The sequence below is a fragment of the Pseudomonas sp. D2002 genome, from assembly GCF_013385735.1.
Taxonomy (GTDB): Bacteria; Pseudomonadota; Gammaproteobacteria; order Pseudomonadales; family Pseudomonadaceae; genus Aquipseudomonas.
This window is the reverse complement of sequence record NZ_JACAPL010000004.1, coordinates 229,851-287,170: the sequence shown is the minus strand read 5'-3', so window position 1 is coordinate 287,170 and position 57,320 is coordinate 229,851. Positions and strand designations below refer to the sequence as shown.

The window sequence follows — 57,320 nt, the reverse complement described above, 5'->3', positions numbered from 1 at the left end:
CTCCGGCTTTGTGTACTACGTGTCGGTGGCCGGTGTGACTGGTGCCGGTGCCGCCACGCTGGAGCACGTCGAAGAAGCCGTGACCCGCCTGCGTCGCCACACCGACCTGCCGATCAGCATCGGTTTTGGTATTCGCACACCGGAACAAGCCGCCGCCATCGCGCGCCTGGCAGACGGTGTGGTGGTGGGTTCGGCACTGATCGACCACATCGCCAGTGCCAAAAATGATCAGCAAGCCATTGAGGGTGTTTTGGGCCTGTGCGCGGCGCTGTCGGAAGGCGTTCGCAGCGCCCGTAAGTAAACGCCATGTAGCAGTAGGTAAAGTTCCTGATACAGAGGAATCAAACTGTCGAATCAGTACCTAAACTGACAAGACCAAGGGATTTCGAACCCGGTTCGAAATCCCTTTTTTGTTCGTGCAGTACTGAGGAATCACCCCCATGAAAATGCCTAAACGCTTGATCGCTGGTCTCGGCGTGCTGATGCTCGGCGCGAGTGCCTTGGTGCAGGCCGCGCCGCCTGACCAACGCGGTGATGGCGATGGCCCTGGCCGTGGCGGCCCGCAAGGCCAGCACGAGCAACGTGGCGACGACCATCGCGGCCCGCAGGACAACCGCCGCGGCCCGCCTCAGGACTTCGGCCCGGTGCGTCAGATCATCCACGACAACCACGGCCAGTTCTCCCGTGGCGCACCGCCACCGCCGAATGTACGCCTGGTACGCGGCCAGCCATTGCCACGAGGCTACTATGGCGAACGCCTGGATAACCGCGCCCTGTCGCGCTTGCCGGTTTACCAAGGTTACGAATGGCGCCGGTCCGGGCCAGATGTGGTGTTGATTGCAGTGGGCACGGGCATCGTCTACGAAATTCTGGACGGCGTGCTCAACTAACGCCAATGCGCTTGTGGTGAGGCACGCTTGTTGTGCGAGCGGGCCTGTTGTGGCGAGCGGGCTTGCCCCGCGTTGGGGTGCGAAGCGCCCCCAAAACCGAATAACGCGGTTTTTCTGAAACACCGCAGTGGCCTTGATGGGGCTGCTGCGCAGCCCAACGCGGGGCAAGCCCGCTCACCACAGGAGCCCGCTCACCACAGGTTATTCATTCAGTTCGATGCGTTCGACTTTGCCTACCAGCAACACGTAGGACAGCGCCCCCAGCAACGCCAGCACCGCAATGTAGGTAATCGCCGGCGCAAACGAATCGCCGCTGGCCAGAAAGCCAATCACAATCGGCGTGGTAATCGCCGACAAGTTACCGATGAAGTTAAACACCCCACCCGTCAGCCCCAGCAACCGCGCCGGCGCCAAGGTCGATACCAATGACCAGGTGATCGACGCCAGGCCATTGCCAAAGAACGCCACGGCCAGAAACGCAATCACCCACGCGGTCGAGTCCACATAGTTAGCGCCAATGATCGCCGTGGAAATCAGCAGCCCGCCGATAATCGGCAACTTGCGCGCAAAGCCCACCGACGTGCCCCGGCGAATCAGCCAGTCAGAAAAAATCCCCGAACACAGCACGCCGATAAACGCGGCCAGAAACGGCAGCGACGCCAGCAAGCCGGACTTGATGAAGTCCATGCCGCGATATTTCACCAGGTAGGTCGGAAACCACGTCAGGAAAAACCACAGCGTGGAGTTCAGGCAGAACTGCCCCAGGTAGATGCCCCACAGCTTGCGCTTGCTCAGCACGATGCCCAGGTCGACCCAACTGAACGGCGCCTTGACCGCTTTCGCCTGCATGTCCACCAGCCCGCCACCTTCGCGGATCAGCTCGATTTCAGCGGCGTTGGCGCCTTTGAAATCCTTCGGCTCGCGGTACACCGCGTACCAGATCAGCGCCCACAAAATGCCCACGCCACCGGTGGCGACAAACACCATGTGCCAGCCAAACGCATGCTGCAGCCAGGCCAGCACCGGCGTGAGAAACGCCAGCCCGACAAATTGCCCCGACGTATACACACCAATCGCCGTGGCGCGCTCGCGCTCGGGGAACCAGGTGGTGACTACGCGACTGTTGATCGGGTAGGCCGGTGCTTCCAATGCGCCAACCGCCATGCGCAGCACGAACAGCGCGATAAAACTCGCGGCGAAGCCGAGCATCACGGTGGCAATCGACCACAGCAGCAGGGCCACGGTGTAGAGAATGCGCGGCGGCACGCGGTCCACCAGCCAGCCGCCAGGGATCTGCATGGCGGCGTAGGTCCAGCCGAAGGCGGAGAAAATCAGCCCGACGTGCACCGGGTCGATACCCAGCTCGCTGGTCAACGCCGGGGCGGCAATCGACAGGTTGCTGCGGTCGAGGTAGTTGATCACCACGGTGATAAACAGCAGCACCATGATGAAGAAGCGCTTTCTGCTGGGCGTGACTAAAGAAGCCTGCCCGGTGAAGGATTCAGGGTGCATGGGGGTTGCCTCTTGTTATGTTTATTGAGGTCTGTATTGATCGTTCCCACGCTCAGCGTGGGAATGCAACTCGGGACGCTCCGCGTCCGCTTTTAAAAGCGTGACGCAGAGCGTCACAGGAGGCATTCCCACGCGGAGCGTGGGAATGATCAGTGTGGAGGTATTACCACTCGGCAAAGCTGCCGTCGGCATGCCGCCAGATCGGGTTGCGCCAGCGATGGCCGATGGCCGCGCGTTCGATCACGTATTCCTCGTTGATCTCGATGCCCAGGCCCGGCCCGTTGGGGATCTTCACAAAGCCTTTGTCATAGTCGAACACGCCCGGGTCGCGCACGTAGTCGAGCAAGTCGTTGCTCTCGTTGTAGTGAATGCCCAGGCTTTGCTCCTGGATAAACGCGTTGTAGCAAACCGCGTCCAATTGCAGGCAGGCCGCCAAGGCAATCGGGCCCAGCGGGCAGTGCAGGGCCAGGGCCACGTCGTAGGCTTCGGCCATGTTGGCGATCTTGCGGGTTTCGGTGATACCACCGGCGTGAGAGGCGTCAGGCTGGATGATGTCGACGTAGCCTTCGCTGAGTACGCGCTTGAAGTCCCAACGCGAGAACAGGCGCTCGCCCAGGGCAATCGGCGTGCTGGTCAGCGGCGCCAGCTCTTTGAGGGCTTCGTAGTTTTCGCTGAGCACCGGCTCTTCGATAAACATCAGTTTGTAGGGGTCGAGTTCTTTCATCAGCACCTTGGCCATGGGCTTGTGCACGCGGCCATGGAAGTCGACGCCGATGCCGACGTTCGGGCCCACCGCATCGCGCACGGCGGCTACGTTGGCCAGGGCCAGGTCGACTTTTTCAAAGCTGTCGACGAATTGCAGCTCTTCGGTGCCGTTCATTTTCACTGCGGTAAAACCACGCGCCACGGCTTCTTTTGCCGCACGCGCAGTGTCAGCCGGGCGGTCGCCGCCGATCCACGAATACACGCGGATCTTGTCGCGCACCTGGCCGCCGAGCAGGTCACTGACCGACACGCCCAGTGCCTTGCCCTTGATGTCCCACAGCGCCTGGTCGATACCGGCGAGGGCGCTCATGTGCACAGCGCCGCCCCGGTAGAAGCCGCCGCGATAGAGCACGGTCCAGATGTCTTCGATATTGCGTGGGTCTTTGCCGATCAGGTAGTCGGACAGTTCTTCGACGGCGGCCGCCACGGTGTGCGCGCGGCCTTCGACCACAGGTTCACCCCAGCCGGTCACGCCCTGGTCGGTTTCGACCTTGAGGAAGCACCAGCGCGGCGGGACGATGAAGGTGGTCAATTTGGTGATTTTCATCTTCTTATCTCTCTTGTCGATGCAGCGCCGAGGGCGCAAAACGTGTTTTCTTTTCAGGGCATCAATTCAACGCGTTCCACGCGGCGACATACGCCTGGGCGCTGCTCGCGACTTGGTCCACGGACATGCCCGGCTTGAACAACCCGGACCCCAGGCCGAAGCCCCTGGCCCCCGCGTCGAAATACACCTGCATGTTGTCCGGGGTCACGCCGCCCACCGGCAGCAACAAGGTGCCCGTCGGCAACACCGCCAGCCACGCCTTGATTACCGCCGGGCCCATTTGCTCGGCCGGGAACAGCTTCAACACGTCGGCGCCTTCGGCCAGGGCTGCAAAGGCTTCGGTGGGCGTGGCCACACCCGGCGACAGGTACAAGCCCGCCGCTTTCGCCGCGCGCAACACCTTGGCATCGCTGTGGGGCATGACGATCACTTGGCCACCCGCGGCTTTGACTTGCTCGACCTGCTCCGGCGTCAACACGGTGCCCGCGCCGATCAGGCAATCGGCGGGCAGGCTGTCGCGCAGGGTGCGGATGCTGGTGTAAGGGTCCGGCGAATTCAGCGGCACTTCGATCACCCGAAAGCCGGCCTGATAGAGCACCTGGCCAATCGCCTCGGCCTCGTCCGGTCGTACGCCGCGCAGGATTGCGATCAAACCGTTGTGTGCGAGTGCTTGCTTGAGCATGTCAGGCCTCCAGGACAGGTTGAGTGAGCCCAGCGGCCACGGCCAATTGCCACAGGCCGCGTTCGGTGGCCGCTTGCGCCAGGCTGACGTGGGCGAAGCCGCAAAGGGCGAGGGCGCGTTGGTAACGGGCGCAGAGCGGTGCTGTGCCGACCAGCACGATAGGCTGGTGTTTTGCGTGCGCCGGCAGGCCAGCCAGTTCATGGCCGATCAGCAGGCCGGAGAGGTAATCCGGCTGCTGGTCAGGTGCCAGCTCGGCGGTAAGGCCCAGGGTGCGGGCACTGAACAGTGTAGAAAGCACGCCGCGCTGGCCGTCTTCAGACAGCGCCACATGCACGCCGCGATCAAACGCCTCGGCCTGGAAGTGTTCGGCAGCCTTTTGCGTACGGCCGAGGATGCTGTGCTGGCTGAGCACCGCAAACAGCTCGCCGGTCATGAAGGTGTCGAAGTGGGTGATGCAGCCATCCACCACCTCGACCCACTTGGAATGGCTGCCGGGCAGGCCGATCAACACCTGCGTACCGAGGCCTTGCAGCACGCCCAGCACTTGGGTTTCTTCGCCGCGCATCACATTCGGCAAGCCCACTTGTTCGATCACGCCGGGCACGATGTGCACCTCGACGCCGCGCAGGCTGCGCACGGAGTGCAGCGCCTGGCCCAGGCTGGCGACATCGACGGGTGTGTTGCGATAGGCCGCTTCGCTCCAGCCCTGGGCGCTGCCGACCATGCCGCAGGCGATCACCGGCAGGCTCGGTTCGGCCTCCAGCCAATCACCGCAAGCCGCATCGAACGCCAACTCGAAGCCATCGCTGCAACGCACGCCGGCAATCTCCCGAGGTTCGCTGGGCAGGTGCATGATCCCGAACGCCAGCGTGCGTTGTTCAAGCACCTTGCCGGCCGGGCCGAGTTTATAAGCACGAAGGGAGCTGGTCCCCCAGTCGAGCGCGATCAATTGCGCCTGCATCGCTTCACCTGAAATGAGTGGGTGCTGAAAAAAGCAGATGGGCGAATATAAACCTATGACCGGCGATATCTCAATATATAAATAACAGTCCCATATATTGGGTTAATCCATAAAAAATCCCGTCGGCTTTTACGCGGCGACGGGATTTTGATCATGAGTGGTTAAAAAATAGACAGGTCCAGCTCACGCATGGCGCCCATCCAGATCGCGTAATCGGTGTGATCCTTCAAGTCATCGCCGGTATCAGGGTGCAGGAACACCACCAACCCTTCGCGATGCAACGCCAACCACGGCAGCACCACGCCGATGTACTCAGGCTCGAATGCCAGCTGGCAGCTCCAGTCCGGGTGCGGGCCCACCGGGCGTTCATGCACACGGCCCATGCGCAGTGGGAACAGCTTGGCCGCGTCCTCGCAAAGCTGCCGCGCCTGGTCGATGGTGTTGGCGTCGAAGTAGATATGGGCGTGATAACCCTTGATACGTTGCATGGCGAAATCCGGATCCAATATGCGCCGATCCTAGACCGCAATCGACGGCAGGGCCAGCCCGGTCAGCGATTGCGCGCTGCTGGCTTGCTCGGCCACCAGCCAGTCGACAAAGCGCTCTACCAATTGCCCCCGACGTTTGCGCTGCGGTTGCACCACGTAATAGCCGAAGCGTGAAATCACTGTGTCGCTGATCGGCCGGCACAGCCAGTTCTGTTCCAGCAGGTTATCCACCAAATGGCGCCAGCCGATGGCCACGCCCTGGCCGGCAATCGCCGCCTGAATCAATAAGGTGTAATTGTCGAAGCGCAGTTGGCCGGGCGTGGGCGCGGTGGTAATGCCCAGTTCGCGAAACACGCCGCTCCAGTCGAACCACTGGCTGTTGTTTTCCTGGCGCAGGTGCAGCAGCGGACAGTCCGGCAGCGTCTGCACGGTCAGCGGCGTGGCCTGGTCCTTGAGCCATTGCGGGCTGCACACCGGGAACACTTCCTCGTTGAACAGCCAGAGGCTGTCGCCCTGTTTGAAACGGCCATCGCCGAACAACACCGCCACGTCGATATCGCTGCGCAAGGTGGCGTGGTTGCGTTCGCTGGTCACCAGGCTGACGTCGACCTGCGGGTTGGCCTGGTGAAAGCGGTGCAGGCGCGGCATCAGCCAGTAGGCCGCGAAGGCGAAGTCGGTGGCCACTTGCAGCACTTCATGCTGGTCCTGCTGGGTGATCGCGCTCAGGCCTTGGTTGATGGTCTGCAAACCGCCTTGCACATGCTCGAACAACAGGGCGCCGGCATCGGTCAGTTCAATGCCACGGTAAATGCGATCAAACAAACGCAGCCCAAGCTGTTCTTCGAGGCGCTTGATCTGCTGGCTGATGGCCGGCTGGGTAGTGCCCAGCTCCATGGCCGCAGCGGTAAAGCTGCGGTGGCGCGCCGCCGCCTCAAACGCGCGCAGCAGGTCGAGGGATACATCGCCGAGGGCTTCATACATAAGCTGTGCTTATCCTAGACATTGCTTTTCATGGGCTTTACCCCATTTTCCATGGGCTGCATGCTCATTCGCATAAACACCGCCTATGGAATGCCGAAGACTCATGAAGCGCAAGAACATTCTTTTCATCATGGCTGATCAAATGGCCGCGCCGCTGCTTCCGTTCTACGGACCTTCCCCGATCAAACTGCCGAACCTGAGCCGCCTCGCCGAACAGGGCGTGGTGTTCGACGCCGCCTACTGCAACAGCCCGCTGTGCGCGCCGTCGCGCTTCACCCTGGTCAGCGGCCAGTTGCCGAGCAAGATCGGCGCCTACGACAACGCAGCGGATTTCCCCGCCGATGTGCCGACTTATGCCCACTACCTGCGCCGCCTCGGCTACCGCACTGCGCTGTCGGGCAAGATGCACTTCTGCGGGCCAGACCAGTTGCACGGTTACGAAGAACGCCTGACCAGCGACATCTACCCCGCCGACTATGGCTGGGCGGTGAACTGGGATGAGCCGGACGTGCGCCCCACCTGGTATCACAACATGTCCTCGGTGCTGCAAGCCGGCCCGTGCGTGCGCACCAACCAGCTGGATTTCGACGAAGAAGTGGTGTTCAAGGCCCAGCAGTACCTGTTCGACCATATCCGCGAAGACGGCGAGCAGCCGTTCTGCCTGACCGTGTCGATGACTCACCCACACGACCCGTACACCATTCCCAAGCCGTTCTGGGACCTGTACGACGACAGCGACATCCCGTTGCCTGCGACGCCCGCCCAGGCCGACCTCGACCCGCATTCCCAGCGCCTGCTCAAGGTCTATGACCTGTGGGACAAGCCGCTGCCGGTGGACAAGATTCGCGACGCGCGGCGTGCGTATTTCGGCGCGTGCAGCTACATCGACAGCAACGTCGGCAAACTCCTGCAAACCCTGGAAGACACCGGCCTGGCCGATGACACCATCATCATTTTCTCCGGCGACCACGGCGACATGCTCGGTGAGCGCGGCCTCTGGTACAAAATGCACTGGTTCGAAATGGCCGCCCGCGTGCCGCTGCTGGTCAGTGCGCCGGGGCAGTTTGCGGCGGGCCGCGTGAGCAAAGCCGTGTCCACCGCCGACCTGTTGCCAACCCTGGTGGAACTGGCCGGCGGCGAGCTGGACCCGCGCTTGCCGCTGGACGGCCGCTCGCTGCTCGCGCATTTGCGAGGGCAGGGCGGGCACGACGAAGTGTTTGGCGAGTACATGGCTGAAGGCACCATCAGCCCATTGATGATGATTCGCCGTGGCGCTTACAAATTCATCTACAGCGAAGACGACCCTTGTCTACTGTTCGATGTGCACAACGACCCGCACGAGCGGGAAAACCTCAGCCAGTCACCGGAACACCGGCCACTGTTCGAGGCGTTTTTGAGTGAGGCGCGGGCCAAATGGGACATCCCGGCGATCCACCAACAGGTGCTCGCCAGCCAACGCCGTCGCCGCCTGGTGTTTGAGGCGCTGACCCAAGGCAAGCTGAAGAGCTGGGATCACCAGCCACTGGTGGACGCCAGTCAGCAATACATGCGCAACCATATCGACCTCGACGACCTGGAGCGCAAGGCACGTTATCCACAACCCTGCCAAAACCAATAAATAGACAGAGGGAAGGCCATGCAAAAGTTGACTGTAGTGCTGGGCATGTTGGTGCTCAGTAGCGCCAATGTGTACGCGGACTCCAGCTGTGACACGGTGAAGATGGCCGACCCAGGCTGGAGCGATATCGCCGCCACCAATGCCATCACCGGTTTTTTGCTGAACGGCATGGGCTACAAGGCCAAGGTCGACACCCTGGCGGTGCCGATTACATTTGGCGGGCTCAAGGACGGCCAGGTCGATGTGTTCCTGGGCAACTGGATGCCGGCGCAGCAGGGCTTCTATGACAAGTTCGTCGCCAATGGCGACGTGGTGCAACTGGCGAAAAACCTCGACGGCACCGAGTTCACCCTGGCCGTGCCGGATTACGTGTGGGACGCCGGGGTGCATGATTTTGCTGACTTGAACAAGTTTGCCGACAAGTTCGATAAGAAGATCTACGGCATCGGCTCCGGCGCACCGGCGAATATTTCGCTGCAGGAGATCATCAAGAAGAACGACTTCGACCTGGGCCAGTGGAAGCTGATCGAGTCGAGTGAACAGGCAATGCTCGCCGAAGTGTCGCGGGCGGTGAAGAAACAGAAATTCGTCACCTTCCTCGGCTGGACGCCGCACCCGATGAACGTGCAGTTGAAAATGCATTACCTCAAAGGCGGCGAGAAGTACTTCGGTGACAAAGGCAGCGTGTTCACCCTGACCCGCAAGGGTTATGCACAGGCCTGCCCGAATGTCGGGAAGCTGCTGACCAACCTGACTTTCACCCAGGAAATGGAGAACAGCATCATGGCTGAGGTGGCGAATAAAAAGCTCAGCAATGCCGAGGCGGCGAAGGCGTGGATCAAGGCCAATCCGGCGGTGTTGGATAAGTGGCTCGATGGGGTAAAGACCGTGGATGGCCAGGATGCGTTGCCTGCGGTAAAAGCCAAGCTCTAACCCCCGAAATCGATCCTTTTTGGGAACTGGCTTTTGTGGGAGCTGGCTTGCCTGCGATGCAGACGACTCGGTCAATCAGTCAGACCGAGGTGATGCTATCGCAGGCAAGCCAGCTCCCACAGGTACCGGTATGTGCTGATACCCTGAGCTAACCTTTTCGTCCGAGTTTGCGATGCCCCGGCCCAACCGCCACACACTCTTTCCTTTCCTCGCCTGGCTACCGCGCCAAACCCGCGCCAGCGTCGGCCGGGATGCGATGGTCGGCCTCAGTGGCGCCGTGCTCGCACTGCCGCAGTCGATTGCCTACGCGCTGATCGCCGGTCTCCCACCGGAATACGGCCTGTACGCTGCCATCATCCCGGTGCTGATCGCCTGCCTTTGGGGTTCCTCCTGGCACTTGATCTGCGGCCCGACAGCCGCCATTTCCATCGTGCTCTACGCCAGCGTCAGCCCCTTGGCCGTGCCGGGGTCACAGGACTACATCACGCTGATCCTGCTGCTGACGTTTCTCGCCGGGGTGTTCCAGTGGCTGTTGGGCATGCTGCGCTTCGGCGCGCTGGTGAATTTCGTCTCGCACTCGGTGGTACTCGGGTTCACCCTGGGTGCTGCCGTGGTGATTGCCTTGGGGCAGTTGCCCAACTTACTCGGGCTGGATCTGCCCAGCCAGGCCACGGCGATTAAAAGCCTGCTGGCGCTCATCGATCACGGTGGCGAATGGGACCACGCTTCCCTCGCCCTGGGCCTGGGCACCTTGCTGGTGGGCGCATTGCTCAAATACTGGGTGCCACGCTGGCCAACGCTGTTGATCGCTTTGGCGCTGGGCAGCCTGGTGGCGTGGCTGTGGCCGGCGATGTTCGGGCACGTGGCGCAGGTCAGTTCGTTTGTGGGCAAGCTGCCGCCGTTCAGCCCGTTGCCGATGGACCTGGATACGCTGCTGCGTTTGCTGCCGAGTGCGGTGGCGGTGGGCATGCTGGGGCTGGTCACCAGCCTGTCGATTGCGCGCTCGCTGTCGGCGCGCTCGCAGCAACTGCTGGATGCCAACCAGGAAGTCCGCGCGCAGGGTTTATCCAATATCGTTGGCGGATTTTTTTCCGGCTACTTGTCAGCCGGTTCCTTTACCCGCTCGGGCTTAAGCTACGAGGCGGGCGCCTGCTCACCCTTGGCGGGCGTGTTTTCTGCGCTGTGGGTGGCTTTATTCGCACTCTTTGGTGCGGCGTTGATCGCGCATATCCCGATCCCGAGTATGGCCGCCAGCATCCTGCTGATCTGCTGGGGCCTGGTGGATTACCGCGGTATTCGCGCACTGTTCCGCGTCAGCCGCGCCGAGTTTGTGGTGATGAGCCTGACGTGCGTCGCCACCTTGCTGCTGGAGCTGCAAACGGCCATCTATGCCGGGGTGCTGGCCTCGTTGTTTTTCTACCTCAAGCGCACCTCGCAACCGCGCGTGCAGCAGTGGCGCGATGGTGACGAAGATGTGTTGCGGGTCGGCGGTTCGATCTTTTTTGGCGCCAGCCATTACCTGCAAGTGCGGCTGCAGAGCTTGCAGGGCGAGCGGGTGGTGATTGAAGCGCAGCAGATCAACTTTATCGACTATTCGGGGGTGGAGATGCTGCATCAGGAGGCGCGGCGGTTGCGGGGAACGGGGCGTAGTTTGACCTTGCGCCGGGCCCGACCGCAGGTGGTGGAGGAATTAAAGAAATTGGAAGGGGCCGAAAATTGCCCCATCCATTTTGAAGACTGAATGCGGTTAAAACTGTGGGAGCGGGCTTGCTCGCGAATGCGGTGGGTCAGTTAAGTAATTATTGACTGACACACTGCTTTCGCGAGCAAGCCCGCTCCCACACTGACTGTGCCCACATTTGCTCTGTGTCAGGCCAACAACTGCCGCCGCAACTCAGCCAACACCGGCGCCGAGTCCGGGCGCACGCCGCGCCACAGGAAGAACGCTTCCGCCGCCTGCTCCACGAGCATGCCCAAACCATCCATCGCCACCGCTGCGCCCTGCTCTGCAGCCCAACGGCAAAACGCGGTGGGTTCCTTGGCGTACATCATGTCGTAGCAGAACGTCTTACCCGGTTCGATCAGGCTGCCGGCAATCGGCGGTACATCGCCTGACAGGCTGGCGGACGTGGCATTGATGATCACGTCCACCGGCTCACGCAGCCAGTCGAAACCGCTGGCAGACACCGGGCCCAGGTCGTCGAACAACTCGGCGAGCAATTCGGCTTTTTCCACGGTGCGGTTGGCGATGATCAGCGACGCTGGTTGCTCGGCCAGCAAGGGCTCCAACGCCCCGCGTACCGCGCCACCGGCGCCGAGCAGCAGGATGCGTTTGCCTTGCAGGCTCAACCCGGCATTCACCGTCAGGTCACGCACCAGGCCGGCGCCGTCGGTGTTATCGCCCAGCAACGTGCCGTCGGCCAGCTTGCTCAAGGTGTTCACCGCCCCGGCACGCTGGGCACGTTCGGTCAGGCTGTTGGCCAGGCGGTAGGCGTCTTCCTTGAACGGTACGGTGACATTGGCGCCACGGCCTTGCTGAAAAAACCCACGGGCACAGCCGGTGAAATCCTCCAGCGGCGCCAGCAAGGTGCTGTAGTCCAGTTGCTCGCCGGTCTGCTCGGCAAACATACGGTGGATCAACGGCGACTTGCTGTGGCCGATGGGGTTGCCGAACACGACATAACGATCCATCAGACCGCCGCCTTGGGCGCGGCAATGCCGAGCCAGTCGCGGTCTTGCAGGAAGTAATCGGTGAGGCGCGCTTCTTCGCTGCCGGCCTCGGCTTTCCAGTCGTAGCTCCAGCGCACTTGCGGCGGCAGCGACATCAGGATCGACTCGGTGCGCCCGCCCGACTGCAGGCCAAACAGGGTGCCACGGTCATAGACGAGGTTGAACTCGACATAGCGACCACGGCGGAACTCCTGGAATTGACGCTGTTGCTCGGTGTACGCCATGGCCTTGCGGCGCTGTACGATTGGCAGGTAGGCGTCGATATACGCATCGCCGATGGCGCGGATGAAGGCGAAGCAGGTGTCGAAGCCCCACTCGTTCAAGTCATCGAAGAACAGGCCGCCGATGCCGCGCGGCTCGTTGCGGTGCTTGATATGGAAGTAGGTGTCGCACCACGCCTTGTAGCGCGCGTACACATCCGGCCCGAACGGCGCACAGGCCTGCTCGGCCACGCGGTGCCAGTGGATGCAGTCTTCTTCGTTGCCGTAGTAGGGCGTGAGGTCGAAGCCGCCGCCGAACCACCACACCGGTTCTTCGCCTTCTTTCTCGGCGATGAAAAAGCGCACGTTGGCGTGGGACGTCGGCACATGCGGGTTGTGCGGGTGGATCACCAGCGACACGCCCAAGGCCTCAAAGCCGCGACCGGCCAGCTCAGGGCGATGCGCACTGGCCGACGGTGGCAGGCCGCTGCCGAACACGTGGGAAAAGTTAACGCCGCCTTTTTCGATCACCGTGCCGTTTTCAATTACACGGGTGCGACCGCCACCGCCGGCAGGCCGGGTCCAGGCGTCTTCGATAAAGCGCGTGTCCGTCTCAAAGGTTTCCAGGGCGCTGCAAATGCGGTCTTGCAGGTCGAGCAGGTAGGCTTTAACAGCCTCGGTGCGAGTAGTCATGGCATCACCTTGAATCGGGCAAAGCTACGCGAGGCCATTGGGCGTCGGCGGCAAATGGGCGCACAGGATACCACCGCACTCCATGCTGCCGCAGTTGACGAAGATCAAGCATAGGAGTGGGATAGAGGGCTACGCGAATTCGACCTCAGGAGAAGTGCAGATGGCCAAACGTATCCAGTTCAGCGCCCATGGCGGCCCCGAAGTGCTTGAGTATGTGGACTACACGCCGGCAGAGCCTGGCCCGCAGCAGGTTCGCGTGCGTAACGAGGCCATTGGCCTGAACTTCATCGACACCTATTTCCGCAGCGGTCTGTATGCACCGCCAGCGCTGCCTTCGGGCCTGGGCGCAGAGGGCGCGGGGGTGGTCGACGCGGTGGGCAGCGAAGTCACGCAATTCAAAGTGGGCGACCGAGTGGCCTACGGCAGCGGCCCGCTGGGTGCCTACAGCGAGTTGCACACATTGCCCGCCGCCAACCTGGTGCATCTGCCGGACGACATCAGCTTCGAACAAGCCGCTGGCGCGATGCTCAAGGGCCTGACCGTGCAGTACCTGCTGCGCCAGACCTACGAATTGAAGGGCGGCGAAACCATCCTGTTCCACGCCGCTGCCGGTGGTGTGGGTTCGCTGGCCTGCCAATGGGCCAAGGCCTTGGGCGTGAAGTTGATCGGCACCGTGAGTTCGCCGGAAAAGGCAGCACTGGCCAAGTCCCTCGGCGCCTGGGAAACCATCGACTACAGCAAGGAAAACGTCGCACAACGCGTACTGGAACTGACCGACGGTAAAAAGGTGCCGGTGGTGTACGACGGCGTCGGCAAAGACACCTGGCTGACCTCGCTGGACAGCGTTGCGCCGCGTGGGCTGGTGGTGAGTTTCGGGAATGCGTCGGGCGCGGTGGATGGCGTAAACCTGGGGATTCTGGCGGCGAAGGGCTCGCTGTATGTCACCCGGCCGACCTTGGCGACCTACGCCAGCAACCCGAAAGATCTACAGGCGATGGCGGATGACCTGTTCTCGATGATCAAGAGCGGCAAGGTGCGCATTGATATCAACCAGCGGTTCTCGTTGGCGGATGCGGCGAAGGCGCAGACTGAGTTGTCGGGGCGGCGGACTACCGGGTCGACCATTCTTCTGCCATAAGGCGGTAGATCTCCAGGGGCAGTGATGGCCTCTTCGCGAGCAAGCCCGCTCCCACATTTTGATCGTGGTCCTTCAGTTGGAATGCGGTCGAATGTGGGAGCGGGCTTGCTCGCGAAAGCCGCACCTCGGTCTCAAGAGGGCCGCACCACCTCACCCGTCGCCAAATCGCGAATCAGGCTCGGGTTCTTGCGCCCACCCAAAGCACCACCCAGCACCCGATCCACCTGGCCACGGAAATACTGCTCCACACGAAGCCGCGTGCGCGCAGCCGGGCGGCCCTGCGGGTTGGCCGAGGTGGAAATCAGCGGCCCGACCAACGAACACAAATCCCGCACCAGCGGATGGTCGCTCACCCGCAACGCCACCGTGTCATGCACACCCGTGACCCATTCAGGCAGCAAGTCCTGATGCGGCACCAGCCAGGTGTTCGGCCCAGGCCAGGTACTGGCCATGCGTTCGATCCAGGTGTCCGGGAAGTCTTCAAAGAGAAAATCGAACTGGCGAATGTTATCCGCCACCAGGATCAGGCCCTTGTCCACTGACCGATTCTTGATCGCCAGCAGCCGGTCCACCGCTTCTTCGTTCCACGGGTCGCAGCCCAGGCCCCAGACCGCTTCGGTCGGATAGGCGATCACCGCGCCTGCGCGAATTTCTCGTGCGGTTTCCAGCACACGCCACCTGTTGACCATTGCTCACTCTCCGGACTAAAGCTCTGCGCAGTTTACCGATCTTCTTTACAAAACCTAGCAGCGCGCGAGCCAGCGCCCGCTTTCGCAGATCACTTGGCCTTCGAGTTCAAGCTCGGTCAGTGTCGCCAGCACGTGGGACAAAGGCCGCCCACTGGCAATCGCCAAGGCCTCGCTGGAATGCGGCGCAGCGTGCAGCAGCGCCACCAGTGGGTGAGTCACCGGCATCGGCGTCGGGCGGGACAGGGCCTGCCAGCCGCGCAAGCCTTCCAGAATATGCTCGATGGATTCCACCAGCGTCGCGCCATCGCGGATCAACTGATGGCAACCCTTGGCGCCTGGGTGATGAATGGAGCCCGGGATCGCATACACCTCGCGCCCTTGCTCGGCCGCCAGCCGCGCGGTGATCAGCGAACCGCTGGCCATGCTGGCTTCCACCACCAGCACGCCCAACGACAGGCCACTGATGATTCGGTTGCGCCGGGGGAAGTTAGCCGCCTGGGGTGCGGCGTTCAGCGCAAACTCGGAAACCACCGCGCTGCCCTGGGCAATCATCGCCGCTGCGAGCCGTCGGTGCCGCTGTGGATAAAAGTTTTCCAGCCCGGTGCCGAGCACGCCGATTGTCTGGCCGCCAACATCCAGCGCTGCCTGGTGCGCCGCGCCATCGATACCCAACGCGAGGCCACTGGTGATGACGAAACCGGCACTCGCCAAGGCGCGGGAAAAGGCCGCGGCGGTGTCCATGCCAGGGCGGGATGCACGGCGGCTGCCGACCATGGCCAACTGCGGTTTTTCCAGGATTTTCGGGTCGCCAGCGACGAATAATAACGGTGGTGCGTCGTCGATCTGGGCGAGCAGTGCCGGGTACTCAGGTTGGTCCCACATCAGCAAATGCTGGGCCGGCTGCTCCAACCACGCCAATGCTTCACCGGCACCGTCACGTATTTCGGGGCTGCGCCGGGCATCGGCGCTGATGGCCGGCAACCCGAGGGAACGCCAGGCGCTGGCGGGGGCGCTGATGGCCTTTGAGGCAGAGCCGAACGCGTCGATCAATACACGGAAACGCTTGGGACCCAGTTCCGGCAGCCTGTGCAAGCGTAGCCGAGCTTCCAGTTCTGACGGGGAAATTTCACTGCTGTTTATCGGATACATTTGATCATCCTTGACCGGAACAAGCTGTGGATAACTCTGTTGGTAACTTATTTAGCAGGCTATTTATTGTGTTTGTCGGGCAGTCTCGAATCGGTCCTCAACGGCGAGTGCGCGTGAGGTACTGAGCACCAGGCCATAACTGAGCTTTTCATAGGTGCGAAACACCAGCAGCGTGCCGGCGCGCTCATCGGGGAGCGTGGTTTGCGCACCCGTTAGGGTGTCGCGTACGGTGGCGCCGGCCTTGATCACCGTGAGTAATTGGCCTTCGACCAAGCCGTCTCGGCGGCCTTTGTTCAGGGTCACGGCATCCAGTACGCCGATCTGGGTGACGCCTCTGGGCACGTCGATGATGTGCCCTTCTATGAAGGGCCCAGGCTTCAGGCTGGCCTGTTCAACGGGTGGTTCGGCACGCAACAGGCGGTCACCTGGCCGGATTTCCTGGGTGACCCGCTGCACCGCAAGGGTGGAAACATCGCCCGCCATCACAAAGCGTGCAGTGCCAACGTCGTCGGCGTTTATGCCCAGCATCTCTTGGGTTTGAGGGTGGGTGTAGGCCTTGCCGCGTCGAAAGATCCCGTAGCTTGGCTGGGTCGGATCCAAGACGCCTCTGGCATACACACGCTCGCCGTTGGCGCCCAACACTCGACCCGAGTCGGCCGCGACAATGTAAGGCGCGTTATCCAGGTCCTGGGCTGAATCGAGAATGCGGTTGTGCAGTAAAAAGTGCTGGATGGCCTGTTGCGTCGCGTGTTCCAGGCGCTGGCCGGGCTGCGGAATCATGGCCAGGGTGAGCGGCGCCCACAACAGCAAGACGAGTAGCGATTTCCTCATGGGGTGAATCTCCTTTATTATGTGCGTTCGCGTGAAATGCCATAGCCTTCGCGGCTTTCGAACTTTTCACACCGGCTGCCTGGGTCCATCCCACCGCCGATTTGCCTCTACCTCACATGTGCAGCAATTACGCTTATGGCTATTTTGAACATCCTCGAATTTCCCGACTCGCGCCTGCGCACGATCGCCAAACCGGTGGCCGTAGTGGACGACAAGGTTCGTCAGTTGGTCGATGACATGTTTGAAACAATGTATGAAGCCCCGGGCATCGGCCTCGCCGCCACCCAGGTCAACGTGCATCAGCGCGTCGTGGTCATGGACCTGTCGGAAGATCGCAGCGAACCCCGGGTGTTTATCAACCCCGAGTTCGAACCGCTGACCGACGAGATGGGCGAATACCAGGAAGGCTGCCTGTCGGTGCCGGAGTTCTACGAGAACGTCGAGCGCCCGCTGCGCGTGAAGATCAAGGCGCTGGACCGTGATGGCAAGCCGTACGAGCTGATCGCCGATGGCCTGCTCGCCGTGTGCATCCAGCACGAGTGCGACCACCTCAACGGCAAGCTGTTTGTTGATTACCTGTCCACGCTTAAACGCGACCGGATCAAGAAGAAGCTGGAAAAAAAGCATCGCCAGCAAGCTTGATGCCCTTCTTCCAAAGGCTTGCTGCGGCAAGCCTTTTTCTTTTGTGACTGTTTTTAACCGAGAACTCCCATGACCGAGCCACTGCGCATTGTTTTTGCCGGCACGCCTGAATTTGCCGCCGAACACCTCAAGGCCCTGCTTGCCAGCCCTTATGACATCGTCGCGGTGTACACCCAGCCGGACCGCCCGGCCGGTCGCGGGCAAAAACTGATGCCAAGCCCGGTCAAGCAGTTGGCGCTTGAGCACAACATTCAGGTGCTGCAACCACCGACCCTGCGCAACGCCGAGGCTCAGGCCGAACTGGCCGCGTTGAAGCCGGACCTGCTGGTGGTGGTGGCTTATGGCTTGATCCTGCCGCAAGCGGTGCTGGATATCCCACGTTTGGGCTGCATCAACAGCCACGCGTCGCTGCTGCCACGCTGGCGCGGTGCAGCGCCGATCCAACGCGCCGTGGAAGCCGGTGACAGCGAAAGCGGTGTGACCGTGATGCGCATGGAGGCGGGTCTGGACACCGGCCCGATGCTGCTTAAAGTCACCACCCCGATCAGCGCCGAAGACACCGGCGGCAGCCTGCACGACCGTCTCGCCGAGCTGGGCCCGCCTGCCGTGGTGCAAGCCATCGCCGGCCTGGCTGCCGGCACCCTGGACGGCGAAGTGCAGGATGACAGCCTGGCCACTTACGCCCATAAACTGAACAAAGACGAAGCGCGCATCGACTGGAGCCGCCCAGCCGTCGAGCTGGAGCGCCTGGTACGTGCCTTCAACCCGTGGCCGATCTGCCACAGCACGCTCAGCGGCGAAGCCTTGAAAGTGCTGGCCGCCACCTTGGCTGACGGCAAAGGCGCTCCCGGTGAAATCATCGGCGCCAGCAAAGAAGGCCTGTTGGTCGCCTGCGGTGAGCAGGCGCTGTGCCTGACGCGTCTGCAATTGCCCGGCGGCAAGGCGCTGAATTTCAGCGACTTGTTCAACAGCCGCCGTGAGAAATTTGCCCTGGGCACGGTTCTCGGGGCGCTCGCTCAATGAACCCGCGTCTGGCCGCCGCCAAGGCTCTCGCCGCCGTCCTCAACGGCAAGGCTTCGCTGAACAGTTCACTGCCGACCCAGCTGGATAAGGTCGAAGACCGTGATCGCGGTTTCACCCAGGATTTGGCCTTTGGCACCGCCCGCTGGCAGCCGCGCTTGTCGGCGCTGGCGGCCAAGTTGCTGCAAAAGCCGTTCAAGGCAGCCGATGCCGATGTGGAGGCGCTGCTGCTGGTCGGCCTCTATCAACTGCTCTACACCCGCGTGCCGGCCCACGCCGCCATCGGCGAAACCGTGGGTTGCGCCGACAAGCTGAAAAAGCCCTGGGCCAAGGCGCTGCTCAACGCCGTGCTGCGCCGTGCCCAGCGCGAGAGCGAAGCGCTGCTGGCGGAACTGGAACATGATCCGGTGGTGCGCACCGCCCACCCGCGCTGGCTGCAAAAGTCGTTGAAAGCCTTCTGGCCTGATCAATGGGAAGCCATTTGCGCCGCCAACAATGCGCATCCGCCGATGATTCTGCGGGTTAACCGTCGCCATCATAGCCGTGACGCCTACCTGCAATTGCTCACCGAGGCCGGCATCAACGCCACGCCGTGCGTGTTCAGCGTCGACGGCATCGTGCTCGAAGCGGCCACCGACGTGCGCGCCTTGCCGGGTTTTGCCGAAGGTTGGATCAGCGTGCAGGACGAAGCCGCGCAACTGGCCGCCGACCTGCTCGACTTGGCGCCCGGCCAGCGCGTGCTTGACGCCTGCTGCGCGCCGGGCGGTAAGACCTGCCACATTCTGGAAGTCGAAAAAGACCTCGCCGGTGTAGTCGCCGTCGACCTGGAAGCCAAGCGCCTGGTGCGTGTGCGCGAAAACCTCGCCCGCCTGGGCCTGAGCGCCGAGTTGATCGCCGCCGACGGCCGCGGCACCGCCACCTGGTGGGACGGCAAACCCTTCCAGCGCATTCTGCTCGACGCGCCATGCTCCGCCACGGGCGTGATTCGCCGCCACCCGGACATCAAGCTGACCCGCCAACCCGACGACATCGCCGCCCTGGCCGTGCTGCAAGGCGAGCTGCTCGACGCCTTGTGGCCAACCCTGGAAGTCGGCGGCATCCTGCTTTACGCCACCTGCTCGACCTTGCCCACCGAGAACACCGAGGTGATCGAAGCCTTCCTCGCCCGCACCAGCGGCGCGCGCGAGCTGGACCTGGCTACGGCGGCCGGCATCAAGCAGCCCCATGGCCGCCAGCTGCTGGCACAGGAAGGCGGACACGATGGCTTCTACTACGCCAAACTGATCAAGATTGCCGCCGCACGCGGCTGAACGGGTTTAAGGGAGTGACCGGATGAAAATCATCATCCTTGGGGCAGGGCAGGTCGGCGGCACGCTGGCCGAGCATTTGGCCAGCGAAGCCAACGACATCACCGTGGTCGACACCGATGCCGAGCGCCTGCGCAACCTCGGCGACCGCCTGGACATCCGCACCGTGCAAGGCCGCGCGTCGTTCCCGACGGTGTTGCGCCAGGCCGGTGCCGACGATGCCGACATGCTGGTCGCCGTGACCAACAGTGACGAGACCAATATGGTCGCCTGCCAGGTCGCTCACACCCTGTTCCACACCCCGACCAAAATCGCCCGCGTGCGTGAGGCGGCTTACCTGACCCGTGCCGGGCTTTTCGATAACGATGCGATTCCAGTCGACGTATTGATCAGCCCCGAGCAAGTGGTGACCCACTACATCAAGCGCCTGATCGAGATTCCCGGCGCTTTGCAGGTGATCGACTTTGCCGAGGGCAAAGCGCAATTGGTGGCAGTAAAGGCCTATTACGGCGGCCCGCTGGTCGGCCAGCAACTGCGCCAGCTGCGCGAGCACATGCCGAATGTGGAAACCCGCGTGGCGGCGATTTTCCGTCGCGACCGGCCGATCCTGCCCCAGGGCGATACCGTGATCGAAGCCGACGACGAAGTATTTTTCATCGCGGCCAAGGCGAATATTCGCGCAGTGATGAGCGAAATGCGCCGGCTGGATGAGACCTACAAGCGCATCGTCATCGCCGGTGGTGGGCAGATCGGCGAACGCTTGGCCGAGGCCATCGAAAGCCGCTATCAGGTGAAGATCATCGAGATGAGCCCGGCGCGCTGCCGGCATTTGTCCGACACCCTCGACAGCACCGTCGTACTGCAAGGCAGCGCCTCGGACCGCGACCTGCTGATGGAAGAGAACATCGCCGACGCAGATATCTTCCTGGCGCTGACCAACGATGACGAGGCCAACATCATGTCCTCGCTGCTGGCCAAGCGGCTGGGGGCGAAGAAGGTCATGACCATCATCAACAACCCGGCCTACGTCGACCTGATCCAGGGCGGCGATATCGACATTGCTATCAGCCCGCAGTTGGCGACCATCGGCACGTTGCTCGCGCATGTGCGGCGCGGCGATATCGTCAGCGTGCACTCACTGCGCCGTGGCGCGGCGGAAGCCATCGAGGCGATTGCCCATGGTGACTCGAAGTCGAGCAAGGTGATCGGCAAGGCGATCCGGGATATCGGCCTGCCGCCGGGCACCACCATCGGCGCAATCATTCGTGATGAAGAAGTGCTCATCGCCCACGACGACACAGTGATCGCCACGGGCGACCATGTGATTCTGTTTCTGGTGGATAAAAAACATATCCGCGATGTGGAGAAGCTGTTCCACGTGGGCTTGAGTTTCTTCTGATAAAAAATTCAGGTGAGCCTGCCGCCGTCATCGCGGGCAAGCCCGCTCCCACAGGTGATCGCGTTTCTACTGTGGAAACCCTGCACAGATAAAGGACTCACAGCCATGCTCGAATCCCTGGAAAAAATGCTCGCCAAGGGTGTGGATAATTCATTGCTGCGCTTTGGCTTGGGCAAGGGTTATCTGGACCTGAAGGACAACGCCAAGGCGGCGGAGCATTTGAACAAATGCGTTGAGTTCGACCCGAAGTATTCGGCGGCGTGGAAGTTGTTGGGCAAGGCGCAGCTGGGGTTGGGTGATCAAGCTGCGGCGCGGCATGCGTGGGAGAAGGGCATAGAAGCGGCCCTGGCCCATGGCGACAAGCAGGCCGAAAAAGAGATGACGGTGTTCCTGAAAAAGCTCGACCGCCTGGCCTGAATGGAGATCAAAAATGTGGGAGCGGGCTTGCTCGCGAAGGCGGAGTGTCAGTCACTGAATGTGTAGCTGATACACCGCCTTCGCGAGCAAGCCCGCTCCCACATTGGTTTTGCATCGACCTTGAGTCAGTCGAGCATCAATACCACCGCGCCTCACCCGGCGGGCGCTTCTTGAAGCGTTTCATGCTCCACATGTACTGGCTCGGGTAGGCGCCGACATAGCGCTCCACCACCTTGCTCATCGCCGCGCAGGACGTGGCGGTGTCGGTGCTGTACATGTCTTCCGGCGCCGCTTCCAAGATCACTTTGTAGCCCGAACCGTCCGGCAGCCGCAGCGCATGCAGGAACACACCGACCGCCTTGTGGCCGGCGAGCATGTTCGGCACAAACTTGCTGGTCAGCGCCTGGGTGGCGAAGAACGGCACGAAGATGCCTGCCGATTCAGCTGGCTCAGGGTCAGCCGGGATTCCCACCTGGCCGCCTTTGCGCACTTCCTTGATCACGCTGAGGATGCCTTCCTTGGTGGAAGCCGCCACGCGGTTGCCCAGTTGCACACGCTGTTTTTGCAGCAACTCATCCACCGCCTTGAGCTTGGGCGGACGGTAAAAAATGATCGGTTTGCATTGGTTGCAGTAGAAGTGATTGAGCACTTCCCAGTTGCCCAAGTGGCTGGTGATGCCGACCACGCCTTTGCCCGAAGCCAAGGCTTCGTGCAGCACTTCCAGGCCTTCGACTTCGCGCACCAGGTCGATGGAGCGCTGGGCCGGCCAGATCCACGCGCAGGCGCTTTCGGTCAGGGACTTGCCGATGTCCATCAGGCTCTGGCCGACCAGGCGCTCGCGCGCGGCGGGGTCCATGTCCGGGAAGCATTTGGAGAGGTTGATCCGCACCGTCTCGCGGGAGCGGTTGGGGGTTTTCCACATGATCCAGCCAATCGCCGTGCCGACAGCTTGGACAGCGCGCCAGGGCAGTAGGGCAAATAACCGAAGAGCGCCTACCAGCAAGGCGCCTTTAAACTTTTCCACAGGTCACTCCTGATCGTGTGTGGTGCGCAAAGCGGGCATTCTAACCGGCGTTGGCCAAGTCCGCGTAACGGTCGCAGTCTTGTGTGTGGTCCATGACCATGCCGCTGGCCTGCATGAACGCGTAGCAAATGGTTGGGCCGACGAAGGTAAAACCGGCTTTTTTCAAGGCTTTGCTCATGGCTTCGGCCTCGGGCGTAATCGCCGGAACCTCGCTGCGATCCTTGAAGTGGTTGACCTTGGGCACGCCGCCGACAAATGACCAGAGCAAGCCCACCGGATCCTCCAGCGCCAGCCAGGCCGCGGCGTTGCGGCGGGTGGCGTTGAGCTTCAAGCGATTGCGCACGATGCCTGGGTCCTGCATCAGCGCTTCGATTTCAGCATCGCTCAGCTGTGCCAGACGCTGTGCATCAAAGCCGAACAAGACCTTTCGATAATGCTCGCGTTTGCGTAAAACGGTGATCCAGGACAGGCCCGCCTGGAACCCTTCGAGCAAAAGCAACTCGAACAGACCCTGCGCATCGCGCAGCGGCGTTCCCCACTCCTGATCGTGATAAGCCATGTACAGCGGATCTTCAGAACACCAAAAGCAGCGTGGCATAAGGCTCCAGGGAGTGGTGGCAGGGCCGAATCGGGTATACTCCCGCTCTTTAAATCGCAGCCCAAGTAACAGGTGAATTTCGTGAGCCAGCCTACGCCAGCCGTGCGTACCTTCCAAGACTTGATCCTCGCCCTCCAGCAATACTGGGCCGAGCAAGGTTGTGTGGTACTTCAGCCCTACGATATGGAAGTAGGCGCCGGCACTTTCCACACCGCTACATTCCTGCGGGCCATCGGCCCGGAAACCTGGAACGCCGCTTATGTGCAGCCCAGTCGTCGCCCGACTGACGGCCGCTACGGCGAAAACCCGAACCGTCTGCAGCACTACTACCAGTTCCAGGTAGTTTTGAAGCCCAACCCGGACAACTTCCAGGAGCTGTACCTGGGCTCGCTGAAACATGTCGGCCTGGACCCACTGGTGCACGACATCCGTTTCGTCGAAGACAACTGGGAATCGCCAACCCTGGGCGCCTGGGGCCTGGGCTGGGAAGTCTGGCTCAACGGCATGGAAGTAACGCAGTTCACTTACTTCCAGCAAGCGGGCGGCATTGAGTGCTACCCGGTGACCGGCGAGATCACCTATGGCCTCGAGCGCCTGGCCATGTACCTGCAAGGCGTGGATTCGGTCTACGACCTGGTGTGGGCTGACGGCCCGTTCGGCAAAGTGACCTACGGCGATGTGTTCCACCAGAACGAAGTGGAGCAGTCCACTTACAACTTCGAACACGCCAACGTCGACAAGCTGTTCGAACTGTTCGACTTCTATGAAAGCGAAGCCAAGCGCCTGATCGAACTCGACCAGCCGCTACCGTTGCCAAGCTATGAAATGGTGTTGAAGGCGTCCCATACCTTCAACCTGCTGGATGCTCGCCGTGCCATTTCGGTGACTGCGCGCCAGCAATACATCCTGCGTGTACGCACCCTGGCGCGTTCCGTCGCCCAAGCCTACCTGCTGGCTCGCGCCAAGCTGGGCTTCCCGATGGCAACCCCGGATTTGCGTGATGAAGTGTTGGCTAAGCTGGAGGCTGCACAATGAGTGCTCAAGATTTTTTGGTTGAACTGGGCACCGAAGAGCTGCCACCCAAGGCACTCAACACCCTGGCCGACGCATTCCTGGCCGGTATCGAAAAAGGCCTGCACACAGCCGGCCTGAAGTTCGCTGCAAAGAAAGTCTACGCCGCGCCACGTCGCCTGGCCGTGTTGCTGACCGCGCTGGAAACCCAGCAGCCGGACCGCAGCATCAACCTCGACGGCCCACCGCGCCAAGCGGCTTTCGATGCAGAAGGCAACCCGACTCAAGCCGCCCTTGGCTTTGCCAAGAAGTGCGGCGTCGAGCTGAGCGAAATCGACCAGAGCGGCCCGAAACTGCGTTTCAGCCAGGTCATCACCGGCAAGCCGACGGCGAGCCTGTTGCCGACCATCGTTGAAGATTCCCTCAACGACCTGCCGATCCCCAAGCGCATGCGCTGGGGCGCTCGCAAAGAAGAATTCGTACGCCCAACCCAATGGCTGGTGATGCTGCTCGGTGACCAGGTCATCGATTGCACCATCCTCGCCCAGAAGGCTGGCCGTGATTCCCGTGGGCACCGCTTCCATCACCCGCAAGCTGTGCGCATCACCTCGCCGGCCAACTACGCCGCCGACCTGCGTGCCGCTTACGTGTTGGCCGATGCCAATGAGCGTCGCGAGCTGATCAGCAAGCGCACCGAAGAGCTGGCCCGCCTGCAGGAAGGCACCGCCATCGTGCCGCCAAGCCTGCTCGACGAAGTGACCGCGCTGGTTGAATGGCCGGTGCCGCTGGTGTGCTCGTTCGAAGAGCGTTTCCTCGATGTGCCGCAAGAAGCCCTGATCACCACCATGCAGGACAACCAGAAGTATTTCTGCCTGCTGGACGTGGACGGCAAGTTGCTGCCGCGCTTCATCACCGTGGCCAACATCGAAAGCAAGGACCCGCAGCAGATCATCGCCGGTAACGAAAAAGTCGTTCGCCCGCGCCTGACTGACGCCGAGTTTTTCTTCAAGCAAGACAAGAAGCAGAAGCTCGAAGACTTCAACCTGCGCCTGCAAAACGTGGTGTTCCAGGAAAAACTCGGCAGCGTCTATGACAAGGCCGTGCGTGTTTCCAAGCTGGCCGCCTACATTGCGCCACGCATTGGCGGTGATGCTGCCTGGGCTGCCCGCGCGGGCCTGCTGTCCAAGTGCGACCTGGCTACCGAAATGGTCGGCGAGTTCCCGGAGATGCAAGGTGTTGCCGGTTACTACTACGCCCTCAACGACGGCGAGCCGGACGATGTAGCCCTGGCGCTGAACGAGCAGTACATGCCGCGCGGTGCCGGCGCTGAACTGCCAACCACCTTGACCGGTGCGGCCGTGGCCATCGCCGACAAGCTGGACACCCTCGTGGGTATTTTCGGTATCGGCATGCTGCCGACCGGCAGCAAAGACCCGTATGCCCTGCGCCGTGCCGCCCTCGGCGTGCTGCGCATCCTGATCGACAAGAAGCTCGACCTCGACCTGACCCAGGCCGTGGTGTTTGCGGTCGGCCAGTTCGGTGCCAAGGTCAAGCAAGCCGGCCTGGCCGAGCAAGTGCTGGAGTTCGTGTTCGACCGCCTGCGTGCGCGTTATGAAGACGAAGGCGTGGACGTTTCCGTCTACCTGTCGGTACGTGCCCTGCAACCGGGTTCGGCGCTGGACTTCGATCAGCGTGTGCAAGCCGTACAGGCCTTCCGCAAACTGCCGGAAGCCGATGCCCTGGCCGCCGTGAACAAGCGCGTGTCGAACCTGCTGAGCAAGGCCGACAACCTCGGCAATGCCGAAGTCGACCCAGGCCTGTTCGCCGATGCCAAGGAGTTCTCGCTGAACTCGGCCATCGCCAAGGCAGAGAACGCAGTGAAGCCGCTGCTCGCCGAACGCAACTACGCCGAAGCACTGGCGCGCCTGGCCGCCTTGCGTGAGCCGGTGGATGCGTTCTTCGAAGCGGTAATGATCAATGCCGAAGATGCCGGCGTGCGGAAAAACCGCTACGCGATGCTGGCGCGTCTGCGCGGCTTGTTCATCAACATCGCTGACATTTCCGTACTGGGCTGATCATGTTGAAACTGCTGATTCTCGATCGGGACGGGGTGATCAATTACGACTCCGACGCTTACATCAAGTCGGTGGCGGAGTGGATTCCACTGCCCGGCTCGATCGAGGCCATCGCGCAGTTGAGCAAAGCCGGCTGGACGGTGGCCATCGCCACCAACCAGTCCGGCATCGCCCGCGGTTACTACGACATCGCCACTCTGGACGCCATGCACGCGCGCTTGCGCACGTTGGTGGCGGAGCAGGGCGGTGAGGTGGGGCTGGTGGTGTACTGCCCCCACGGGCCGGATGAGGGCTGCGATTGCCGCAAACCCAAACCTGGGATGTTGAAAACCATTGCAGAACATTACAAGGTGCCCTTGGCTGGGCTATGGTTCGTCGGGGACAGCCTCGGTGACTTGGAGGCGGCCAAAGCCGTCGATTCTCAGCCAGTTTTGGTGAAGACCGGGAAAGGCGAAAAGACCCAGGCGAAGAACCTGCCGGTAGGCACTTTGATTTTTGACGATCTGGCGGCGGTTGCCGCAGAACTTATTAACAACTAGCCGCCCTCGACTTCCTGAACAAGGATTGCTCGGGAGTGCGCTTTTAGCAGGCGGGCCGTGTCCCGCAACGGTAAATGCTGCCATGTCGATTTTGCAGGCCATCAGAACCTTTTTCTTTTACCTGCTGCTGGGCACCAGTTCGTTTCTCTGGTGCACCCTGAGCTTTTTTATTGCGCCGTTCCTGCCGTTCAAGGCGCGCTATCGCTTTATCAACGTCTATTGGTGCCGCTGCGCGTTGTGGCTGACCAAGGTGTTCCTGAACATTCGTTTCGAGATCAAGGGCGCTGAAAACGTCCCGGACCAACCTTGTGTAATCCTCTCGAACCACCAGAGCACCTGGGAAACGTTTTTCCTCTCGGCGTACTTCTCACCCCTGAGCCAGGTGCTTAAGCGCGAGTTGTTGTACGTGCCATTCTTTGGCTGGGCGATGGCCATGCTGCGGCCGATCGCCATTGACCGTGACAACCCGAAGGCAGCGCTCAAGCACGTCGCCAAGAAAGGTGATGAGCTGCTCAAGGACGGTGTGTGGGTATTGATCTTCCCGGAAGGCACTCGCGTACCGTTCGGCACTGTCGGCAAATTCTCGCGGGGAGGTACGGCCTTGGCGGTCAACGCTCATCTGCCTGTGCTGCCGATTGCCCACAACGCCGGCAAGTTCTGGCCAAAGACCGGATGGGCAAAACGCGAAGGCACTATCACCGTGGTGATCGGCGAGCCGATGTATGCCGAGGGCGAAGGGCCACGAGCGATTGCCGCACTGAATGACCGCGCCCAGGCATGGAATGAAGCCCAGCAACGGGCCATGGGTTCGCTGCCGCCAGAGCCGGTTGTGGTGGATACGCCGGTGATTTGAGCATCTGTGGATAACCTGTGTACGGTTTGTTGGCGAATCGCCTTTTTTGATTCATAAATTACTGATTTACCTACATATTTCTTGAGCTCATAAAATCTCGAAAAACGTGCATAAGTTTTTTCAGCATTAAAAAACCGGTCCTTGTGACCGGTTTTTTATGCACAGCAGAAAAGTACGTTTTCAGCAGTCATCCAGCAGCGGCAATTGCACGCTGAACGTGGTGCCTTTGCCCACCACGCTTTCGCAGCCGATACGCCCGCCATGGCGTTCGACAACCGCTTTGACCATGGTCAACCCCAAACCCAATCCCTCGCTGCCCTGGGCAGAATCGAAGCGCCGATACTGGCTGAACAGCTCTGGCAAATCCGCCGCCGCGATCCCCGGGCCCTGGTCGCTGATGCGACATTCCAACCAGCCCTGGCTGCTGCTGTGCCGCAACCTGACCGTGGTACCGGACGGTGAATACTTGATCGCGTTTTCCAGCACATTGAACAAAGCACGCGTCAGCAGCGACTGATCCGCAGAGACCATGCCCTCATCGGCTTCGTCCAAGTCATGGACCAAGTGGATACCCTTGAGCTGAGCGACCACCGCCACCTGGTCGAACGCATCCATCACCAGCATGGCAAACAGGGTTGGCTGGAACTGGTAGCCGTCCGCCTCGGCCTTTGCCAGTTGCACGAAGGATTCGGTCAGGTTCAAGGCGCGTCGTACTTGCTGTTCAATCTGGGCAAATACCGGCGACTCGCCATTGTGTACATCCAGGATGGCAAGGATTGCCGAGTGCGGCGCGCGCAGGTCATGGGAGAGAAAGCGCAGCATGGTTTCGCGGTGTTGCTGGGCGTCGCGCTCCTTGCTCAGGTCGGTGAGGCTCAGTAGCCAACCCAGGGCGACGTCGCCTTCAGCCGGGAGCAACGGCGCAAGCTCCATACGCAGGCTGCGTTGGTGGATGTCGCGGAACTCGATCAGCTCCAGCGCCGAGAGAGCAGGGCGCACGTCATTGTGCAGGGGTGGGTATCCCAGGTCCGCCAACTGCTCCAGCAGGTTTTGGCCGACCAGCTGATTGCCGAATACCTCCCGAGAAATTCGGTTGGCCAACAGGATGTTGCCTTTGGGATCGGTGATCAGCGTCGCCACCGGCAAGCACTCGAGACCATCGGCCATAAAGCGCCGAGTATCCCGGGTGCGACTCACGGCCTGCTCCAGGGCAAAGATCCGCCCCTGCAACACATCGCCCTTGCTGGCCGGTGCGCGCCGCCGTTCGGGGAGCACTTTAGGTTCGTTATCCAAGCGCGCCAGCTCCCAGCCGAAATAGGCGAGCACCACGCTCAAACGGCGCCAGTTCCAGATCAGGTAACTAAGCAGCAGTCCGATCAGGCACGCCGCGGGCGACCACCAGTGGCCCAACCGCAATAGGGCCCATGCACCCAGCAGCGCAGCGGCCATACAGCCCAGCGTCATCCACAGCGCGTACCGCGGGCGGTACAGCAGCAAGCCAAGCAGCAACGCGACCAGAGAGGTAGCCATCACTGCCGCAAGCCAGGCGGGAAGATCCACAATACTGCGCCCTTGCAGCAGGCCATTGAGCACATTGGCCTGGATCTCTAACCCGGCAGTGGTGCCAACGGTGGAGGAGAGTGGTGTTACAAAACGATCGCCCATTCCCGAAGCGGTGGCGCCGACCAGTATCAGGCGGTTGCGCAGCTGTTCGGGTGGCACCTCACCGCTTAATACGCTGGCGTAGGACACACTGGGAAATTGCGTATGCGCGGCAATGAAAGGGATGCGTATGGCGTGCTCTCGATGCCAATGTTGACTGATCGGCTCCTGAGGCTCGCCAGGCATGGCGTCTGCAGCGCCACTCATTGTGTACGCCAGCCACGCGAGCTGGGGGGCCGTAGCATCAACGGGACCTTCACGCAGATACAAGCTCCGCACCACACCGTCGCTGTCTGCTTCAACGTTGATATGGCCAACGCCCTTGGCACATTTGAGCAACGGTTGCATCTGCTCATCGGGTTGGCTGTATCCGGCGCTTCCTTCACGCAGCAATGGCAACAATACATTTCCCGCGTTACACACGGCATCGGCCAGGCGTTTGTCATTGGCAGGGATGCCGGGCTCACTGAAGATCACGTCAAACAGGATACCCGCTGGTTGCGCGGCACTCAGTCGATCAATCAGGTCCGCATGCAAACTGCGGGGCCAGGGCCAGCGGCCGAGCTTCTTCAAGCTGGAGTCATCAATGGTTACCAGCAAGATGCGCGGATCTACGGGCAACGGCGTAAGCCGGCGCAGGCTGTCATACAAAGGGTTATTGAGTGCAAGGCCCGGGCTCAAGGACAGGTAGGCCGTGATCGGCAACAGCAATAAACCGATCCATAACCACTCGCGTACCAGGCCATGGAACAAGCGTTGGGCATGGGTAGGTTGGCGTTTCTCGGCCTTGCCCCATAGCTTCATTGGTCAGCCGCCGGAAGCCTTGGCCAGGGTCGCAGGCGGGTAGTAGAAGATGTCATAGATCCCGGTTTCTCCTTCCAGGCCGTGCTCGTCGTAGGCCGACACACGCACGTGATAGAACGACGCTTTGAGGCCAGTGAAGCTCATTTTCGGCTCACTGGAAAAGTTTTCCTGCTGGATGTTCAAAAAGGTTTTATCGGTCGCTACTTGAGCACGATATCGCTGGGCGCCGGGCAGGGGCCGCAGGTACAAGCGCCAGACAGGGGCATCGCCTTTCTGCCCGTCCTGGCCGATAAGCATGGGCGCGGGCAGCAGTTCCACGGGTTTGACGGCGCCTTGGCGCTTGAACAGCAAGCCCTGCCGCGCCCCTACCTTAATCTCACCTTGCACCGCCATTTCACGGTTGACCGCCACCTGCCCGTCGAGCACTTCAAGCACAGACTGTTCACCGTCGTTGCGCACCCGAAAGTGCGTCCCTCGTACACCCAGCACACCGATCGGTGTGACTATCTGGAAACGGTCGTAATCGCTGGGTCGCTTGATCACATACGTTTCGGCCTGGCCTTGTTCCAGAATGATTTGGGGAATCGATTGCTTCTGGACCAAATGCAACCGCACCTGGGACCCGGAAGGCAGTACCACCCGCGAACCATCACCGAGCAACAAACTGGCAAAACCCGACGCTGAGGTTTTCACTCCTTCCTGTTCATCAATACGCATGCCTTCCTGCAGCGGGCTCGCGTTGCCTTTGGCATCAAGCTTCCAGGCTTCCCCGCTGAGATGCTGGACAATCGCCGGCAGCGGTTGCGCACGGCACATCAGGTAATCGTCGATATAAGGCAGGTGCAGTTTCGCAGAAGCGCTTGCAGTGAAGGCCGCCAGGGTCAGAAGGGCAGGCAGGGGTAGACGGCAGCGCATGTGTCGGCTGATCCTTTTACTTAAGGCCGGGAGCCGGTATCGTTCCCACATAGGTATCGCGGACATTAGTGGGGTAACAGCCCTTTGATATCAGCGTACCGAGAGAGCCAAGGGGCCGTCGAATCCGACCACAATTATTCAGATTCGACAGCCGGCATCTGCGCAGTATGTGCCCTTTTTACAGGGCCGTCGGCTGCTGTATTTTTAGTAGAAAGGACCCACCCATGCGTGTCGCAATACTGGATGACGAACCCGCTGAACTGCGACGGGTGGAACAGACACTGCGACAAATCCCCAGCACGGCGGAACAACCCTGGTCCTTGCATTGCTTCGAGCGGGGCGAAGACCTGCTGCGCCAACTGCGTCGAGAAACCTTCGACCTGCTGATACTCGACTGGCAACTTCCGGATATCACCGGCATCGCGTTGCTGCGCTGGACCCGCGAACACATGGAATCTCCGCCTGCTGTAATCATGCTCACCAGTCGAGATGCCGAAAGCGATATCGTCACAGCATTAAACAGCGGAGCGGATGATTATGTCAGCAAGCCCTTTCGTCCCAACGAGCTTAAGGCGCGCGTCACAGCAGTGTTGCGGCGCCATGGCCTACAGAAATCTGCCACCCATGAAGTGCAAAGCTTCAACGACTTGACCTTCGATGATGCCGAGCTGACGGTGACCCGTGCCGGCAAACCGATCAATTTAACGGAGCGCGAATACCGGCTTGCCAGTTGCCTGTTTGCCAACCTGGCGCGGCCGTTATCGCGCGAGTATCTCTATGAGCGATTCTGGACCCACGAAGAAATGGTGTCATCGCGGCCTCTGGATACGCATATTTATCGTCTGCGCAACAAGCTTGGCCTGACTGCGGACCGTGGTTGGCAACTGTTGACCATCTACGGATATGGCTATCGGTTGGAAAGCGTTGCTGGGGCTACCCAACGTTAAAAACCGTATATGTTCCACGTGGAGCATTTGCAAATCGCTTGTACATCACGCAATGAAAATCAAATGAAGGCCTGCGGCGGTAATCTGGGACAGGCTAAGAATTCAAACCACCCAGGCGCTTGATGGCGCGATACCTGCTGACTAGGCTCTGATTGCCGCATGAAGCGGCACTCAACTGACTATTCTGGAGTAACACCCATGAAAGCTATCAACCTCGAATCGAAAAAAATCGCCAACCTGCACTGCCTGATCGCGGCTAAAGCCCGTTAAGTGAAGTGAATGATGAGGCTGGGAGGGCGACCTTCCAGCTTCATCACTGGCCATGCTCGGGGTTACAAAAACAATGCATATCAACCCACACTTTTTCATCCTTGCCCGCCCGCCGTTTACCGTGATCTGGAACTACAAAGACCACACTCAGTTTGAACTGGATACGTTGTATTCCTCGCGTTTGATAAGCCTTATTGAAGACCCTTCATTGTTCGACAGCGCGAGCGAGATTGACGCAGCCTTCCTGGCGGCCGGTCTGTTCTCCATTGATAAGCCGGTGCAACCGGAATGGGGATGGGACGAGCTGTCGAAGATCTTCCATATCGGCACCAAGAACCTGCCGTTTGAACATGTCCCCAGCGATATTCACGAATGGTCCGCGCAATACCTGGAGCATTGCGAAGAAGTCCTTGACACTCAGCCTCCCTTAGCGCGTTTTACCGCGCACGCTAATACCGACCTGATCTACTTGCCGGCGCCGATGCTGGACAAACCCTCGAATGACCTCACAACAGTCCTGCTGCAAAGGAAAACCTCGCGCTCGTTCTCCTCGCAAGCTGTCACACGGGACGATCTGAGCCGCCTGCTTTACCTGACCCTGGGCTACCTCAAAGAACGCGAAGCCGATACTGGCGACACCGTCCCCGAAGCGTTCAGGTCGCGACGCAGCAGCCCGTCCGGTGGTGGTCTGAATGCCTGCGAAGGTTATGTCTATGCGGTGCGGATCGAAGGCCTGGAACCGGGCATTTATTATTACCATCCAGAGCTGCATGCATTGCGGTGGGTCCACTCGCTGCCCACCGCGCCGCTAGGGCAACTGCTGGCTGGACAGCACTTTATCAATGACCTGCCAATGGGATTGTTCCTGACCGCGCGTTTTGACAAGTTGTGGTGGAAGTATGAGCACTCCCGCGCCTACCGCATGGCCTTTGTCGAGGCAGGGCATATTTCGCAAACGTTCCAATTGACGGCAACCGAGCTGGGACTGTCCACATGGTTGACCGGTGCATTGAGTGACGAACAGGTCGAGAAATTGCTGGGGCTGGAAGATGCCACAGAACAACCGCTGTTCTTTGTCGGGGCCGGCTACGGCGACGGAGAAGTGCAGTGCAAGGAGCTCAAGGCGTTGATGGAAAATCGGGAGCGAGACCAGTGATGTCCACCGTTGGAGCTGAGTCTGGCGGGAGTCGTCGGTACACACTGGGGGATTGGAATAATCGATCGTCGGTGCGCAATAAAAAGACCCTTTATGCCCTGCCGCCGGCCGCTGAAGTTCAGCTGCAATTACGGACTAAAGGCTGGTTCCCACCGTCGTTCATCCATTATTTTGCTCACCCGACTATCGAGCAGGCATCCGAGCAAACTCGCCATCGGTTGGCGGCGAATCACTTGGTTTATTTCCTCAACTACACGACGATACTCGAACACAAGATTGTCAACCGCGCGGTCGAAACCCTTATTCACGACGAATTGCGTATCGAACTGCCGCATGCAATGAAAATTGCGGCATTGCAGTTGTACACCGACGAGGGTTATCACGCGCTGTTCTCCTACGAGCTGGCGGAGCAAGTGGCGAGGTTTTATCAGATGCCACCGTGGGATGTGCCGCCAAAACGCATCCGCTTACTGCTCGACTTGCTGGACACCGCCAGTGATGAAAGTCGTCCGTTGCTGTGGTTTTTGGTCGGCTTTGTCTCCGAAACGATCATCGCCAAGGAGTTGCTGGACCTTACGGGCGATACCCTGGTGTCCACTGTTTATCAAATGTTCAGAGAACATCTGGAAGACGAGGCCCGGCACAGCCGGTATTTTTCCGAAGTATTTCAGTACCTGTGGCCACGCCTGTCGTCTACCCAGCAACTCGCTTCGGCCAGCCATTTGATCGATATTATCCTGGTGTTCTCGGAAGTGGACGAGCAATGGTTGGCTGCCAGCCTTGCCGGCGCTGGTATTTCTGCAGCCGAGGCAGAGCACGTCATCCAGCACATCGTCGCCCCCCAAGCACGCGCCAGGCGCGCTCGCGCCGGCGCCACGACGACACTCCAGGCGATGAAACGCGCCGGTTTTTTTGAGCAGCAAGCGCACAGGGAATTGTTCAGCGTGGCGGGACTCATTGATGCTTGAGACAACAGATCGCGCTACCCGAGCAACCAAAGTTGCCGCCGTCATACTGCTCATGACCATGGTCATGTTGGGCGTATTCCCGATCGACGTGCTACTGCCGTCGTTCCCCGCACTGTCAACGCAGTTCAACACCACACCAACGGACATTGCATTGTCTGTCAGCGTGTTCGCTATCGGCATCTCCCTCTCACAATTGCTGATTGGCCCCTTGTCTGACGCACTCGGTCGCAAGAATCTGCTGTTGGGCGGTATGGCCGTTTCGATTCTGGGCGCCTTGGGCTGCGTCTGGGCTTCGGACTACGCCGCGTTTCTTATATTTCGTGTCGTCCAAGCGGTGGGTTGTGGCTGTTTTGTATTGTCCCAAGCATTGGTTCAGGACCTGTTTGTAGGTAAGGAGCGTGACCGTTTGCGCATCCTGATGGTGACTGCGAGCGGGATCTTCATCTCCATCTCACCGCTGATAGGCACGGTGTTGCAACAATTGCTGGACTGGCAGGGAAGCTTTTACGTGTTCGCCGCGATTGCCGTCGTGGTATTTGTGAAGGCATGGTTGTCGCTGCGTAACACGCCACCCGTCTCGAGTGCGGGGTCGAGTCTCAATATCTTCAAAACTTACCGGCAGCTGTGCCGCAACTTCAATTTCATTGCGTACTGGCTGATATGCGCCATCGTATTTGCCTGCCATTTCTCGTTTATCGTGGTCTCGCCACTCGTATTCATTGAACAGCTGCAAATGAGCAACTACGAGTTCTCGCTGATGCTGTTGCTCTACGGTGCGGCCTACGTCCTGGGCGGCACGCTCGCCGGAGTGCTGAACAAACGCATGGAATCGGCAACGCAAATACGCACGGGCTTGTGCCTGATTCTCCTCTCCGGTTTGACGATGCTGCTCCTGGCAACATTCTATGGCCTGACGCCCATAACAGTGCTGGTACCGATGATGATTTGCACGGCAGGCACAACTATTACTCGGCCCGCGGCAACCTCCAGAGCGATGGAGTTGTTCCCGGATAACGCTGGTGCGTCAGCGTCAGCGGGTAACACGATAATATTCATAGGCGGTGGGTTGATCAGTGCCCTGATCAATCTCAGCGCATATGACCTTCAAATGACGCTGGCCATCAGCTTCATAGTCCTGAGTGGTTTTGCATTGCTGATCAACGATCGCATCAATCGGATAGCCAGAGTACAAAGCCTGGCTTGATGCACAGACGAGCCATTAAGGACAAAAAAAAGCCCGCTATTCGCGGGCTTTCTTAATATGGCTGAACCGTTTACTTGCGAAACGTCGCCACTGCTCTATGAGCCGACACCTGATCAGAAGTCCAGGTTGGACACTGCCAAGGCATTGCTCTCGATGAAGTCACGACGAGGCTCGACCGCATCACCCATCAGGGTGTTGAAGATCTGGTCAGCGCCAATGGCGTCTTCGATGGTCACGCGCAGCATGCGACGCTGAGCCGGGTCCATGGTGGTTTCCCACAGCTGATCCGGGTTCATCTCGCCCAGACCTTTGTATCGCTGGATGGTGTGACGCTTGGTGCTTTCCGCCATCAGCCAATCAAGGGCTTCCTTGAATTCCTTGACCTGCTTCTTGCGTTCGCCACGCTGAATGTAAGCACCGTCGTCCAGCAGGGTGCTCAATTGCGCGCCGAGGGTAACGACGGTTTTGTAGTCGTTACTGCCGAAGAAGTCGCGGTTGAAGGTGACGTAGTTCGACAGGCCATGGGAGATCAGTTCAACCTCTGGCAGCCACACGTTACGTTCACGGTCTTCACGCAGGCTGGCTTTGTAGACCAGGCCAGACTTTTCCGAAGTGCGCAGGCGAACTTCGTACTGGGCCAGCCAATTCTGCATGTGCGCGTGATCGCCCAGCTGTTCGAGACTCACCGATGGCAGGTAGATGAAGTGCTCGGTCAGTTCCTGAGGGTACAGGCGCGACAGACGCTTGAGGGTCTTCATTACCATGCGGAAGTCGTTAACCAGACGTTCCAGCGACTCACCGGAAATGCCAGGCGCTTCGTCGTTCAAGTGCAGGCTCGCGTCTTCCAGGGCCGACTGCGTCATGTACTCTTCCATGGCGTCGTCGTCTTTGATGTATTGCTCTTGCTTGCCCTTTTTCACTTTGTACAGCGGCGGTTGAGCGATATAGATGTAGCCACGCTCGATCAGCTCCGGCAACTGACGGAAGAAGAAGGTCAGCAGCAGGGTACGAATGTGCGAACCGTCGACGTCAGCATCGGTCATGATGATGATGTTGTGGTAGCGCAACTTGTCGATGTTGTACTCATCGCGGCCAATACCGCAGCCCAAAGCCGTGATCAAGGTGCCGACTTCCTGAGAGGAAATCATCTTGTCGAAGCGGGCCTTCTCAACGTTGAGGATCTTACCTTTCAACGGCAGGATGGCCTGGGTGCGACGGTTACGACCCTGCTTGGCGGAACCGCCAGCAGAGTCACCTTCCACCAGGTACAGTTCGGAGAGGGCAGGGTCCTTCTCCTGGCAGTCAGCCAGTTTGCCTGGCAGGCCGGCGATATCCAGCGCGCCTTTACGGCGGGTCATCTCACGGGCTTTACGCGCCGCTTCACGGGCACGCGCCGCGTCGATCATCTTACCGACGACCAGCTTGGCTTCGTTCGGGTTCTCCAGCAGGAAGTCGGAGAAGTATTTACCCATCTCCTGTTCCACTGCCGTCTTCACTTCGGAAGACACCAGCTTGTCTTTGGTCTGGGAGCTGAACTTCGGATCCGGCACTTTCACCGAGATAATCGCGGTCAGGCCTTCACGTGCGTCGTCACCGGTGGTGGCGACTTTGTGCTTCTTGGCCAAGCCTTCGGCTTCGATGTAGGTGTTCAGGTTACGCGTCAGTGCGGAACGGAAACCCACCAAGTGAGTACCGCCGTCGCGCTGTGGAATGTTGTTGGTGAAGCACAACAGGTTCTCGTTGAAGCTGTCGTTCCACTGCAGGGCGATTTCCACGCCGATGCCGTCTTCACGCTGGATGTTGAAGTGGAACACCTGGTTGACCGCAGTCTTGTTGGTGTTCAGGTATTCAACGAACGCACGCAGGCCGCCTTCATACTTGAACAGTTCTTCCTTGCCGCTGCGCTCGTCCTTGAGGACGATACCCACACCGGAGTTGAGGAAGGACAGTTCGCGAATACGCTTGGCCAGGATGTCCCAGCTGAAGTGGATATTCTTGAAGGTTTCAGCCGATGGCTTGAAGTGGATCTGCGTACCAGTGGATTCACTGTCGCCAACGATTTTCATCGGCTCTTGTGGCACACCGTGCACGTAAGTCTGTTCCCAGATTTTGCCGCTACGGCGAACAGTCAGGATCAGCTCTTCAGACAGGGCGTTCACTACCGACACACCTACACCGTGCAAACCGCCGGAGACTTTATAGGAGTTGTCGTCGAACTTACCGCCGGCGTGGAGCACAGTCATGATGACCTCTGCCGCCGAAACGCCTTCTTCTTTATGCACATCTACCGGAATGCCGCGACCGTTGTCGCGCACGGTGATGGACTCATCCGGGTGGATGATAATGCTGATGTCGTCACAGTGACCGGCCAAAGCTTCGTCGATGGAGTTGTCGACCACCTCGAACACCATGTGGTGCAGACCGCTACCATCATCGGTGTCGCCGATGTACATACCGGGACGTTTGCGTACGGCATCCAAACCTTTCAGCACTTTAATGCTGGTCGAGTCGTACGTGTTTTCTTCGCTCATGCCTTCACTCCCGATGGTCGTGGGTCTGGGTGATACGGCCTTGTTCCACGTGGAACAAAGCGACTGGCGTTTCCGTCTGCCAGCCTTCCCTCAATAATTCGTGGTCTACACAGGTGATAAACACCTGGCAGCGTAAGTCTTCCAACAAGCGGCACAACGCGCGGCGGTGTTGCTCGTCGAGTTCGGACGGCAAGTCATCCACCAGATAAATACACTGACCGCGCCGGGCTTGGCTAACCAAATGCCCTTGGGCAATGCGCAGCGCACACACCACCAACTTCTGCTGACCGCGTGACAAGATATCCGCGGCATTATGTGCGCCTAATCTAAGGCGCAGATCAGCCCGTTGGGGGCCTGCTTGCGTATGGCCAATTTGCTGATCCCGTTGCAAGGACGTGGCGAGCACTGCGCTCAGCTCACGCTCTTTATCCCAACCACGGTAGTAGCTCAGCGTCAGGCCCTCGAGATCCAACAACTCACTCAAGGTCTGCTCAAAGACTGGTTTCAAGGCTTTGATATAGGCGCGTCGGTATTCATCAATTTCGTCGCTGGCCAGGCACAGTTCCCGGTCCCAGGCTGCTTGCGAAGCGGCGTCAAGTGTACCATGCCGCAGCCATGAGTTCCGCTGCCGCAGGGCCTTCTGCAGGCGCTGCCAAGTGGCCATGAAACGCGGTTCCACGTGGAACACTCCCCAATCGAGGAATTGCCTGCGGATTTTGGGTGCGCCTTCCAACAAGCGGAAGCTGTCGGGGTTGATCAGCTGCAATGGCAGGATTTCCGCCAATTGCGCAGCACTGCGAGCATTTTGCCCATCAATGCGAATTTGAAATTCACCGCCGCGATCTCGCGATATCCCCAGGCTGCTATGACCGCCTTCGGCCAATTCGACTTGGCCGAACACCGTACAGGCCAGTTGTTCGTACTGAATCACTGGCAACAGGCGTGCACTGCGAAAAGAACGGGCGAGCCCCAGCAAATGAATGGCTTCCAGCACGCTGGTTTTGCCACTGCCGTTGGCGCCGTGGAGGATATTGATGCGGGGGGAAGGGGAGAAGGTCACCGGGTGCAGATTGCGCACCGCGGTGACCGAGACGCGACTGAGGGACATCTAGCTTCTGCTGAGCATGATTACAGGCGCATCGGCATAACAACGTAAGCCGAGTCGTCGTTATCGGATTCTTGCACCAGGGCACTGCTGTTGGAGTCCGACAGAATCAGGCGAACCTGTTCGGTGGTCATCACACCCAATACGTCCAGCAGGTAGCTCACGTTGAAACCGATCTCCAGCGAGCCGCCGTTGTAGTCAACGCCCACTTCTTCTTCGGCTTCTTCCTGCTCAGGGTTATTCGCCTGGATTTTCAATTGGCCGTTAGCCAGTTGCAGACGGATACCACGGTACTTTTCGTTCGACAGAATCGCGGTACGGCTGAATGCTTCACGCAGGGCCTGACGATCACCAATCACCAGCTTGTCGCCACCTTTAGGCAGCACGCGCTCGTAATCCGGGAACTTGCCGTCGACCAATTTGGAGGTGAAGGTGAACTCGCCGGTAGTAGCGCGGATGTGGTGCTGGCCCAGGACGATGCTGACGTTGCCGTCCGGCTCGGTGAGAAGACGCGCCAGTTCAAGGATACCTTTACGCGGTACGATCACTTGATGGCGATCCGGCTGGCCGATGTCAGCTTTCATCGAGCACATGGCCAGACGGTGACCGTCGGTGGCCACCGCGCGGATGATGCCTTCCGAGACTTCCAACAGCATGCCGTTGAGGTAGTAACGCACGTCCTGTTGAGCCATGGCGAAACTGGTGCGCTCGATCAAACGACGCAGCCTGCTTTGCTCAAGGCTGCAGGTCAGCGAGCCCGGGCCTTCTTCCACCGTCGGGAAATCGTTGGCAGGCAACGTCGACAGGGTGAAGCGGCTACGACCGGCCTTGACCACCAGTTTCTGCTCATCAACCTTGATGTCGATCAGCGCGTCGTTGGGCAGGCTCTTGCAGATATCCATCAGCTTGCGCGCCGGCACAGTGATCTCGCCCGGTTCAGCAGGCTCTTCCAGCTGCACGCGGCCGACCAGTTCGACTTCAAGGTCAGTACCGGTCAAGGACAATTGCTGGCCTTCGACAACCAGCAATACGTTGGAAAGCACCGGCAAGGTCTGTCGGCGCTCGACGACGCCTGCGACCAGTTGCAGGGGTTTCAACAGGGCTTCGCGTTGAATGGTGAAATGCATGGTCTAGTCCCTTGCCTTAATAAGCTGCGCTGGTGTCATCAAGTTGTCAGTGTACGCAGCAGGTTCTTGTAGTCCTCGCGAATATCCGCGTCGGATTCCTTAAGTTCGTTGATCTTGCGGCACGCGTGCAAGACCGTGGTGTGGTCGCGACCGCCAAACACATCACCGATTTCCGGCAGGCTGTGGTTGGTCAGCTCTTTGGAGAGCGCCATCGCTACCTGACGTGGACGTGCCACCGAGCGCGAGCGGCGCTTGGACAGCAGGTCGGAAATCTTGATCTTGTAGTACTCAGCCACGGTGCGCTGGATGTTATCCACACTCACCAGCTTGTCCTGCAGTGCCAACAAGTCTTTCAGGGATTCGCGAATCAACTCGATGGTGATATCGCGGCCCATGAAGTGCGAGTGAGCGATGACCCGCTTGAGCGCGCCTTCCAGCTCACGCACGTTGGAGCGAATGCGTTGGGCGATAAAGAAAGCAGCGTCGTGGGGCAGATCGACTTTCGCCTGGTCGGCCTTTTTCATCAGGATCGCGACGCGGGTTTCCAGCTCCGGCGGCTCTACCGCAACGGTCAGGCCCCAGCCAAAGCGCGACTTCAAGCGTTCTTCCAGGCCTTCGATTTCCTTCGGGTAACGATCGCTGGTCAAGATGACCTGCTGGCCGCCTTCGAGCAAGGCGTTGAACGTGTGGAAAAACTCTTCCTGAGAACGTTCCTTGCGCGCGAAGAATTGAATGTCATCGATCAGCAAGGCATCAACGGAACGGTAGAAACGTTTGAATTCGTTGATTGCGTTCAGCTGCAGGGCCTTGACCATGTCAGCCACGAAGCGCTCCGAGTGCAGGTACACGACCTTGGCATTCGGGTTCTTCTTTAATAGGTGATTACCCACCGCATGCATCAAGTGAGTCTTACCCAAGCCAACGCCACCATAAAGGAAGAGTGGGTTGTAACCGTGCTTGGGGTTGTCGGCGACCTGCCAGGCGGCGGCGCGGGCCAGCTGGTTGGATTTACCTTCGACGAAGTTTTCAAAGGTGAACGTGCGGTTCAAGTAGCTGGTGTGCTTGAGCGCGCCTTCAACCTGCACGGTGCGCTGTTCGGCACGCACCGGTGCTTGCTGGGAGCTGGCACCCGCCATCGGGTCGAAGCTGTCGCGGGACGGCTCTTCATTTATAGGCGCGTTTTTCTGCGATGCGGATTTTGCAGGCGTCTGGGCAACGGGCGCTGGCGAGTTATTAACAGGTGCCGCAGCGGCCTGGGCCTGCGAAGCACTGGCGGCCAACGGCGCATTCGGCGCTGCACGCGGCGCAGAGCTACGTTTGCTGCCTATTAATAAGGAAAGCACGGGCGCAAGGCCGTTGCCGTGTTCGTCGAGCAATTCGAGAACGCGGCTCAGGTACTTCTCATTAACCCAATCGAGAACAAAGCGATTCGGCGCGTAGACACGCAACTCGTCGCCTTCGGCTTCGACCTGTAGCGGACGGATCCAGGTGTTGAATTGCTGGGCAGGCAGCTCTTCGCGCAAAAGCTCCACGCACTGCTGCCAAAGTTCCACTGACACGGATATCCCCTAAGTTGAAAGCCGGTGAGGCAAAAACAGCCGCCATTGTAGCGGCCAGTCGTCCACTTATCCACATGTAGGTTGCTCACAGAGCACCCAAAATCAATGCGTTAACCGTAAAAAAGGCGACCAATGGTCTGTGCATAAGCTCTGTGGATAAGCGCCCCTAAGCTCGTTGCACAAGTGGGGTCGAAAGTCTGTGGGTAACTGGCCTGTGGATAACAACCCATTCCACCCACAGCTTATCCGACAGTGCAGCACAGGCTAAGCACCGTTTCCCCGCCTAGTTGTCATTCTCTGTACATCAGGTGGAATGTGGGCTTAAGGCAGTTATCCACAGAAGAACGTCTGCCTAGCTTTTATAAGCTTTACAGAAAAGCTTTAAATAACTTCCTTCTTTATTTTTATATCTATGGCATTGCTCATGAAAGCCGAGCGGATAAAAAAGGCCTGGTTGCCTGCAAAGATCTAATTAAAGGAAAAGCTGGTTGGAAATTGACCTAGAGGCTTGCTTTCTCTAGAATCGCCGGTCTCTTAAAACGGGGGCCATTCCGGCCCGTTGTGGACGAACCAGGTAACAACGCCATGAAACGTACTTTCCAACCAAGCACCATCAAACGCGCCCGTACTCACGGCTTCCGTGCTCGCATGGCTACCAAGAACGGCCGTGCTGTCCTGTCGCGTCGCCGCGCCAAAGGTCGTGCGCGTCTGGCAGTTTGATAATCCGGTACTGGTGGTGAGTCAGGACTTCAGTCGGGAAAAGCGTCTGCTAACCCCCCGGCACTTCAAAGCAGTCTTTGACTCCCCCACCGGCAAGGTTCCGGGGAAAAATCTCCTGCTCCTTGCGCGTAACAACGATCTGGATCACCCCCGTCTCGGGTTGGTGATCGGCAAGAAGAGCGTAAAGCTCTCCGTTGAGCGCAATCGCCTCAAGCGTCTGATGCGCGAATCGTTTCGCCTCCACCAGGAAACTCTGGTTGGTTGGGATATTGTTATCGTCGCGCGCAAAGGCTTGGGGGACGTAGAAAACCCCGAATTGATTCAGCATTTCGGCAAGCTCTGGAAACGTTTGGCGCGTACCAACAAGCCAGCACCAGCAGTCAGCACCGAAACTGTAGGGGTAGACAGCACCAATGCGTAAACTGGCCCTCGTTCCGATCCAGTTTTACCGTTATGCCATTAGTCCTCTGATGGCTGACCACTGTCGTTTCTACCCCAGTTGTTCCTGCTACGCGTTAGAGGCCATAGAAAATCATGGTCTTCTGCGCGGTGGCTGGCTGGCCTTTCGTCGTTTAGGCCGCTGTCATCCGTGGAATCCCGGTGGTTATGACCCGGTTCCACCTATCCCTACCTCCCGTTCTTCTTCGATGGCCGAGTAATCATGGATATTAAACGCACGATCCTGATCGTCGCCCTGGCAATCGTGTCCTACGTCATGGTTCTTAAGTGGAACCAGGACTATGGCCAGGCTGCCCTGCCGACTCAGAATGTTGCTACCAATCAGGCTGCGCCGGCTATTCCGGACACTCCGTTGGGTAACAATGCGTCCGCGAGTGCCGATGTTCCCAGCGCGAATGGCGAGACAAACGCCCCTCTAGAAACGCCAGTGGTCACCAATAAAGACCTCATCCACGTTAAAACGGATGTGCTCGACCTGGCTATCGACCCACAAGGTGGTGATATCGCGCAGTTGAAACTGCCGCTGTATCCACGTCGCCAAGACCATCCGGATGTTCCGTTCCAACTGTTCGACAACGGTGGTGAACGTACTTATCTGGCACAAAGTGGCCTGACCGGCACCGACGGTCCTGATGCTCGTGCTACCGGTCGTCCGGTTTATTCGACCGAACAGAAGACTTATCAACTGGCTGATGGCCAGAACCAGTTGAACGTTGACCTGAAATTCAGTCAGGACGGCGTCAACTACATCAAGCGTTTCAGCTTCACCCGCGGTTTGTACGATCTGAAAGTCACTTATCTGATCGACAACGAAAGCGCCAAGCCGTGGAGCGGCAACCTGTTTGCCCAGCTCAAGCGTGATAACAGCGCCGATCCTTCTTCCAGCACTGCCACCGGCACCGCGACTTACCTGGGCGCCGCCCTGTGGACAAGTAGCGAGCCGTACAAAAAAGTGTCGATGAAAGATATCGACAAGGGCGCGCTGAAAGAAACCGTCCAAGGCGGCTGGGTTGCCTGGTTGCAACACTACTTTGTGACCGCATGGATCCCGAACAAGGGTGAAGCCAACCTGGTTCAAACCCGTAAAGATAGCCAAGGCAACTACATCATTGGTTTCACTGGCCCGGCGTTGACCGTCGCACCAGGTGCCAAGGCTGAAACCAGCGCCACTCTGTACGCCGGCCCGAAAAGCCAGGCAGTGCTGAAAGAGTTGTCCCCAGGTCTGGAACTGACTGTGGATTACGGCATTCTGTGGTTCATTGCCCAGCCAATCTTCTGGCTGCTGCAACATATCCACAGCATCGTCGGCAACTGGGGCTTCTCGATCATCTTCCTGACCATGCTGATCAAGGGGATCTTCTTCCCGCTGTCGGCAGCCAGCTACAAGTCGATGGCGCGCATGCGTGCCGTGGCCCCGAAACTGGCCGCGCTGAAAGAGCAACATGGCGACGACCGGCAGAAAATGTCGCAGGCCATGATGGAGCTGTACAAGAAAGAGAAGATCAACCCGCTGGGTGGATGCTTGCCTATTCTGGTACAGATGCCGGTATTCCTCTCGCTGTACTGGGTACTCCTGGAAAGCGTGGAAATGCGCCAGGCGCCGTTCATGCTGTGGATAACTGACCTGTCGATCAAAGACCCGTTCTTTATCCTGCCGATCATCATGGGCGCGACCATGTTCATCCAGCAGCGTTTGAACCCGACTCCGCCGGATCCGATGCAGGCCAAGGTAATGAAAATGATGCCAATCATCTTCACCTTCTTCTTCCTGTGGTTCCCTGCTGGTCTGGTGCTGTACTGGGTGGTCAACAACGTGTTGTCGATCTCTCAACAGTGGTACATCACACGTAAAATCGAAGCGGCTACCAAAAAAGCTGCGGCGTAATTTACTCTGTGGATAACCACTCAAGACGCCCCCTAGTGGGGCGTTTTGCTTTCCGTCACTTTTGTTTTGGAACCTGCTGATGAGCGCTCCTCGTGAAACCATCGCTGCTGTCGCCACCGCTCAAGGTCGCGGCGGTGTCGGTATCGTTCGAATTTCCGGGCCGCTGGCGGGTGTGGCAGCCCAGGCCATCAGCGGCCGAGAGTTGAAACCGCGATATGCCCATTACGGCCCCTTTCTGGATGCCGATAAAACCGTATTGGACGAAGGCCTGGCGCTGTATTTTCCCGGCCCCAACTCGTTCACCGGCGAAGACGTACTCGAATTGCAGGGCCACGGCGGCCCAGTGGTCCTGGATATGTTGCTGCAGCGCTGCCTGCAGTTGGGCTGCCGCTTGGCGCGTCCGGGGGAATTCAGCGAGCGTGCGTTCCTGAATGACAAACTCGACCTGGCCCAGGCTGAAGCCATTGCCGACTTGATCGAAGCGAGTTCTGCACAGGCAGCGCGCAATGCATTGCGCTCGTTGCAGGGTGCCTTTTCGTTGCGTGTGCATAACTTGACCGAGCAGTTGATCAGCCTGCGCATCTACGTCGAGGCGGCGATTGACTTCCCGGAAGAAGAAATCGACTTCCTTGCCGATGGCCATGTCCTGGCAATGCTCGATAAAGTCCGAGATGAGTTATCCACAGTGCTGCGCGAAGCCGGGCAGGGCGCCTTGCTGCGCGACGGTATGACGGTAGTGATTGCCGGCCGACCTAATGCCGGCAAATCGAGCCTGCTCAATGCCCTGGCAGGTCGCGAGGCGGCCATCGTTACCGAGATTGCCGGCACCACCCGGGATATCTTGCGCGAACATATCCACATCGATGGCATGCCCCTGCACGTGGTCGACACGGCAGGTTTGCGCGACACCGACGACCAGGTCGAAAAGATCGGCGTAGAGCGTGCACTCAAGGCTATCGGCGAAGCGGATCGAGTACTGCTGGTGGTGGATGCCACTGCGCCAGAGGCTGTGGATCCTTTTGCGCTGTGGCCTGAATTCCTCGAACAGCGGCCGGACCCGGCGAAGGTCACCTTGATTCGCAACAAGGCCGACCTGACCGGCGAAGCCATTGCCATGGAAACCAGCGAGGATGGCCATGTCACCATCAGTCTGAGCGCAAAGTCGGCCGGCGATGGCTTGGAATTGTTGCGCGACCATCTCAAGGCCTGCATGGGCTATGAGCAAACCTCGGAGAGCAGCTTCAGCGCACGCCGCAGGCACCTGGAGGCGCTGCGTCACGCCAGCGCGGCGTTGGAACACGGGCGGGCACAACTGACCTTGGCGGGGGCAGGGGAGCTGCTGGCTGAGGATTTGCGTCAGGCGCAGCAGCTGTTGGGCGAGATCACCGGCGCGTTCAGCTCGGATGATCTGTTGGGACGGATCTTTTCCAGCTTCTGTATCGGCAAATAGCAGCGTTATCCACAGCGCGCTACCAGTTGTAGGACACCGTACCGAGCAAGGTACGGCTGTCACCCCAATAGCAACGCCCCGCATCGTTGCAGCCGGATACATACTCCTTGTCGAACAGGTTCTTGGCGTTCACATCCACCGACCAGTGTTTGTCGATCTGATATCCGATGGCCGCATCCACCAACGTGACGCTTCCGGCATCCAACTTCCCGTACAGCGTCGGTGCTGTGTAGGAAAAGGTGCTGTCGAAGTAGCGCACACCGCCGCCCAGAGACAAACCCTTCAGCTGGCCGTCGAGGAAGCGATACTTGCCCCACACCGACGCCTGGTTGCGAGGAACCCCGGTCATTTGGCGCCCTTCGACCAATGATGTGGCGGAATCCTTGGTAATCCTTGCGTCGGTGTAGGTGTAGGCCGCAGTGACATTCAGGTTGGGGGTGATGTTGCTGTTGATCTCCACTTCCGCACCTTTGGCGCGGCTCTCGCCGACTTGGCGATAGCTGTTGGTGGTGGCATCCAGATATGTGTCGTCTTGCTTGCGCAGGTCATACACCGACAGCGTCATCGCGGTGTCCCAGCCAATCGGTTCGTACTTCACACCCACTTCGTATTGGCTGCTGGTGATCGGCTTCAGCGGCGCACCGGCGTTGGAGATCTGCTGCACCGGGACGAAGGCGGTGGAGTAGCTGACATACGGCGTCAGGCCGTTGTCGAACTGGTACATCACGCCGCCCTGGTACGTGAACTTCTTGTCTTCGGAGCCAGTGTTGCTGGCCTTGTTCACTTTGTCGCGGAAATCACTGTCGACCCAGTCCTGGCGACCGCCAAGCAGGAACAGCCAGTGGTCATATTTGCTCTGTACCTGTGCATAAACGCCCTTCATCTGCTGTTCGAGCAGGGTGTTTTGAACCGCGATAGGCGTGAGCGGATCGCGCAGGTACACCGGGTTATACACATTGATGGTGCCGGCAAAGCCTGCATCCCAGTCCTGATTGAACGAGGTGCGGTCGTAGCTGGCGCCAAACAGCACGGTGTTTTCCAGACCGCCCACCTCGAATTTACCCTCGAGCTGGTTATCCAGCGAATAGACCATGGACTTGTTGTAGCGGTCGTAGGCGGTCATGTTCAGCTGGGTGCCGAAGCCGCGATTGTTCAGCGCGCCGGGCCAGGTTTCATGGCGGTTGATGCGTGACTGCATGTAGCGCGAGTTCTGGCGGAACTGCCAATCATCATTGAAGCTGTGGCTGAACTCGTAGCCGGCGCTCCAGGCTTCCCGTTCGAAGGTGTTCCAGTCCGGGTCGCCAAGCATGGTGTGTTTGGACAGCTTGCCGTTGGGGTTTTTCAGCAACGTGCCTGCCGCCGGTAAGCCAAGTTCCAGATTGGTGTGGTCTTTCTGGTAGTTGGCCAGCAGAGTCAGGGTGTTGTAGTCGTCGAAGTTCAGGGTCAGGGACGGTGCGATGTACAAGCGATCATCAGGAACGTGGTCGGTTTGAGTGTCGGATTTGCGTCCCAGCATGACCACACGGCCGAGAATGTTGCCGCCATCATTGAGCGGGCCCGAGATATCCACACCCAACTGGCGTCGATTGTTGGAGCCGTAACCCAATTGCACCTCGCCCTGGGGCGCAGCGGTTGGGTGTTTGCTGACCAGGTTGACCAGCCCGCCGGGCGCGTTTTCCCCGTAGAGCAGGGAAGATGGGCCACGGAAAATCTCGACGCGCTCCAGTCCATACGGTTCGCTGGTGGTGTCATACCGATTGCCCTGCACCCGAAGGCCATCGCGCAGCAGGCCGTAGCCATAATCCGTGGCGTTGAAGCCACGAATGAAGAACAGGTCACCGGCCAGGCCATCGCCGGCGGCAAAAGGTGGCGCGAAGATCCCCGGCACGTAACCCAATACGTCCGTCAGCGTTTGCGACTTCTGATCCTTGATACGTTGGCCAGTAACCACCGAAACCGAACGCGGGGTTTCCGAGAGCGGCGTGCTGGTCTTGGTGCCGATGCGGCTGTTTTGCGCCTTGTAGCCCACATCGCCAGCAATGTCTTGATTGAAACCGAGCTGTTGATAAGTGCTCACAGTCGTCGGTGCCAGCGTCAGTTGCCCGGCCGGTGCCGCCTGCAATACATAGCTTCCGGGCGCCTGCGTGACTGCCTGCAACCCAGAGTTCTGCAGCAACAGCGCAAAGCCTTGATCAACCGAGTAGTCACCTTCCAGCCCAGGCGTATTCAAACGCGCGGTCTGCTGCGGCGAGAACGACAGAATCACATTGGCCTTGGCGGCAAACTGGCTCAAGGCGGCGTCCAGTGGGCCGGCAGCGATGGTGTAGTGTTGCGCGACGTTGGCGGCCATGGCGCCTGTGGACAACACAACACCGGCCGTAGTCGCCGTGGCCAGCAGTAAACCGTAGGTCATGCCGTGGTAAGAGAGTCGTTGGCGAAACTTGGTTGGGAGGCGCATAGGTGGGTAAGCCCTGAAGGTAACGTCGTGATTACCTGTAGGGCCGGGCCAGGTAAAAAAAAGATAACCCCCCTGTGGATTATTTTTTGCGTTCATCCAACGCGCTTCACCGAGACCCAATAGCGAGTGAAATATTTCACCTGGATCGGCAGCGTGGCTTGCAGGTTGGCCAGTACTGCATCGGTGGAGTCGAGGCGAAACGTTCCCGAAACCCGCAGGCCGGCAGAAGCCGAATCGCACTGCAGGACACCTGGACGATAACGCGCCAGGTCGTCGATCAGATCCCCAAGCCGAGCGTCGAGAACGATCACCTGGCCATCGACCCAAGCGGTCTGGATGTTGCGATAGGCTTGGTTGGGGGCGATGTTCTGGCGGTCGAAGTCAGCGCTTTCTCCAGCTTTCAATAATCGGCTGTGCTCAGGTTGATCAGCAGGCGAAACGCTCACCCGATCTTCCAGCACACCCACACGCGTCGAACCCGGCAGCTGGCGCACGGTAAACCGAGTGCCCAACGCCTGAACCCGACCTTGGTGGGTGTCGACATAAAAAGGCGTCTGCCCACCCAGTTTGCCTGTGTGGATAAGTACCTCGCCCTCGCGCAGGCGGACCAAACGCTGGCGCCCGTCGAACGCCACATCAATGGCGGTGCCGGTATTGAGATCAATGCGAGTGCCATCGGCCAGATCGATATGCCGTCGTTCACCGACACGTGTGCGGTAATCCGCCCAGACATTACCCAGCGACGTGTGTTCTCGGACGTTCCAGCCCAGATAACCGGTGCCGCCCAGCACCAGCATCCACTTGAGTACCTGCCGCCGTTGTTGCGTGGCCGATAAAGCGCGACGGGTGAAATCCTGCGGCAGAGCGCCAAGGCTGCGTTGAATTTGCTCCATCTGGTTCCATGCGGCCTGATGCGCAGGGTCGCCATTGAGCCATTGTTGCCAGGCATGCCGCTCAGCGGGCGTAGGCGGTTGCGATTGAAACTGCACGTACCAACTGGCAGCCGCTTCGAAAACCTTACGGTCCGGGGCGGCCATTACAGGCTGGCCATGAGCAATGAGCATTCAGTCAGGGCGCGAATCATGTGTTTCTTTACGGTGGTCAGCGAGACCTGCAGTTGGTCGGCGATTTGTTGATAAGTCAGGCCCTCGATCTGCGACAGCATGAAAATTCGTCGGGCTCGATCGCCAAGGTCAGCCAGGGCTTTATCCACAGCCACCAGGGTTTCAATGATGATGGCCTTGTCTTCTTCACTGATGGCAGTGGCTTCGGGGCGCTCAGCCAACGACTGTTTATAAGCCTGTTCAATCGCATGCCGGCGATAGCGGTCAATCACCAAACCTCTGGCGATGGTTGCCAGGTAGTCCCGGGGTTCGAGGATCTGTGCCGCATGACGCCCGCCCAAAATACGCACGAACGTATCATGGGCCACATCGGCCGCATCGCAGGCGTTATGCAACTTACCTTTTAGCCACCCTTGCAGCCACGAATGGTGCTGCTCATAGATGTGCTGGACTGCAACCGAGTGGGATGGAGGAGGCATAGGGCGCGATGAGCTAGGTTAATGATAATTACTATTATTAACTGCCACACCGATTTCTCACAATAGCTCCGTTTTTGAAGTGTTGTTTGCCCGGTCTCAGGATTTCGGTGGCGTCGTCGTGGGCGAAATACACCATTTCTGTGGATTAAGCCCTGTGAATAACCGCCCTTGTGCCCAGTTGATAACAGGGCCTGAAACCTGAGTAAAAACGCCTCTGTGGATAACCACCTGTTTAATCCACAGGCTTAAAGCACTTATCCAAGGGCCTCATTGGCACATGACCACAGACTTTTGAATCGCTGTACACAACGTAAATAAAGGCCTGTAGAGATCTATCCACAGAAAGTAGGCTCAGTAGAAATAAACATAAAAACAAAGATCTTATAAATTTCTTTCTTTTTAATTTCTATTGTCTGTGATTCATCCACAGCTGGTTAAATTTTGTGCAAAGGGTTCTTTAGGAAGGGCTAAGTCCCTATACTTGCCGCCAAAGCTCTAAAACTCTTTCAACAATCAATTCCTGATTACCTACATAAGCAGGCACGAGGTGCGTGGTGGATTTCCCTTCCCGTTTTGAAGTGATCGTCATCGGCGGCGGTCATGCCGGTACCGAGGCAGCACTGGCCTCAGCACGCATGGGCGTTAAAACCCTGTTGCTGACGCACAACGTGGAAACCCTCGGTGCCATGAGTTGCAACCCCGCCATTGGTGGGATCGGCAAAAGCCATCTGGTCAAGGAAATCGACGCCCTCGGCGGCGTCATGGCCATGGCGACCGACAAGGGTGGTATTCAATTTCGCGTGCTCAACAGCCGCAAAGGCCCGGCCGTACGGGCTACTCGGGCACAAGCTGACCGCATCCTGTACAAGGCCGCGGTACGCGAAACCCTGGAAAACCAGCCGAACCTGTGGATATTTCAGCAAGCAGCGGATGACCTGATCGTCGAACAAGACCAGGTTCGCGGTGTTGTCACGCAAATGGGCCTGCGTTTCTTCGCAGAATCCGTGGTGTTGACCACCGGTACGTTCCTCGGCGGACTTATCCACATCGGCATGCAGAACTATTCCGGTGGCCGCGCCGGTGATCCGCCTTCGATTGCTTTGGCAAAACGCCTGCGTGAATTGCCGCTGCGCGTCGGCCGCCTGAAAACCGGGACCCCGCCGCGTATCGATGGGCGTTCTGTAGATTTCTCGGTGATGACCGAACAAGCCGGCGATACGCCAATCCCGGTGATGTCGTTCATGGGTTCCAAAGAACAGCACCCGAAACAGGTCAGTTGCTGGATTACCCACACCAACGCCCGCACCCACGAAATCATTGCCGCGAACCTCGACCGTTCGCCGATGTATTCCGGGGTGATCGAAGGCATCGGCCCGCGTTATTGCCCATCGATCGAAGACAAGATTCACCGCTTTGCCGACAAGGAAAGCCACCAGGTCTTCATCGAGCCCGAAGGCTTGACCACCCACGAGCTGTACCCGAACGGCATTTCCACTTCCCTGCCGTTCGATGTGCAAATCCAGATCGTGCAGTCGATTCGCGGCATGGAAAACGCACACATCGTGCGCCCGGGCTACGCCATCGAGTACGACTACTTCGACCCGCGTGACCTGAAGTACAGCCTCGAGACCAAAGTGATCGGCGGCCTGTTCTTCGCCGGGCAAATCAACGGCACCACCGGTTACGAAGAAGCCGGCGCCCAAGGTTTGCTGGCCGGGACCAACGCGGCACTGCGTGCTCAAGGCAAAGACAGTTGGTGCCCGCGTCGCGATGAGGCGTACATCGGTGTGTTGGTCGATGACCTGATTACTCTCGGGACTCAGGAACCGTACCGGATGTTTACGTCCCGGGCCGAATACCGCCTGATCCTGCGCGAAGACAACGCCGACCTGCGCCTGACCGAAAAAGGTCGCGAGCTGGGCTTGGTCGATGACGCACGCTGGGCTGCGTTCTGCAAAAAACGCGAAAGCATCGTGCTGGAAGAACAGCGCCTGAAAAGTACCTGGGTTCGCCCAGGCACCGAGCAGGGCGACGCAATTGCCGAAAAATTCGGTACGCCGCTGACCCACGAATACAACTTGCTGAACCTGCTGTCCCGTCCGGAAATCGACTACGCTGGTCTGGTCGAAGTGACAGGCCACGGTGCAGAAGACCCACAGGTCGCTGAACAGGTTGAAATCAAGACCAAATACGCCGGCTACATTGATCGCCAACAGGACGAGATCGCTCGCCTGCGCGCCAGTGAAGACACCAAGCTGCCTGTGGATATCGATTACACCGGGATTTCCGGGTTGTCGAAAGAAATCCAAAGCAAGCTGGGGATAACTCGGCCGGAGACACTTGGCCAGGCTTCACGTATCCCGGGCGTAACCCCGGCAGCCATTTCGCTGTTGATGATTCATTTGAAAAAACGCGGCGCGGGCCGTCAGTTGGAGCAAAGCGCTTGAGTTCGTTGGTCACCTCGCAACACGCCGAAGAGTTATCCACAGGTGCTCGCCAGCTTGGCGTCAACCTGACCGAAGCCCAGCACGAATTGCTGCTGGGTTATCTGGCCCTGTTGATCAAATGGAACAAGGCTTACAACCTCACAGCAGTGCGCGACCCGGACGAAATGGTCTCGCGGCATCTGCTCGACAGCCTGAGCGTCATGCCGTTTATCGAAAACGGTCGCTGGCTCGACGTGGGCAGTGGCGGCGGCATGCCTGGCATCCCGCTGGCCATCCTGTTTCCCGAGTCGCAAGTCACGTGCCTGGACAGCAACGGCAAGAAAACCCGCTTCCTGACCCAGGTCAAACTCGAACTCAAGCTGGATAACCTCAACGTTATCCACAGTCGCGTCGAAGCCTTCACGCCGCAGCAGCCCTTCAACGGAATTGTTTCCCGGGCATTCAGCAGCATGGAGAACTTCAGCAACTGGACCCGCCACTTAGGCGACCGCGACACCCGTTGGCTGGCAATGAAGGGCGTTCATCCAAGCGACGAGCTGTTAGCATTGCCGGCAGACTTCCACCTCGATAGCGAACACGCCTTGGCCGTACCCGGTTGCCAAGGCCAACGCCATCTGCTGATACTGCGCCGCACGGCATGATTGGGAACACAAGCAAGAATGGCTAAGGTATTCGCGATAGCGAACCAGAAAGGTGGCGTGGGCAAAACCACCACCTGCATCAACCTCGCAGCATCCCTGGTCGCGACCAAGCGCCGGGTGCTGTTGATCGATCTCGATCCACAGGGCAACGCCACCATGGGTAGCGGTGTGGATAAACACGGCCTGGAAAACTCGGTCTACGACTTGCTCATTGGCGAGTGCGACCTGGCCCAGGCCATGCACTATTCCGAGCATGGCGGTTATCAACTGCTGCCGGCCAACCGTGATTTGACCGCGGCGGAAGTGGTGCTGCTGGAAATGCAGATGAAAGAAAGCCGTCTGCGCAGCGCCTTGGCGCCGATCCGCGAGAACTACGACTACATTTTGATCGACTGCCCGCCGTCGCTGTCGATGCTGACGTTGAACGCATTGGTGGCAGCCGATGGGGTGATTATCCCCATGCAGTGCGAGTACTTCGCGCTCGAAGGTTTGAGCGACCTTGTGGATAACATCAAGCGTATCGCCGAGTTGCTCAACCCGAACCTGCAAATCGAAGGCCTGCTGCGGACCATGTACGATCCGCGCCTGAGCCTGATGAACGATGTGTCGGCGCAGCTCAAGGAACACTTCGGCGATCAGTTGTACGACACCGTGATTCCACGCAACATCCGCCTGGCCGAAGCGCCAAGCTATGGCATGCCCGCGCTGGCGTACGACAAATCATCCCGTGGTGCCATTGCCTATCTGGCACTGGCCGGCGAGATGGTTCGCCGTCAACGCCGCAACTCACGCACCGCTGCAGCCCAGCCAACTTAAGGAATCCCCATGGCCGTCAAGAAACGAGGTCTCGGACGTGGACTGGATGCACTGCTGAGTGGTCCGACTGTCACTTCGCTTGAAGAACAAGCGGTGCAAGCCGACGAGCGCGAGCTGCAACACCTGCCGCTGGACCTGATCCAGCGCGGTAAATATCAGCCACGCCGGGACATGGACCCCCAGGCGCTGGAAGAACTGGCCAATTCGATCAAAGCCCAGGGCGTGATGCAGCCGATCGTGGTGCGCCCGATTGGCGGCGGCCGCTTTGAGATCATCGCTGGCGAACGCCGCTGGCGCGCCAGCCAGCAGGCCGGCAAGGACACCATCCCGGCGATGGTGCGCGATGTGCCGGACGAAACCGCTATCGCCATGGCGTTGATCGAGAACATCCAGCGTGAAGACCTCAACCCAATCGAGGAAGCGATCGCCCTGCAGCGTTTGCAGCAGGAATTCAAACTGACGCAACAGGAAGTGGCCGATGCGGTGGGTAAATCCCGCGTCACCGTGTCCAACTTGTTGCGCCTGATTGCGCTGCCGGAAGTCATCAAGACCATGTTGTCCCACGGCGACCTGGAAATGGGTCACGCCCGTGCTTTGCTCGGTTTGCCGGAAAATCAACAGGTTGAAGGGGCGCGACACGTTGTCGCACGCGGCCTCACCGTTCGTCAGACTGAGGCGTTGGTTCGCCAATGGCTCAGCGGTAAACCTGCACCGGTCGAAACCGCCAAACCTGATCCGGATATCGCGCGACTCGAGCAGCGCCTGGCCGAGCGCCTAGGCTCTGCGGTGCAAATTCGTCACGGCAAGAAAGGCAAAGGGCAATTAGTCATCGGATATAACTCACTCGATGAGCTTCAGGGCGTCCTTGCCCACATCCGCTGAAACATTTGCTTATGTAGCGCGCGATCGGAAAACACTACCCGACAGTTGAATAGGGGCAGAACCGCCCCTATACTCTGCGCGCATTTTGTCGGCACAAATTATGCCAAGTTATTGATTCTCGGCAGCCGACCATTGAGGAGCAAGAGTGATGGAAACCCGCACGCCAAACACGTTGCCGTTCCATCGCTTGGCCGTTTTCCCGGTTTTATTGGCTCAATTTGTCATTTTGCTGATCGCCGCATTGGCGCTTTGGTACTGGCATGGAGTCGTAGCCGGATATTCAGGACTCTGCGGAGGCCTGATAGCCTTGCTGCCCAATATGTATTTTGCTCACAGGGCCTTTCGGTTTTCCGGCGCCCGAGCAGCCCAGGCTATCGTCCGGTCTTTTTATGCTGGCGAAGCAGGGAAACTGATTTTGACGGCAGTGCTGTTTGCACTGACCTTTGCAGGTGTGAAGCCATTGGCGCCGCTGGCTGTATTCGGCGTCTTCGTGTTGACCCAACTGGTCAGCTGGTTCGCTCCCCTGCTAATGAAAACAAGACTTTCGAAACCTTAGGGCGTTTGAGGCAACCATGGCAGAAACAACCGCTTCGGGCTATATCCAGCACCACTTGCAGAACCTGACCTTCGGTCAGCTTCCCAACGGCGGCTGGGGCTTCGCCCACTCCGCAGCAGAAGCCAAAGAAATGGGCTTCTGGGCTTTCCACCTGGATACTCTGGGCTGGTCGGTCGCATTGGGTCTGATCTTCGTCCTGATTTTCCGCATGGCGGCAAAAAAGGCGACTTCCGGTCAGCCAGGTGCTTTGCAGAACTTCGTTGAAGTACTGGTCGAATTCGTCGATGGCAGCGTGAAAGACAGCTTCCATGGCCGTAGCCCGGTGATCGCACCGTTGGCACTGACCATCTTCGTCTGGGTGTTCCTGATGAACGCCGTCGACCTGATCCCGGTGGACTGGATTCCTCAGTTGGCCATGGCGATTTCCGGCGACCCGCACATCCCATTCCGTGCCGTATCGACCACTGACCCGAACGCTACCCTGGGCATGGCCCTGTCGGTGTTCGCGTTGATCATTTTCTACAGCATCAAGATCAAGGGCATCGGCGGCTTCATCGGCGAACTGACCCTGCACCCGTTCGGCAGCAAGAACATCTTCGTTCAAGCCCTGCTGATTCCGGTGAACTTCCTGCTGGAATTCGTGACCCTGATCGCCAAGCCAATTTCCCTGGCCCTGCGACTGTTCGGCAACATGTATGCCGGCGAGCTGGTGTTCATCCTGATCGCTGTGATGTTCGGCAGCGGCCTGCTCTGGCTTAGCGGCCTGGGCATTGTTCTGCAGTGGGCGTGGGCTGTGTTCCACATCCTGATCATCACCCTGCAGGCCTTCATCTTCATGATGCTGACCATCGTCTACCTGTCGATGGCGCACGAAGAGAACCATTAAGACCGGTCTCGACCAGTCTGATGTCCTTCCCGGTAACACGGGAAGGTGGCCCAACAGGGCTATGAAACGATTTGTTTTACCGCTTTAAAATCTAAAAAACCTAAACCATACGACGTAAAAGTCGGGAGGAAAGATGGAAACTGTAGTTGGTCTAACCGCTATCGCTGTTGCACTGTTGATCGGCCTGGGCGCCCTGGGTACTGCCATTGGTTTCGGCCTGCTCGGCGGCAAGTTCCTGGAAGGCGCAGCGCGTCAGCCAGAAATGGTGCCAATGCTGCAAGTTAAAATGTTCATCGTTGCCGGCCTGCTCGACGCCGTGACCATGATCGGTGTTGGTATCGCTCTGTTCTTCACCTTCGCGAACCCCTTCGTTGGTCAACTCGCCGGTTAATCACTCGTTTTTTCGAGTGATTGGTGTGTTGTGCAACGAACGAGCGAGGTATTGGCGTGAACATTAATGCAACCATTATTGGTCAGTCCTTAGCGTTCTTGATTTTTGTCGTTTTCTGCATGAAGTTCGTATGGCCTCCGGTCATCGCGGCTCTGCATGAACGTCAAAAGAAGATCGCGGATGGACTGGACGCTGCCACCCGTGCAGCTCGCGACCTGGAGTTGGCCCAAGAGAAAGCGGGCCATCAAC

At 59.2% G+C, this 57,320-nt stretch carries 54 protein-coding genes (2 of these 54 cut by a window edge); 32 read left to right on the top strand and 22 right to left on the bottom strand.

Going from position 1 to position 57,320, the window contains the following annotated elements; translation table 11 throughout:
- Window positions 1-301: the end of a tryptophan synthase subunit alpha gene (trpA, locus tag HX783_RS10120; protein WP_177016796.1), read on the top strand. The gene continues 509 nt to the left of window position 1, outside the view; the window shows 301 of its 810 coding nt (coding positions 510-810); the start codon falls outside the window, past its left edge; it ends in the stop codon at window positions 299-301.
- A 139-nt stretch (window positions 302-440) separates the two neighbouring features.
- Window positions 441-890 (top strand): anti-virulence regulator CigR family protein, encoded by a 450-nt coding sequence (locus tag HX783_RS10115; RefSeq protein WP_159953472.1) that lies wholly within the window; start codon window positions 441-443, stop codon window positions 888-890.
- 201 nt (window positions 891-1,091) lie between these two features.
- Here HX783_RS10115 and HX783_RS10110 read toward each other — a convergent pair whose 3' ends face one another.
- From HX783_RS10110 to HX783_RS10085, 6 genes are all read right to left on the bottom strand, one after another.
- Entirely contained in the window at window positions 1,092-2,402 is a 1,311-nt protein-coding gene (locus tag HX783_RS10110) for an MFS transporter (RefSeq protein WP_159953471.1), read from the bottom strand.
- 163 nt (window positions 2,403-2,565) lie between these two features.
- Window positions 2,566-3,714, bottom strand: a complete 1,149-nt coding sequence (gene dgoD / locus HX783_RS10105) for a galactonate dehydratase (protein WP_017137927.1) — start codon at window positions 3,712-3,714, stop codon at window positions 2,566-2,568.
- A 61-nt stretch (window positions 3,715-3,775) separates the two neighbouring features.
- A complete protein-coding gene (locus HX783_RS10100; protein ID WP_177016795.1) occupies window positions 3,776-4,396 on the bottom strand; it encodes a 2-dehydro-3-deoxy-6-phosphogalactonate aldolase in 621 nt (206 codons plus the stop codon).
- A 1-nt stretch (window position 4,397) separates the two neighbouring features.
- On the bottom strand, window positions 4,398-5,357 hold the full coding sequence (locus HX783_RS10095) for a 2-dehydro-3-deoxygalactonokinase (RefSeq protein WP_177016794.1): 960 nt from the start codon (window positions 5,355-5,357) through the stop codon (window positions 4,398-4,400).
- A gap of 161 nt (window positions 5,358-5,518) precedes the next feature.
- Complete coding sequence (locus HX783_RS10090) at window positions 5,519-5,845, bottom strand: DOPA 4,5-dioxygenase family protein (RefSeq protein ID WP_159953468.1); 327 nt, start codon at window positions 5,843-5,845, stop codon at window positions 5,519-5,521.
- A 30-nt stretch (window positions 5,846-5,875) separates the two neighbouring features.
- Window positions 5,876-6,826 (bottom strand): LysR family transcriptional regulator, encoded by a 951-nt coding sequence (locus HX783_RS10085; protein ID WP_177016793.1) that lies wholly within the window; start codon window positions 6,824-6,826, stop codon window positions 5,876-5,878.
- A gap of 103 nt (window positions 6,827-6,929) precedes the next feature.
- On the opposite strand from HX783_RS10085, the gene betC reads away from it, so the two are divergent.
- The 3 genes from betC to HX783_RS10070 all read left to right on the top strand — a co-directional run bounded on the left by betC (window position 6,930) and on the right by HX783_RS10070 (window position 11,118).
- Window positions 6,930-8,444: a choline-sulfatase gene (betC, locus tag HX783_RS10080; RefSeq protein ID WP_177016792.1), complete on the top strand. Its 1,515-nt coding sequence runs from the start codon at window positions 6,930-6,932 to the stop codon at window positions 8,442-8,444.
- A gap of 18 nt (window positions 8,445-8,462) precedes the next feature.
- Window positions 8,463-9,377: a choline ABC transporter substrate-binding protein gene (gene choX / locus HX783_RS10075; RefSeq protein ID WP_177016791.1), complete on the top strand. Its 915-nt coding sequence runs from the start codon at window positions 8,463-8,465 to the stop codon at window positions 9,375-9,377.
- 172 nt (window positions 9,378-9,549) lie between these two features.
- Window positions 9,550-11,118, top strand: a complete 1,569-nt coding sequence (locus HX783_RS10070) for a SulP family inorganic anion transporter (protein ID WP_177016790.1) — start codon at window positions 9,550-9,552, stop codon at window positions 11,116-11,118.
- Between the two features lie 128 nt (window positions 11,119-11,246).
- Here the strand turns inward: HX783_RS10070 and aroE are convergent, their stop codons facing one another.
- Window positions 11,247-12,068, bottom strand: a complete 822-nt coding sequence (gene aroE, locus HX783_RS10065) for a shikimate dehydrogenase (protein ID WP_177016789.1) — start codon at window positions 12,066-12,068, stop codon at window positions 11,247-11,249.
- On the bottom strand, window positions 12,068-13,000 hold the full coding sequence (hemF, locus tag HX783_RS10060) for an oxygen-dependent coproporphyrinogen oxidase (RefSeq protein WP_177016788.1): 933 nt from the start codon (window positions 12,998-13,000) through the stop codon (window positions 12,068-12,070). Before hemF ends, aroE begins: the two co-directional genes overlap by 1 nt.
- A gap of 160 nt (window positions 13,001-13,160) precedes the next feature.
- Between hemF and HX783_RS10055 the strand changes: the two genes are divergently transcribed.
- Window positions 13,161-14,138: an NADPH:quinone reductase gene (locus HX783_RS10055; RefSeq protein WP_177016787.1), complete on the top strand. Its 978-nt coding sequence runs from the start codon at window positions 13,161-13,163 to the stop codon at window positions 14,136-14,138.
- A gap of 131 nt (window positions 14,139-14,269) precedes the next feature.
- Here the strand turns inward: HX783_RS10055 and HX783_RS10050 are convergent, their stop codons facing one another.
- The 3 genes from HX783_RS10050 to HX783_RS10040 form a co-directional block, all read right to left on the bottom strand.
- A complete protein-coding gene (locus HX783_RS10050; RefSeq protein ID WP_053253621.1) occupies window positions 14,270-14,827 on the bottom strand; it encodes an L-threonylcarbamoyladenylate synthase in 558 nt (185 codons plus the stop codon).
- Between the two features lie 54 nt (window positions 14,828-14,881).
- Window positions 14,882-15,976, bottom strand: a complete 1,095-nt coding sequence (dprA, locus tag HX783_RS10045; protein WP_177016786.1) for a DNA-processing protein DprA — start codon at window positions 15,974-15,976, stop codon at window positions 14,882-14,884.
- 63 nt (window positions 15,977-16,039) lie between these two features.
- A complete protein-coding gene (locus HX783_RS10040; RefSeq protein ID WP_177016785.1) occupies window positions 16,040-16,807 on the bottom strand; it encodes a peptidoglycan-binding protein in 768 nt (255 codons plus the stop codon).
- Between the two features lie 135 nt (window positions 16,808-16,942).
- On the opposite strand from HX783_RS10040, the gene def reads away from it, so the two are divergent.
- From def to HX783_RS10015, 5 genes are all read left to right on the top strand, one after another.
- On the top strand, window positions 16,943-17,449 hold the full coding sequence (gene def / locus HX783_RS10035) for a peptide deformylase (RefSeq protein WP_034101640.1): 507 nt from the start codon (window positions 16,943-16,945) through the stop codon (window positions 17,447-17,449).
- Window positions 17,450-17,518: 69 nt separating this feature from the next.
- Entirely contained in the window at window positions 17,519-18,472 is a 954-nt protein-coding gene (fmt, locus tag HX783_RS10030) for a methionyl-tRNA formyltransferase (RefSeq protein WP_177016784.1), read from the top strand.
- On the top strand, window positions 18,469-19,779 hold the full coding sequence (rsmB, locus tag HX783_RS10025) for a 16S rRNA (cytosine(967)-C(5))-methyltransferase RsmB (protein ID WP_177016783.1): 1,311 nt from the start codon (window positions 18,469-18,471) through the stop codon (window positions 19,777-19,779). The genes fmt and rsmB overlap by 4 nt, the downstream gene beginning before the upstream one ends.
- A gap of 22 nt (window positions 19,780-19,801) precedes the next feature.
- A complete protein-coding gene (trkA, locus tag HX783_RS10020) occupies window positions 19,802-21,175 on the top strand; it encodes a Trk system potassium transporter TrkA (protein WP_177016782.1) in 1,374 nt (457 codons plus the stop codon).
- A gap of 105 nt (window positions 21,176-21,280) precedes the next feature.
- A complete protein-coding gene (locus HX783_RS10015) occupies window positions 21,281-21,592 on the top strand; it encodes a hypothetical protein (RefSeq protein WP_177016781.1) in 312 nt (103 codons plus the stop codon).
- A gap of 136 nt (window positions 21,593-21,728) precedes the next feature.
- Here the strand turns inward: HX783_RS10015 and HX783_RS10010 are convergent, their stop codons facing one another.
- Together HX783_RS10010 and HX783_RS10005 are read right to left on the bottom strand one after the other, a co-directional pair.
- Window positions 21,729-22,616 carry a lysophospholipid acyltransferase gene (locus tag HX783_RS10010; protein WP_106575981.1) on the bottom strand — a complete coding sequence of 296 codons (888 nt, stop codon included), beginning with the start codon at window positions 22,614-22,616 and terminating at the stop codon, window positions 21,729-21,731.
- Between the two features lie 40 nt (window positions 22,617-22,656).
- Window positions 22,657-23,214 carry a DNA-3-methyladenine glycosylase I gene (locus HX783_RS10005; RefSeq protein ID WP_177016780.1) on the bottom strand — a complete coding sequence of 186 codons (558 nt, stop codon included), beginning with the start codon at window positions 23,212-23,214 and terminating at the stop codon, window positions 22,657-22,659.
- 81 nt (window positions 23,215-23,295) lie between these two features.
- On the opposite strand from HX783_RS10005, the gene glyQ reads away from it, so the two are divergent.
- The 4 genes from glyQ (at window position 23,296) to HX783_RS09985 (ending at window position 27,692) form a co-directional block, all read left to right on the top strand.
- The gene (glyQ, locus tag HX783_RS10000) at window positions 23,296-24,249 is read left to right on the top strand and encodes a glycine--tRNA ligase subunit alpha (RefSeq protein WP_003187265.1); all 954 of its coding nucleotides are present in this window, start codon (window positions 23,296-23,298) and stop codon (window positions 24,247-24,249) included.
- Window positions 24,246-26,300 carry a glycine--tRNA ligase subunit beta gene (gene glyS / locus HX783_RS09995; RefSeq protein WP_159953451.1) on the top strand — a complete coding sequence of 685 codons (2,055 nt, stop codon included), beginning with the start codon at window positions 24,246-24,248 and terminating at the stop codon, window positions 26,298-26,300. The genes glyQ and glyS overlap by 4 nt, the downstream gene beginning before the upstream one ends.
- Window positions 26,300-26,839, top strand: coding sequence for a D-glycero-beta-D-manno-heptose 1,7-bisphosphate 7-phosphatase (gene gmhB, locus HX783_RS09990; RefSeq protein WP_174245652.1), 540 nt, complete (start codon window positions 26,300-26,302; stop codon window positions 26,837-26,839). Before glyS ends, gmhB begins: the two co-directional genes overlap by 1 nt.
- Before the next feature lie 82 nt (window positions 26,840-26,921).
- On the top strand, window positions 26,922-27,692 hold the full coding sequence (locus HX783_RS09985; protein WP_159953450.1) for a 1-acyl-sn-glycerol-3-phosphate acyltransferase: 771 nt from the start codon (window positions 26,922-26,924) through the stop codon (window positions 27,690-27,692).
- A 180-nt stretch (window positions 27,693-27,872) separates the two neighbouring features.
- Here HX783_RS09985 and HX783_RS09980 read toward each other — a convergent pair whose 3' ends face one another.
- On the bottom strand, window positions 27,873-30,155 hold the full coding sequence (locus tag HX783_RS09980) for a CHASE2 domain-containing protein (protein ID WP_177016779.1): 2,283 nt from the start codon (window positions 30,153-30,155) through the stop codon (window positions 27,873-27,875).
- A 3-nt stretch (window positions 30,156-30,158) separates the two neighbouring features.
- Window positions 30,159-31,070 (bottom strand): FecR domain-containing protein, encoded by a 912-nt coding sequence (locus HX783_RS09975; protein WP_177016778.1) that lies wholly within the window; start codon window positions 31,068-31,070, stop codon window positions 30,159-30,161.
- Between the two features lie 224 nt (window positions 31,071-31,294).
- Between HX783_RS09975 and HX783_RS09970 the strand changes: the two genes are divergently transcribed.
- The 4 genes from HX783_RS09970 to HX783_RS09955 all read left to right on the top strand — a co-directional run bounded on the left by HX783_RS09970 (window position 31,295) and on the right by HX783_RS09955 (window position 35,615).
- Window positions 31,295-32,017, top strand: coding sequence for a response regulator transcription factor (locus HX783_RS09970; RefSeq protein ID WP_159953448.1), 723 nt, complete (start codon window positions 31,295-31,297; stop codon window positions 32,015-32,017).
- Between the two features lie 343 nt (window positions 32,018-32,360).
- Window positions 32,361-33,443, top strand: a complete 1,083-nt coding sequence (locus tag HX783_RS09965) for a SagB family peptide dehydrogenase (RefSeq protein WP_177016777.1) — start codon at window positions 32,361-32,363, stop codon at window positions 33,441-33,443.
- Window positions 33,443-34,411, top strand: coding sequence for a diiron oxygenase (locus HX783_RS09960; protein WP_177016776.1), 969 nt, complete (start codon window positions 33,443-33,445; stop codon window positions 34,409-34,411). The genes HX783_RS09965 and HX783_RS09960 overlap by 1 nt, the downstream gene beginning before the upstream one ends.
- Window positions 34,404-35,615, top strand: coding sequence for a multidrug effflux MFS transporter (locus HX783_RS09955; protein WP_177016775.1), 1,212 nt, complete (start codon window positions 34,404-34,406; stop codon window positions 35,613-35,615). The genes HX783_RS09960 and HX783_RS09955 overlap by 8 nt, the downstream gene beginning before the upstream one ends.
- Before the next feature lie 113 nt (window positions 35,616-35,728).
- Here the strand turns inward: HX783_RS09955 and gyrB are convergent, their stop codons facing one another.
- Genes gyrB through dnaA form a run of 4 tightly spaced genes read right to left on the bottom strand, consistent with a single transcriptional unit; the run spans window position 35,729 to window position 41,937 of the window.
- Window positions 35,729-38,146 carry a DNA topoisomerase (ATP-hydrolyzing) subunit B gene (gyrB, locus tag HX783_RS09950; protein WP_159953420.1) on the bottom strand — a complete coding sequence of 806 codons (2,418 nt, stop codon included), beginning with the start codon at window positions 38,144-38,146 and terminating at the stop codon, window positions 35,729-35,731.
- A gap of 4 nt (window positions 38,147-38,150) precedes the next feature.
- Window positions 38,151-39,254: a DNA replication/repair protein RecF gene (recF, locus tag HX783_RS09945; RefSeq protein WP_010565854.1), complete on the bottom strand. Its 1,104-nt coding sequence runs from the start codon at window positions 39,252-39,254 to the stop codon at window positions 38,151-38,153.
- A gap of 20 nt (window positions 39,255-39,274) precedes the next feature.
- Complete coding sequence (gene dnaN, locus HX783_RS09940; protein WP_057439291.1) at window positions 39,275-40,378, bottom strand: DNA polymerase III subunit beta; 1,104 nt, start codon at window positions 40,376-40,378, stop codon at window positions 39,275-39,277.
- 38 nt (window positions 40,379-40,416) lie between these two features.
- Entirely contained in the window at window positions 40,417-41,937 is a 1,521-nt protein-coding gene (gene dnaA, locus HX783_RS09935) for a chromosomal replication initiator protein DnaA (protein WP_159953419.1), read from the bottom strand.
- A 585-nt stretch (window positions 41,938-42,522) separates the two neighbouring features.
- Here dnaA and rpmH point away from each other — a divergent pair.
- The 5 genes from rpmH (at window position 42,523) to mnmE (ending at window position 46,451) form a co-directional block, all read left to right on the top strand.
- Window positions 42,523-42,657: a 50S ribosomal protein L34 gene (rpmH, locus tag HX783_RS09930; protein ID WP_003213577.1), complete on the top strand. Its 135-nt coding sequence runs from the start codon at window positions 42,523-42,525 to the stop codon at window positions 42,655-42,657.
- A 16-nt stretch (window positions 42,658-42,673) separates the two neighbouring features.
- Window positions 42,674-43,078: a ribonuclease P protein component gene (gene rnpA, locus HX783_RS09925; protein ID WP_197629997.1), complete on the top strand. Its 405-nt coding sequence runs from the start codon at window positions 42,674-42,676 to the stop codon at window positions 43,076-43,078.
- Entirely contained in the window at window positions 43,071-43,316 is a 246-nt protein-coding gene (gene yidD, locus HX783_RS09920; protein ID WP_083355989.1) for a membrane protein insertion efficiency factor YidD, read from the top strand. Before rnpA ends, yidD begins: the two co-directional genes overlap by 8 nt.
- Window positions 43,317-43,318: 2 nt before the next feature.
- Window positions 43,319-45,001, top strand: a complete 1,683-nt coding sequence (gene yidC / locus HX783_RS09915) for a membrane protein insertase YidC (RefSeq protein ID WP_159961271.1) — start codon at window positions 43,319-43,321, stop codon at window positions 44,999-45,001.
- A 79-nt stretch (window positions 45,002-45,080) separates the two neighbouring features.
- Complete coding sequence (gene mnmE, locus HX783_RS09910) at window positions 45,081-46,451, top strand: tRNA uridine-5-carboxymethylaminomethyl(34) synthesis GTPase MnmE (protein ID WP_177016774.1); 1,371 nt, start codon at window positions 45,081-45,083, stop codon at window positions 46,449-46,451.
- A 19-nt stretch (window positions 46,452-46,470) separates the two neighbouring features.
- Here the strand turns inward: mnmE and HX783_RS09905 are convergent, their stop codons facing one another.
- The 3 genes from HX783_RS09905 to HX783_RS09895 form a co-directional block, all read right to left on the bottom strand.
- Window positions 46,471-48,909, bottom strand: coding sequence for a TonB-dependent siderophore receptor (locus tag HX783_RS09905; protein WP_177016773.1), 2,439 nt, complete (start codon window positions 48,907-48,909; stop codon window positions 46,471-46,473).
- Between the two features lie 92 nt (window positions 48,910-49,001).
- Window positions 49,002-49,946 (bottom strand): FecR domain-containing protein, encoded by a 945-nt coding sequence (locus tag HX783_RS09900; protein WP_177016772.1) that lies wholly within the window; start codon window positions 49,944-49,946, stop codon window positions 49,002-49,004.
- The gene (locus tag HX783_RS09895) at window positions 49,946-50,452 is read right to left on the bottom strand and encodes a sigma-70 family RNA polymerase sigma factor (RefSeq protein WP_177016771.1); all 507 of its coding nucleotides are present in this window, start codon (window positions 50,450-50,452) and stop codon (window positions 49,946-49,948) included. Before HX783_RS09895 ends, HX783_RS09900 begins: the two co-directional genes overlap by 1 nt.
- Window positions 50,453-51,006: 554 nt before the next feature.
- On the opposite strand from HX783_RS09895, the gene mnmG reads away from it, so the two are divergent.
- The 8 genes from mnmG to HX783_RS09855 form a co-directional block, all read left to right on the top strand.
- Window positions 51,007-52,899, top strand: coding sequence for a tRNA uridine-5-carboxymethylaminomethyl(34) synthesis enzyme MnmG (gene mnmG / locus HX783_RS09890; RefSeq protein WP_177016770.1), 1,893 nt, complete (start codon window positions 51,007-51,009; stop codon window positions 52,897-52,899).
- Window positions 52,896-53,540, top strand: coding sequence for a 16S rRNA (guanine(527)-N(7))-methyltransferase RsmG (rsmG, locus tag HX783_RS09885; protein WP_159961259.1), 645 nt, complete (start codon window positions 52,896-52,898; stop codon window positions 53,538-53,540). The genes mnmG and rsmG overlap by 4 nt, the downstream gene beginning before the upstream one ends.
- A gap of 18 nt (window positions 53,541-53,558) precedes the next feature.
- The gene (locus HX783_RS09880; RefSeq protein WP_017477894.1) at window positions 53,559-54,356 is read left to right on the top strand and encodes a ParA family protein; all 798 of its coding nucleotides are present in this window, start codon (window positions 53,559-53,561) and stop codon (window positions 54,354-54,356) included.
- A 9-nt stretch (window positions 54,357-54,365) separates the two neighbouring features.
- The gene (locus HX783_RS09875) at window positions 54,366-55,238 is read left to right on the top strand and encodes a ParB/RepB/Spo0J family partition protein (protein WP_094949087.1); all 873 of its coding nucleotides are present in this window, start codon (window positions 54,366-54,368) and stop codon (window positions 55,236-55,238) included.
- A gap of 148 nt (window positions 55,239-55,386) precedes the next feature.
- Complete coding sequence (locus HX783_RS09870) at window positions 55,387-55,794, top strand: F0F1 ATP synthase subunit I (protein ID WP_010565865.1); 408 nt, start codon at window positions 55,387-55,389, stop codon at window positions 55,792-55,794.
- A gap of 16 nt (window positions 55,795-55,810) precedes the next feature.
- Window positions 55,811-56,680, top strand: a complete 870-nt coding sequence (gene atpB, locus HX783_RS09865; RefSeq protein WP_017736231.1) for a F0F1 ATP synthase subunit A — start codon at window positions 55,811-55,813, stop codon at window positions 56,678-56,680.
- A gap of 133 nt (window positions 56,681-56,813) precedes the next feature.
- Window positions 56,814-57,071, top strand: a complete 258-nt coding sequence (gene atpE, locus HX783_RS09860) for a F0F1 ATP synthase subunit C (protein ID WP_002555987.1) — start codon at window positions 56,814-56,816, stop codon at window positions 57,069-57,071.
- A 56-nt stretch (window positions 57,072-57,127) separates the two neighbouring features.
- A protein-coding gene (locus HX783_RS09855) for a F0F1 ATP synthase subunit B (protein WP_083355998.1) crosses the window boundary here: on the top strand, window positions 57,128-57,320 show its 5' end (the start). Its footprint extends 278 nt past the window's final position; the window shows 193 of its 471 coding nt (coding positions 1-193); its start codon is at window positions 57,128-57,130; its stop codon lies beyond the right edge, outside the window.

Coding starts and splice junctions, on each gene's coding strand:
- HX783_RS10095 (WP_177016794.1), bottom strand. CDS start 5,357: ATGCAGGCGCAATTGATCGCGCTCGACTGGGGGACCAGCTCCCTTCGT.
- HX783_RS10110 (WP_159953471.1), bottom strand. CDS start 2,402: ATGCACCCTGAATCCTTCACCGGGCAGGCTTCTTTAGTCACGCCCAGC.
- mnmE (WP_177016774.1), top strand. CDS start 45,081: ATGAGCGCTCCTCGTGAAACCATCGCTGCTGTCGCCACCGCTCAAGGT.
- rsmB (WP_177016783.1), top strand. CDS start 18,469: ATGAACCCGCGTCTGGCCGCCGCCAAGGCTCTCGCCGCCGTCCTCAAC.
- yidC (WP_159961271.1), top strand. CDS start 43,319: ATGGATATTAAACGCACGATCCTGATCGTCGCCCTGGCAATCGTGTCC.
- HX783_RS10115 (WP_159953472.1), top strand. CDS start 441: ATGAAAATGCCTAAACGCTTGATCGCTGGTCTCGGCGTGCTGATGCTC.
- aroE (WP_177016789.1), bottom strand. CDS start 12,068: ATGGATCGTTATGTCGTGTTCGGCAACCCCATCGGCCACAGCAAGTCG.
- gyrB (WP_159953420.1), bottom strand. CDS start 38,146: ATGAGCGAAGAAAACACGTACGACTCGACCAGCATTAAAGTGCTGAAA.
- HX783_RS10015 (WP_177016781.1), top strand. CDS start 21,281: ATGCTCGAATCCCTGGAAAAAATGCTCGCCAAGGGTGTGGATAATTCA.
- HX783_RS10070 (WP_177016790.1), top strand. CDS start 9,550: ATGCCCCGGCCCAACCGCCACACACTCTTTCCTTTCCTCGCCTGGCTA.
- HX783_RS09895 (WP_177016771.1), bottom strand. CDS start 50,452: ATGCCTCCTCCATCCCACTCGGTTGCAGTCCAGCACATCTATGAGCAG.
- HX783_RS10040 (WP_177016785.1), bottom strand. CDS start 16,807: ATGAGGAAATCGCTACTCGTCTTGCTGTTGTGGGCGCCGCTCACCCTG.
- choX (WP_177016791.1), top strand. CDS start 8,463: ATGCAAAAGTTGACTGTAGTGCTGGGCATGTTGGTGCTCAGTAGCGCC.
- HX783_RS10090 (WP_159953468.1), bottom strand. CDS start 5,845: ATGCAACGTATCAAGGGTTATCACGCCCATATCTACTTCGACGCCAAC.
- atpB (WP_017736231.1), top strand. CDS start 55,811: ATGGCAGAAACAACCGCTTCGGGCTATATCCAGCACCACTTGCAGAAC.
- trkA (WP_177016782.1), top strand. CDS start 19,802: ATGAAAATCATCATCCTTGGGGCAGGGCAGGTCGGCGGCACGCTGGCC.
- HX783_RS09880 (WP_017477894.1), top strand. CDS start 53,559: ATGGCTAAGGTATTCGCGATAGCGAACCAGAAAGGTGGCGTGGGCAAA.
- def (WP_034101640.1), top strand. CDS start 16,943: ATGGCTATTTTGAACATCCTCGAATTTCCCGACTCGCGCCTGCGCACG.
- hemF (WP_177016788.1), bottom strand. CDS start 13,000: ATGACTACTCGCACCGAGGCTGTTAAAGCCTACCTGCTCGACCTGCAA.
- HX783_RS09970 (WP_159953448.1), top strand. CDS start 31,295: ATGCGTGTCGCAATACTGGATGACGAACCCGCTGAACTGCGACGGGTG.
- recF (WP_010565854.1), bottom strand. CDS start 39,254: ATGTCCCTCAGTCGCGTCTCGGTCACCGCGGTGCGCAATCTGCACCCG.
- dnaN (WP_057439291.1), bottom strand. CDS start 40,378: ATGCATTTCACCATTCAACGCGAAGCCCTGTTGAAACCCCTGCAACTG.
- HX783_RS10100 (WP_177016795.1), bottom strand. CDS start 4,396: ATGCTCAAGCAAGCACTCGCACACAACGGTTTGATCGCAATCCTGCGC.
- fmt (WP_177016784.1), top strand. CDS start 17,519: ATGACCGAGCCACTGCGCATTGTTTTTGCCGGCACGCCTGAATTTGCC.
- dgoD (WP_017137927.1), bottom strand. CDS start 3,714: ATGAAAATCACCAAATTGACCACCTTCATCGTCCCGCCGCGCTGGTGC.
- HX783_RS09985 (WP_159953450.1), top strand. CDS start 26,922: ATGTCGATTTTGCAGGCCATCAGAACCTTTTTCTTTTACCTGCTGCTG.
- HX783_RS09965 (WP_177016777.1), top strand. CDS start 32,361: ATGCATATCAACCCACACTTTTTCATCCTTGCCCGCCCGCCGTTTACC.
- HX783_RS09875 (WP_094949087.1), top strand. CDS start 54,366: ATGGCCGTCAAGAAACGAGGTCTCGGACGTGGACTGGATGCACTGCTG.
- HX783_RS10005 (WP_177016780.1), bottom strand. CDS start 23,214: ATGCCACGCTGCTTTTGGTGTTCTGAAGATCCGCTGTACATGGCTTAT.
- HX783_RS09900 (WP_177016772.1), bottom strand. CDS start 49,946: ATGGCCGCCCCGGACCGTAAGGTTTTCGAAGCGGCTGCCAGTTGGTAC.
- HX783_RS09960 (WP_177016776.1), top strand. CDS start 33,443: ATGTCCACCGTTGGAGCTGAGTCTGGCGGGAGTCGTCGGTACACACTG.
- HX783_RS10050 (WP_053253621.1), bottom strand. CDS start 14,827: ATGGTCAACAGGTGGCGTGTGCTGGAAACCGCACGAGAAATTCGCGCA.
- HX783_RS09870 (WP_010565865.1), top strand. CDS start 55,387: ATGGAAACCCGCACGCCAAACACGTTGCCGTTCCATCGCTTGGCCGTT.
- HX783_RS09980 (WP_177016779.1), bottom strand. CDS start 30,155: ATGAAGCTATGGGGCAAGGCCGAGAAACGCCAACCTACCCATGCCCAA.
- rpmH (WP_003213577.1), top strand. CDS start 42,523: ATGAAACGTACTTTCCAACCAAGCACCATCAAACGCGCCCGTACTCAC.
- HX783_RS10085 (WP_177016793.1), bottom strand. CDS start 6,826: ATGTATGAAGCCCTCGGCGATGTATCCCTCGACCTGCTGCGCGCGTTT.
- glyS (WP_159953451.1), top strand. CDS start 24,246: ATGAGTGCTCAAGATTTTTTGGTTGAACTGGGCACCGAAGAGCTGCCA.
- HX783_RS09905 (WP_177016773.1), bottom strand. CDS start 48,909: ATGCGCCTCCCAACCAAGTTTCGCCAACGACTCTCTTACCACGGCATG.
- HX783_RS09955 (WP_177016775.1), top strand. CDS start 34,404: ATGCTTGAGACAACAGATCGCGCTACCCGAGCAACCAAAGTTGCCGCC.
- HX783_RS09975 (WP_177016778.1), bottom strand. CDS start 31,070: ATGCGCTGCCGTCTACCCCTGCCTGCCCTTCTGACCCTGGCGGCCTTC.
- atpE (WP_002555987.1), top strand. CDS start 56,814: ATGGAAACTGTAGTTGGTCTAACCGCTATCGCTGTTGCACTGTTGATC.
- yidD (WP_083355989.1), top strand. CDS start 43,071: ATGCGTAAACTGGCCCTCGTTCCGATCCAGTTTTACCGTTATGCCATT.
- HX783_RS10055 (WP_177016787.1), top strand. CDS start 13,161: ATGGCCAAACGTATCCAGTTCAGCGCCCATGGCGGCCCCGAAGTGCTT.
- dprA (WP_177016786.1), bottom strand. CDS start 15,976: ATGTATCCGATAAACAGCAGTGAAATTTCCCCGTCAGAACTGGAAGCT.
- betC (WP_177016792.1), top strand. CDS start 6,930: ATGAAGCGCAAGAACATTCTTTTCATCATGGCTGATCAAATGGCCGCG.